This is a genomic window from Streptosporangium sp. NPDC050855 (assembly GCF_044456585.1).
GTDB classification, from domain to species: Bacteria; Actinomycetota; Actinomycetes; order Streptosporangiales; family Streptosporangiaceae; genus Streptosporangium; species Streptosporangium longisporum.
In genome coordinates this window covers 1-57,201 of the sequence record NZ_JBITFY010000017.1, presented here as the reverse complement: position 1 = coordinate 57,201, position 57,201 = coordinate 1, and the positions used below count along the sequence as shown (strand labels likewise).

The following is a 57,201-nucleotide window of genomic DNA, read 5'->3' as shown; positions in this document are numbered from 1 at the left end:
CCGGTCGCACTCGGCCCGCAGCTCGGCCACCCGGTCGGGCAGGCCGTACAGGTGCGTGGTGATCACACCGGCCAGGCCGGTCCAGTCCACCGCGGGGACGTCGATGTTGCCGTCGCGGTGGGAGACCGGCGCCGTCACCGGCTCCAGCCCGGCGGCCAGCACCGTGAACAGCACGGTCTCGCAGTTCGTCGGGGAGATCAGCACCCGCTCACCGCGGCCGAACCAGTGCCGCAGCGCCAGCAGCAGCCCGAACCTGGCCGACGGCACGTGCAGGCACTCCTGGCCGATCCGGTCGCGCATGGCCGCCTCCAGCGCCCGGCGGCCGTCCCCGGCACCGGCGGTGCCCGAAGTGCCTGCGGTGCCCCGGGTGCCCGGGGTGCCCGGGGTGCCCGGGGTGCCCGGGGCTCCCGGCCCGCTCATCCGGCCCTCCCGCCGCGCAGCCGCCCGTACCGTTTCATGACCCGGTCGGCGACGCCGTACAGCGCGGGGGTGTCCAGGACGAGGCGCCGGGCCCGGCGGACCGGTTCGGTGCGCAGCCAGTGCGCCGCCGCGGCCGCCGACCTGCGGCGCACGATGCCCTCGGAGACCGGGACGGTCCTGCTGCACAGCGCGTCCTTGTACTCCGACCCGTTGCTGATCCCCAGGTCCAGCGAGCGCACCCCGATCTCCGCGGCGGCCTCGACCATGCGCAGGTGCTGGATCAGGCCGGGGGAGTAGCGGGCGTACCCGGGATCGTAGGCGGGGAACCAGCCGATCATCGTGGTGTCGGTGCGCAGCCCGAAATGCCCCGCCACGGGCCTGCCGTCCACGTACAGCATGGAGAGCGGCCCGGCGAACTCCGGGGTGTCGACGGCGTGCAGGCGCTCGACCAGCTCCACGACCCACGGCCTGGCGAAGCGGTCGGGGCGGCCCATCCGCCGGTACTGGGCCGACTTCCACTCGCGCAGCAGCCGGAGCGACCCCGGGTCGCGCACGGCGAACTCCGAGGTGACCTCGCCCACGTCGCGGCCGAGCTTCCGCTCCTTGTACAGGGTGCTCTTGACGAACTTCGGGGAGCGTCCGCGCAGCTCGTCCAGGAAGGCCGGGTAACCGTCGGCGAAGTCCAGGACCACCGCCTGCTGCGTGAGCGTCTCGAACGGCCGGAACCACCGCTGGCCCTCGACCAGGCAGCCGAACTCCCACACGCTCAGCCCGCACGCCCGCAGCAGCGCGTCCGCGTCGAACTCGGCGCCGGACCGGTGGACGACCCCCTGGCAGAGCGAGACCCACCCGCCGAGGGCGGCGCCCACCCGGCCGCCGTGCCGCTCGAACGGGAAGAACCCGACCGGCCCGTCCGACTCGGTGATCACCGCCACCCGCGCCTCCGCGGAGACCTCTCCCATCGCGATCGTGAACTCCGGGCTCAGGAAGGGGTTGGCCAGGTGCGCGCTGGAACGTTGCATCTCGCGCCAGGTCTTGATCTCGGCCGGTCCCAGCTCCCCGGGCCGGACGACGCTGACCCTCACCGGCCGCCCCCGCCCCCACCGGGACGATCGCCGGCCGCACCGGCGCCGGGCGCCAACCTACCGTTCACGGGGGGAGGTCCTTTCTCGAGGCCTGGGCTCAGGCGCTGGGGGTCTCGGAACGATCCAGCGGAGCCGGCCGCGCACCGGACCGGGGCGGCCTCCGGGCGCGGGCCGTCCACGACCCCCGATCCCGATGACGTCCCCCCGAACCGCCGCCCGGCGCGGCCGGTCCGGGAAGGCGCCGGCCCCCCGGCGCTCCCCGGACCACCGCCCGACGCGGCAAATCTATAGCGATATCGGCCCCGGCCGCTGAGTGACGCCGAAAGCCCCTCAGGCGATGTCCGAGACCACCGGGGCGGGTGGCGCGGTAGGACTCCCGGAGCGCACCGGCGGGACCGCCGGGGTGAGCCGCTCGACGACGGCCATCGCGCGCCGCGCGTACAGCGGGTCGATCGGCAGCACGTGCCGTCCCCACCAGCGCGCCACCTCGGGCGACGGCGAGGGGTCGGTGAACTCGGGCAGGTAGCCGTCGTAGGGCGGGTCGTAGAGGTAACCGGTGGCGACCCCGTTCCGCTCCAGCTCGGCGATGGCCTCGTCCCGGCCGGAGACCAGCAGCGGCACCCGGAACAGCGGCTGGTCCAGGTGGCGGTGGACCGCGGGCGCCACGGTGGGCAGCGCGGCCAGCATCGAGACGCCGGCGATCCGCCGCGACCGCTGGCGCGGCAGCGTCCGCAGCCGCCGGGACTGGTACCAGCGGGCCAGGTGGCCGCGCCTGGTCCGGTAGTCGTGCAGGTCGGCCTGGACCCAGGAGTCGAACGCGGGCAGCTGCGGCGCGTACTCCAGGGCCCGCAGCAGCTCCACCGGGCGAGGGGCGATCCGGTAGCCCTCGCGCTCCTCCTCCATGCCGAGCGCGCGCATCGCGCGCAGCGCGGGGCGGACCATGTTCAGGCGCAGCGCGGCGTGGCGGCTCGCCGAGGTCAGCACGCTGTGGATCTCCTTGCGGAAGACGCCCGGCCGCAGCAGCCGGTCGCGCTCGCGCTCCAGGGCGCGCAGGTCCTCGGGGTGCTCCACCGCGAGCACCCCGCCGGAGCCCGCCCCGGCGTGCTTGGAAAGGCTGAACACCCCGGCCACCCCGAAGGTGCCCAGCGGCCTGCCGTGCACGGACGTCTCGATCGCGTGCGCGACGTCCTCGATCAGGATCTTGCCCGCGAAGGCGGCCACCCGGTCCGGCAGGCCGTACAGGTTGGTGGTCAGGACCGCGTCGACCGTGCCGAGGTCGACGGCGTCGGCGTCGATGTTGCCGTCCTCGACCGACAGGGGGGCGATGACCGGGCGGAGCCCGGCGGCGAGCACGAGGAAGAGGATCTCGTCGGCCGAAAGGGGGGACATCAGTAGCCGCTGGCCGGGACGGCACCAATGCCGCAGGGCCAGATACAGGCCCAAGCGGTTGGAGGGAAGCGAAAGGCAGAGGCGATCTGTCCGCTTCGCCACAATGTGCTCAGGAGTCACCGGAGACCGTCTATCACGTACGACACCTTGACCACAAGCGGCGGCGGAGTGAGGCTAGTCGGCGCTCACCTGCGACATCGTGCCGTAACTGATCACCTTGCGGATGTTCGGGAAGATCAGCACGGCGACCAGGAGCTGGCTGCCGAGCATCGCGTATCCCACCGCGGCGATGCCGAAGTGGGGGAAGAGCACCACGATCGACGTGAGCACCAGAACGGCCATCCCGATCTGGATGAGGGCCAGCCTGCGCGCCCGGCTCTGCGCGCGCAGCATGCTCAGGCAGATCTCGATCACCGTCTGGGGGAGCACGGCGATCGCCATCAGGCGCAGCAGCGGCGTGCCCGCCTCGGCGAACCCCGGGCCGAACACGCTCAGGATCAGCGGCGCGCCGATCACGACCACCGCGATGACCGGCCCGACGATCAGGAAGGTACGGCGGAGGGCGTTGCGCACGCTCTCGGCCAGCTGCGCGGCGTTGAAGGAGCCCTCGACGGTCAGCGAGACCGCCATGTTCGCGGCCAGCAGCCCGATCATGGAGCCCAGCGTGTGGGCGATCGAGAAGTAACCGAACGTCGGGGCGTCGTCGAGCCAGCCCGCGACGATCACCGGGACGAGGTAGAGGATCAGCAGGATGGAGAACGCGCCGGGGAAGTCGCCGGCCAGGAAGCGCCCCACCTCGCGCAGGCGCGGCGGGTTGGCCGCGCTCACCTCGGTGTCCTTGACGTGCCGGGGGATGATGACGCCGAAGATGAACCAGCTGATCGGCACCAGCGCGATGGCGGTCGGCACGATCCAGGAGACGAAGATCCCGCCGAAGAGCCCGCCCTGCGGCAGCGCGACCGCCAGCGCGGCGAGCATGCCCATCTTCACCAGCCCGAACGCCAGGCTGTTGACCGGCACCCAGACGGCCTTGCGCAACCCGGCCAGCGTCACGTCCTGCAGGGTGAACACGGTCCAGACGAGCACCGAGGCGAGGAAGAACAGCCCCGGCCCGAACCCGCCCAGGTGGGTGTAGACCTCACCCCACATCGGCAGCGTCAGCAGGAACCCCAGTGCCGCCACCAGCCCGGTGGCGCCGGCGATCGCGTACCCCCGGAGCACGAACTCGGCGGTGCGGCGGCCGGCCACCGGGATGAACCTGGCCAGGGCGCCCGCGAAGGCGAGGCCGGTCAGGGAGGCGAAGAGCCGCATCGCGCTGATCACGGCCTGGCCCTCGCCGAAGGCGGTGGCGGTGTACAGGTGCGTGGCGAGGAACCAGTAGCCCAGTCCCAGGACGGCGGTGATCCCCGTGTTGATCATCAGGGCGTAACCCTGGAGGAACAGCGGGTTGCGCAGGTCCTTGCGCAGGCGGTCCATCAGGCCGGGCCTGCGGCCGGCGTCCGTCCTCGGGCCCGCCGGGCCCGCCGGGCCCGCCGGGGTCGCCGGGGTCGCCGGGGTCGTGGTCGGTCCCGTCGTCCGGTCGCCTCCGTCGCGCGTCACGTGGCCATCATCGGCCGGGGCCCTTGCGCCGGCCTTGCCGTCCGCTGTACGGACATCGGCGGTACGGAGGTCGGTCGCCGCGTTGGTAGGCGCCTGCGGCGGGCCCGTCCGGGGGGCCCGGGGATCCGGCGCGGGGGCGTCGGCCCGGTGGAGGGGGTCTGCGGGGATCCCGGGGGCCGTGGGAGCCGCGGGGTTCCGGGAGTGCCGCCCGGTGCCGTCCTCACGCATCCCGGCGCTCCCGGCGCGCGCCGTCCTCTCCTGCGGACCCGCGGGCCGGTTCCGGGGACGCGCTCGCGCGGGGCGGGACGACGGCCTCACCCGGTCGCCCGGGGGGCGGCGTCACGGGTGTGGGCGTCCCGTCACGGGACCGGCCGGTCACGGAGGGGAGCATGAGAGTCGGCACGTGAGCCATGATGCCCCAGTTTCAGGCGGCCCGCGCCCGGCATGCGCGGGGAAGCCCACGGGTGGGCTGGATTGTGATATGGAGTGCCCTGTTTTCTGGGGAAATCAAGCGGCGATACGTGAGCGGACACACATCGGGACCGGTCGCGGCCGCCCGGTGACGGGAGAGGCGGGCGGTCCGGGGGCGGGCGGAAGCGGCGCGGGGGACGCGTGAGGACGCCCTCGGACGTCCGGCGGGTTCTCGCCCGCGGGCGTCCCGTGGACCCGGCGGAGCGCGTCCGGGCGATCACCGGCGGCCGGGGCCGGAGGCGCGTACCCCTGCGGGCCGGGAGCGGCGCCTTCCGTCGTCCCGTCACCACCTCGTCGCCGCGTCGTTCACTGCCTCGCGCACTCCCGGCCGGCTACGACGCCGTCACCCCTGAAGGGTCCGGGAGCCCGTCCTAGTCGCTGAGCGCGCCCTGCGGAGTCTTCTTCGCCGCGGGCTTGGCCATGCTGGGGTCACCGGCGGCGAAGGCCTCGGCGACCTTTCCTCCGATACGGCCACGCTCGCTGACCTCTATCCCGTGGGACTTGGCCCACGCCCGGATCTCGGCACTCCGCTCACGGTTGCCACCCGTCCCCTTGCTCCTGCCCTTGCGCCCCGAGGAGGTGCTCGCCTTGCGGGCGACGGACTGGAAGGGCTTGAGGGCCTCGCGCAGCTTGGTGGCGTTCTTCGAGCTCAGGTCGATCTCATAGGTGGTGCCGTCCAGACCGAACGAGACCGTCTCGTCCGCGCGCTTCCCCGTGATGTCATCGGTGAACGTGACGACTTGCTGACGTGCCATTGTGTCACTCCTTAATGTTGGCGTCAGAGTGCGGCTGCGAACCCGGCCGACCGATGGTTCCCGCGTCTCTTCCCCGCGCGCAAAACTCTAGTACCTCCTTTCACCGCCGCGCGCGGGAAACCCCTGTCCGCCGGAGATCCACCCTCTCAGGTCAATTACCCGAGGCTGAACTCCGGGTCTTCACGTCATTGTGAAATGCTTCCCTGCGGGAGGGGATTAAAAACGACCGTGGCGCCGGCGGCCCCGTTGACACGCGTATGACGGCGCCGCGGCCCGCCCGCGGTCCGGTTTTTCGGGCACGGCCGCGATGGTTTTTGAAGTTTCGTTACCTAAGGGTGGTTTTCACCCTTGTCGCCCTGAAAAATGGGCGCCCCACCCCGGGTCCCGGCTCCGCGGGGCCGCCGGACCGGCGCGGCGTGCCACGGTCCGGGCGTGCCGGTACGGGCCGCCGCTCCTCCCGCCGGTCCGGGGACTTTCCCTGGTCCGGGTGTGACGGGTGCCCACTGCGGTGACGGCGCGAGACCGCCCGGGACGGCGCGGGGACACGGCCGGGACGGACCCGGCCGGACGAGGGTCCGGGAAGGGGCGGAGGTGGCCCGGGCCGGTCGTCCGGTGGATAATTCACGCGGTCCGGATGTCCGTAACCGAACGCGCCGCGGGTTTCCCGGAGGACAAATGATGTGACTCGCTCCCGAATGGCGGCGGCCCTCCCGCGGGTTTGCGGCCGGTGCGATCGGTGCCTTCGAAGACGTCCCCCGGGAGGTGTCGATCACATTGGGGGGTGGTGCGGCCACGCTCGGGTAAGACAAGGGCCGCCGCAGGGGGCGGGACGATTCCGGGCGTCTCGCATTGCGGAAGGCGAGCGCGAAGGGCGTGGTTCGCTCTATGACGACTATTGGTCCGTTCCACCGTCCCGGCGGATCAATCCACCGTCGTTCCCGAATTGTTCGGCCGCCCTCCGAAAAGCGGGCCGGGCGTCACCGGGCGCGCCGGATGCGCCGGATGCGCGGTCGTCCCGGGCGGGCCGGTCCGGGATCAGCTCTTCTCGCCCGGCCGGGCCCGGTCCCCCTTGCCCTCCACCGCGCGCCCCTCGCGCTCGATCTCCCGGTTGAGGAAGAAGTTCAGCGCGGTACGGATGGCGGCGATCGCGGCGAGCTGCCCGATCTGCGCGAAGCTCGGCGCGATCGCGGTGCGCAGCACGTCGCTGGCCAGCTGGAACTCAAGGCCGAGCGCCAGGAAGCGTCCCAGGAACAGCCGTACGGCGATGAAGCCGTGATCGTGCCGGCGTACGGCCACCACGACGAAGCGCACGAACGCGATGGCCGCGCCCGCGAAGATGACGGCCGCTCCGGCGGCCTCGACGAGGCGGACCAGCAGGTTGACGAACTCCCGGAGGGACTCCTCCGGTAGAAGATCGAGCATGCGCTGCCGATACCCGGCGGCCCCGAACCCATGCATCCCGGACCCGCCGGGCATCACAGGCATCACAGGCATCACGGGTCCCGTCCCGAGCCCGTCCCGGACCTCGTTCCCCGGCCGCCCGGAGACCCGTCCCGGACCCGTCCCGAGCCCGTCCCCGAGCTCGTCCCGGGTCTCAGAGGTAGAGGCCGGTGCTCTCCGGGATGGTGGTGCGGTCGAGCACGCCGTCACGGAGCGCGAACACCTCGGCGAGGGTGGCGCCGGAGCGGGGAAGCCCCTCGGTGGTGCCGAGCCAGCGGGCCGCCTCCTCGTACGGCAGGGGGCCGACCTCGATCTGGGCGAGGCAGCGGCCCGGCCGGGTGACGGCGGGGTGCAGGTGGGCCAGGGGCTCGTTGGTGGTGATCGCCACCAGGACGTCGCGGCCCTGGCCGAGGAGCCCGTCGGTCAGGTTGAGCAGCCGCGACAGGCCCTGCCCGGCGGCGTCCTTGGCGCCGGACCTGATCAGCTCGTCGCAGTCCTCCAGCACCAGGAGCCTCCACCGGTCGCCGGAACCGTCCCCGTCGCCGTGGTCGCCGTCGTCCATGCCGACCGCCACCTCCATCAGGTAGCCGGGGGAGTGGAACAGCATCTCCGGGTCCAGCACGCAGTCGACCTGGCACCACGACCGCCACTCGTGCGCGAGCGTGCGCAGCAGCGTCGTCTTTCCCGTCCCCGGCGGCCCGTGCAGCAGCACCAGCCGTCCGTGCACCTCCGAGGGGGTCACCGACATCAGCCGGGAGAGCGGCTCGCCCACCGAGGCGGCGTAGTTGCCGCAGACCTCCGCCCAGGGGGAGGCGGTGATCGGCTTCTCCGAACGCCGGCTGCCGTGCGGGCCCTGCCACCAGAAGCCCATCTCGACGTGGTCGCTCTGCGGGGCGGGCTCCTCGGCGTTCCTGGTGACCTCCTCGATCACCGAGCGGGCCAGCTTCTCGTCGACCGCGGTCACGCTGACCGTGGCGGCGCGGTTGCGGTAGCGGATCACGCGCAGCGTCCAGCCCTCCCCGCGCAGCAGCCGCGACTCGCGGCCGTCCTTCTCCGAGGCCGCCCGCACCAGCGTCCCCGAGGCCGGGGTGAGGGAGGCGTCGGTACGGACCCGCTCCAGGCTCGCGGTGCACGACCACGGCTGGGCGCCGGTGGCGAACGGCGACAGCGCGAGCGCGTCGATCACGTCCACGGCCGAGTCGCCGTCGTCGAGCCAGACGTTCATCGGCAGCTCCCGCGGGCCGGGCTCCGGGGTGAAGTGGACCTCCTTGAGTACGGACATGGCGGTAATGATCCTCGCGGAACGCCCGCCGGTCGACGGGTTTTCACCATCCGTGCGGTGGTTTAGACCTACCGCCGGCGGTCAGGGGGACGGCTGTTTCGCTGCCCGACGCCCCGGAGTGCCCCCGCCTCACGACGCGACCACGATCGTTGCCCGATCCGCCCATACGGTCACGTGTCAACCATTACGCTCCGATGGGCCGACATATCTCAGACAGTGGAGACGTTCCTTGGCCATCGATCTCGTCACCCGCCGCGAGTGGGGCGCCCGCTCGCCGCGCGGCTCCTACAGCAGACTCGACTCCACCAGGGGAGTGAAGGTCCACTACACGGGGGGCCAGGTCAGCCCGGACATCGTGAAGGACCACGCCCGGTGCGTCGCGATGGTGAAGTCCATCCAGAACCACCACATGGACGGCAACGGCTGGATCGACGTGGGCTACTCCCTGCTGGTCTGCCCGCACCGGAAGGTGTTCGAGGGCCGCGGCCTGCACCGCGTGCCGGCCGCCAACGGCGCCGGGCTCAACAGCGCCCACTACGCCGTGCTCGGCCTGGTGGGCTCCTCGGGGTTCACCCGGCCCAACGACGGCATCCTGCACGGCATCCTGGACGCCGTCGAGTACCTCAGGGACAAGGGCGGCGCCGGCAGGGAGATCAAGGGCCACCGCGACGGCTACTCGACCAGCTGCCCCGGCGAACCCCTCTACTCCTGGGTCAGGCGGGGCGCCCCCCGTCCCGGCGCGGGCCCCGGCACCCCGCCCGAGCCGCACCCCTCCTTCCCCGGCCGTACCCTCACCCAGCCGCCGGTCATGCGCGGTGAGGACGTCCGCACCTGGCAGCGGCAGATGCTCGACCGCGGCTGGAACCTCGACGTCGACGGGCTGTACGGCCCGGCGTCGGAGGACGTGTGCCGCAGATTCCAGAAGGAGAAGGGGCTGCGGGTCACCGGCGCGGTCGACCGGGTGACCTGGAACGCCTCCTGGGAGGAGCCGGTCGGCTGACTCGCGGGCCGCACGAAGATCGGCTCCGGACCCGGGTCCGGCGAGCACCGCCGGCCGGGCTGCGCCTAGTATCCGGTGCATGACGGTGCCGCCTGAGGACCCTCGATCGGCCGGCGAGTTCCCATCGGTCACCCGTGAGCGGTGGCGGGAACTGGCGCTCGGGGTGCTGCGCAAGTCCGGAGTCGAGACCGGCTCCCCGGAGGAGGCCCTGGCCTTCACCACCCACGACGGCGTGACGATCGCGCCGCTCTACGACGCCTCCGACCTTCCGGCCGACCCCGGCCTGCCCGGACGGGCCCCCTACATCCGGGGCTCGCGCTCCCGGGGCGGCTGGGAGGTGCGCCAGCGCCACGAGACGCCCGACCCCGAGGCGATCCTCACCGACCTGGAGAACGGCGTCACCTCGCTCTGGCTCGCCCTGGAGCCCGAGGACCTGCCCGCCGCCCTGAAGGGGGTCCACCTGGACCTGATCTCGGTCGCGCTGGACGCGGGCGGGCGGACCCGCGAGGCGGCCGAGGCGCTGTTCGCGACGGCCGCCCGGGGCGGCGGGGACGGACCGGGCGGCGGGGGCGCCGCCCTCACCGGGACCCTGGGCGCCGACCCGCTGGCCGATCCCGCGACCGCGGCCGAGCTGGCCCGCCGCTGCGCGGCCGACCACCCGGGCCTGCGGGCGGTCGTCGTGGACGCCACGCCGTACCACGACGCGGGCGGCGGGGACGCCGAGGAGCTCGGCTGCTCCCTCGCGGCGGGCGTCGCCGCGCTGCGGACCCTGACCGGCGCGGGCCTGCGGGCCCGCGAGGCGTTCGGCCAGCTGGAGTTCCGCTACGCCGCCACCGCCGACCAGTTCCTCACCATCGCGAAACTCCGCGCCGCCCGCAGGCTCTGGGCGCGCGTCGCCGAGGCGTGCGGCGTCCCGGGCGAGCCGCAGCGGCAGCACGCGGTGACCGGGTCGGCCATGATGACCGCCCGCGACCCGTGGGTGAACATGCTCCGTACCACGCTCGCCTGCTTCGCGGCCGGGACCGGCGGCGCCGACGCGGTGACCGTGCAGCCCTTCGACGCCCGGCTCGGCCTGCCCGACGCCTTCTCCCGCCGGATCGCGCGCAACACCCAGTCGCTGCTGGTGGAGGAGGCGGGCGTGGCCCGGGTGGTCGACCCGGCCGGGGGCTCGTTCTACGTCGAGCGGCTGACCGAGGACCTGGCGGAGGCGGCCTGGGAGTGGTTCCGGGAGATCGAGCGCGCCGGAGGGATGGCCGGCGCCCTCGCTTCAGGCCTGGTCGCAGGCCGGCTGGCGGCCACCTGGGAGCGGCGCTCGGCCGCCATCGCCCGGCGCCGCGACCCGATCACCGGCGTCAGCGAGTTCCCCGACCTCGACGAGCGGCCCGTCCTCAGGCGGCCCCGGCCGGAGAGGGGGCCCGGCGGGGGCGCCGGCGCGCACCCGTGGGAGAGCGTGCACTACGCCCAGGAGTACGAGGCGCTGCGCGACCTGGCCGACGCGCAGCGGGAACGGCCCGCGGTCTTCCTCGCGACCGTCGGCCCGCCGGCCGCGCACACCGCGCGGGCCTCGTTCGCGGCCAACCTGTTCCGGGCGGGCGGCATCGCCACCGTCCCCGGCGGCGCGTCGACCGACCCCGAGGAGATCGCCGCCGCGTTCACCGCCGCGGGCACCCCGGTGGCGTGCCTGTGCTCCAGCGACCGCCTGTACGCCGAGCACGCCGAGGCGGTGGCCGCCGCGCTGCGCAAGGCCGGCGCGACGCGGATCTGGCTGGCGGGCAAGGGGGAGTTCGAGGGCGTGGACTCCCGGCTGTACGCCGGATGCGACGCGCTCGGCGTGCTCCGCACGACATTCGACGACCTGGGGGTGGCCCGGTGATTCCCGACTTCTCCGAGATCGAGCTCGGCCCGCGACCGGCCGCCGGTGCCGCCGGCGTCGCGGACGCCCCGGAACCGGCCCCCGCCCCGGACGGGGTGTGGGAGACGCCCGAGGGCATCGACGTCAAGCCGCTCTACACCGCCGCCGACATCGACGGCCTGGACTTCCCGCACACCTACCCCGGCGCCGCGCCGTACCTGCGCGGGCCGTACCCGACGATGTACGTCAACCAGCCCTGGACGGTACGGCAGTACGCCGGGTTCTCCACCGCGGCCGAGTCCAACGCCTTCTACCGGCGCAACCTGGCCGCCGGGCAGAAGGGCCTGTCGGTCGCCTTCGACCTGGCCACCCACCGGGGCTACGACTCCGACCACCCCCGCGTGACCGGCGACGTCGGCATGGCGGGCGTGGCCATCGACTCCATCTACGACATGCGGCAGCTCTTCGACGGCATCCCGCTGGACCGGATGAGCGTGTCGATGACCATGAACGGCGCGGTGCTGCCGGTCCTGGCGCTGTACGTCGTGGCCGCCGAGGAGCAGGGGGTGGCGCCCGAGCAGCTGGCCGGGACCATCCAGAACGACATCCTCAAGGAGTTCATGGTCCGCAACACCTACATCTACCCGCCGGCGCCGTCGATGCGGATCATCTCCGACATCTTCGCGTACACCAGCGAGCGGATGCCGAAGTTCAACTCCATCTCGATCTCCGGCTACCACATCCAGGAGGCCGGGGCCACCTGCGACCTGGAGCTGGCCTACACCCTCGCCGACGGCATGGAGTACCTGCGGGCCGGCGTGGAGACCGGCCTGGACGTCGACCGGTTCGCGCCGAGGCTGTCGTTCTTCTGGTGCATCGGCATGAACTTCTTCATGGAGGTCGCCAAGCTCCGGGCGGCCCGGCTGCTGTGGGCGCGGATCGTCTCCGGCTTCGGCGCGAAGAACCCCAAGTCGCTCTCGCTGCGGACGCACAGCCAGACCTCCGGCTGGTCGCTGACCGCCCAGGACGTCTACAACAACGTGGTGCGCACCTGCGTCGAGGCGATGGCCGCCACCCAGGGCCACACCCAGTCGCTGCACACCAACGCCCTGGACGAGGCGCTGGCCCTGCCCGGCGACTTCTCCGCCCGCATCGCCCGCAACACCCAGCTGCTGCTGCAGCAGGAGTCGGGCACCTGCCGGGTCATCGACCCCTGGGGCGGCTCCTACTACGTCGAGCGGCTCACCCACGAGCTCGCCGAGCGGGCCTGGGCGCACATCGAGGAGGTCGAGGCCGCCGGGGGCATGGCCAGGGCGATCGACGCCGGGCTGCCCAAGCTCCGCATCGAGGAGGCCGCCGCCCGCACCCAGGCGCGCATCGACTCCGGCCGCCAGCCGGTCATCGGCGTCAACAGGTACCGGCCCGACGCCGACGAGCCCATCGACGTGCTCAAGGTCGACAACACCGCGGTACGCGCCGAGCAGGTGGAGAAGCTGCGCCGGCTGCGCGCCGAGCGCGACCCCGCCAGGGTCGAGGAGGCGCTGGCGGCGCTGAGCAAGGGGGCCGAGGGCGACGGGAACCTGCTCGCGCTCTCCATCGAGGCGGCCCGCGCCATGGCCACGGTCGGGGAGATCTCCGACGCGCTGGAGCGGGTCTTCGGCCGGCACGCGGCACAGATCCGTACGATCACCGGGGTGTACCGCGAGGAGGTGGGATCGGGCGTGGACGAGGTACGGGCCGCGTGCGCCGAGTTCGAGCGCCTCCAGGGGCGCCGTCCCCGGATCCTGGTGGCCAAGATGGGACAGGACGGTCACGACCGGGGCCAGAAGGTGATCGCCACCGCCTTCGCCGACCTCGGCTTCGACGTGGACGTCGGCCCGCTGTTCCAGACGCCCGAGGAGGTCGCCCGCCAGGCCGTCGAGGCCGACGTGCACGTGGTCGGCGTGAACTCCCTGGCCGCCGGGCACCTCACGCTCGTGCCGGCGCTGCGCGAGGCCCTGGTCGACCTGGGCGCCGAGGACGTCATGATCGTGGTCGGCGGGGTCATCCCGCCGGGCGACTTCGACGCGCTGCGCGCGGCGGGCGCGAGCGCGATCTTCCCGCCCGGCACCGTGATCGCCGACGCCGCCCGGGGGCTGCTGGCGGACCTGCTCACCCGGCTGGGCCATGACGCGGACGCTTGACGACTACGTCCGCGGGGTGACCGAGGGGTCCAGGGCCTGGATCGGGCGCGCGATCACGCTGGTCGAGTCCTCCCGGGCCGACCACCGGGAGCTGGCCCAGCGGCTGCTGGCCGAGCTGACCCCGCGCGCCGGAGCGGCGCGCAGGGTCGGCATCACCGGCGTGCCGGGCGTCGGCAAGTCCACCTTCATCGACGCCCTGGGCACCCGGCTGACGGGCAGGGGGCACCGGGTGGCGGTGCTGGCCGTGGACCCGTCCTCGACGCGCACCGGCGGGAGCATCCTGGGGGACAAGACCCGGATGTCCCGCCTGGCGACGGACCCGGACGCGTTCATCCGTCCCTCGCCCACCTCGGGCACGCTGGGCGGCGTCGCCCGCGCGACCCGCGAGGCGATGGTCGTGGTGGAGGCGGCCGGGTACGACGTCGTGCTGGTGGAGACCGTGGGCGTCGGCCAGTCCGAGACGGCCGTCGCCGACATGGTGGACACCTTCCTGCTGCTCACCCTGGCCAGGACCGGCGACCAGCTCCAGGGCATCAAGAAGGGCGTGCTGGAGCTCGCCGACGTGATCGCCATCAACAAGGCCGACGGCGCCGAGGGCAGCCCGCACGAGCTGGACGCGCGCAGGGCCGCCAGGGAGCTGGCCGGGGCGCTCCGCCTGCTGGGCGCGGACCGGACGCCTCCCGTGCTCACCTGCAGCGGGCTGACCGGCACCGGGCTGGACGAGCTCTGGGAGCGGATCGTCGCCCACCGCGACGCCCTGGAGGTCTCCGGGGAGCTCGCCGAGCGCCGCCGGCTGCAGCAGGTCCGCTGGACCTGGGCGCTGATCACCGACCGGCTGCTCGCCCGGCTCCGCGAGAACCCCGAGGTCGCGGCGATCATCACCAGGGTGGAGGACGAGGTGCGCGAGGGCCTTCTGACGCCCTCGGCGGCGGCCGACCGCGTCCTCGCGGCCTTCGGCGCGGCCGGCTGACCACCCCGTCGCACGCCGGGCGGCCCGCCGGCGGCGGGACTCCGGTCGCGACCCCCCTCTCACCCAGCGTGACCGGCTGGCAGGGAGACCGGCCCGCCGGGCGGCCGTGAGGGCAGCGGGGGAGGCCGCTCCGGCCGGGGGCGGCGGCGTATATGAGCCTGCTCACTCCCGGCGGAGCCGTAGATACCGCACGCGCTGATTTATCGAAGTCGCGATACGACACGTTCCAATGTTTAAAGCGGGAATGGGGCGGTAAGAGGACCTTCCCCGAAGCGACGGTCACGATCCGGTGACGCGATGTTCCTCGGTGTTCCTTGGTGCTCTCGGTGTTCCTTGGTGTTCCCCCGGTGTTCCTCCGGCGGCCGGAATGGCGGCCGTGGCCGTCGCGATCCCGGTCCCGATCCCGACCTCGACCAGCCGTTGGACGGGCCCCCGGGTTCCCGGCCGGGACACCGTTCCCGTGTCCGGAGGGCCGTGCTCGCCGATGACGGCCACGCGGACGGGGCGAGCGCGCCTCGTCCGGCTCGGCGGACCGCACCCCTTCCGAAGGGGCCCGTACCGAGAAAACCATCCGGAATTAACAAGGAGCGGCGAACAGGATCTATTCTGTTCGCTCTTGAGGGTTTTTAGTGGCATTGCTAAGGTTCGGCAGGAGCAGTGGGGATGCACGTCTGATCCCGTGCGATATGGCGACCGTCCGAACCCTGCGTGTCGACCGTTCGAAAGTACCGTTCGTTTTCTTTCTCCTTCCGGGATGGATGTCATGCACCTGCGGGACGCGAGCCCGCGGACCGAGATCACCTCGCGTCCGGTGTCGCTCACCGCCCTCCGGACGTTCACGGCGTACATCACGCTGCGTGACGATCCGGACGTGTCGAAGACCGGGACCGCGGCCGATCGTGAAGATCACCGTCCGCGTCGGCCCCGCGGCGGGCACGGCCCGTGTCCCTCCCGGCGTCCAGCCCGACCAGGAGTTCGCCGCCGTGCACGAACCGCATCCGGAGACCGACATGCACGACGAGAGGCCGTACGGGGTGATCTCGGATGAACTCCGGGCGCTCTAGTCGCGGCACCGGGCAGACGAAACTGCCCAGGGCGATCAAGATCCTGGTCGCGGGAGGGTTCGGCGTGGGCAAGACCACGCTGGTCGGCGCGATCTCCGAGATCGAGCCGCTGCGCACCGAGGAGACCCTGAGCAACCGCAGCCTCGACATCGACGACCTGTCCGGGGTGGAGACCAAGCGGACCACCACGGTCGCGATGGACTTCGGCCGCATCACCATCGGTGACGACTACCGCCTCTACCTGTTCGGCACCCCCGGGCAGGAGCGCTTCTGGTTCCTCTGGGACGAGCTGACCCTGGGCGCCCTGGGCGCGGTGGTCCTCGCCGACACCCGCAGGCTGGCCGACTGCTTTCCCTCGCTCGACTACTTCGAGCGGTGCGGCACCCCCTTCGTCGTCGCGGTCAACTGCTTCGACGGCGCCCGGCGCTACGAGCTGGACGAGATCAGGAACGGTCTGACGCTGCACGAGGACGTACCGATCGTGCTGTGCGACGCCAGGCGGCGCGAGTGCGGCAAGGAGGTGCTCATCGCCCTGGTGGAGCACGCGATGCACAGGCGGCTGGGCACGTCGCCCCCGCCCCGGCCGGAGGCGGCGTCCCCGGCGCAGCCGGCCGCGATCCACCGGCCGTGACCCGCGGCCTCCGCCAGCCCGCTAGCCCGCTGACCGGCCGGCCGGGCCCGCCGGCCCCGCTGACGACACCGGCCGCGTCCACCGGCCGGGTCCACCGGTCGGGTCCCGCGGCCGGATCGTCGTCCGGCCATCGGCCGGTCGTGCGGCGGTCGTGCGCCGGTCGTGCGCCGTGCAGCCGCCGCCCGTCCGCTCCGGGAGGAGGACCACCACCCCGGAGGGGCTTTTGCCCCTCCGCTAGGGACGAATCCCTCCCCCCGGGACGTGGGCCGGCGGTGCCCCGGACGGGCCGTGCCACGATGGCGGCCACACCGGGAGCCCTACCGTGCGGAGAGACCTCTATGTGTGACGATGCGGACATGCCGCTGAGCGTGACGCGGGCGCTCGGCGAGTACCGGACGCTGCTGGCCGAGCACGGGGTCACCTGGGGCGAGGATCCCGTCTTCTACGTCCGGTCGATGGTCGCCGACGCCTACCTGATGGGGACGACGACCTTCTGGGAGGTCTGCTACGGCATGCTCGGCGCCCGCTACCCCGGGGCGTCGGCCGAGGAGCTCGGCACCCGGCTCGACGAGCTGGACATGGACGAGGTCGTCCGCGCGGTCCTGGCGGGCAGGGTGCTCGGCAACCTCGCCGCGCTCCGCCTGGCCGCCGAGGGCGTCACGCTGGAGGCGCGGGCCCAGGCCGTACTGGACGGCCGGCCGCTGCGCACCACGCTGCTGGTCGACTCCGCGCGGCAGGAACCGGCCACCGTGCTGGTCGACGGGCGGGCCCACGTGATCGCCTCGGGCGGCGCCCGGCTCATCACGATCACGAGCCGCAGCGAGGTGGTCGCCGACGGCGCGCCCGTGGACCTGTCACCGCTGACCCGCGCCGCCCCGGCCGCCCGCCTGCGGGTGCGCGCGGGCTTCCCGTGCAAGTGGACCGTGTACGGCGAGCACGGCCAGGGCTGGTACCCCGAGGGCGCGCCCGCCCGGCACGACTACCACGTGATGCCCTACTTCCACGGGGACGACCTGGTCCTGGACGTCCCGGCCGAGCCGCTGACCGTACGGGTCTCCCGGGGGATGGAGTACGCCTCCGCCGAGGCCGTGATCACCCCGGTGCCCGGTGAGGAGACGCTGGCCGAGCTGGCCCCCGAGCGGCTCTACGACGCCGCGGCACGCGGCTGGTACGGCGGCGACATGCACGTCCACCTCAACTGGGCCGGTGACATGGTGGGCACGCCGGGCCTGGCCGGGGTCATGCAGCACGGCGAGGACCTGCACGTGCTCAACCTGGTCGCCGGCAACGTGTCCTCCGAGCGGGTATACGACGCCGAGGCGCTGGAGCACTGGGCCGGACGCGACCTGCCCTGGTCGGACGCCTCCCACGTGGCCAGGATCGGCGTCGAGTACCGCAACGACCTGCTCGGCCACCTGTACGCGTTCGGCGTGTCGGCCCCGCCGTCGCGCTTCCACACGGGGTTCCTCGGCACCGCCGACTGGCCGCCCAACAGCGTCGCCTGCGAGGAGCTCCGCGCGCTGGGCGCCGTCACCGGCTACAGCCACCCCTTCCACGCGCCGTTCGCCGAGACCGACGCGCCCGACAAGGCCCTGCGGCAGGGACGCGACTGCTCCTCCCGGGAGATCGTCGCCGACGCCGCGCTCGGCCTCGTCGACACGCTCGACGTGCTCAGCCAGACCTCCATCACCGCCACCGCAGCCGTCTACCGGCGCCTGATCGGGGCGGGCAACCGCATCGCGGTCACCGCCGGGACCGACGCGATGGTCTCCTTCACCCGGCGCGGCAACCAGTCCAACCCGCCCGGCTGGGCCCGCGTCTACGCCCGGGTGGACGGGCCGCTGAGCGCGGCGTCGTTCGCCGAGGCGGTCAGGCGGGGGCGTACCTTCGGCACCACCGGGCCCTGGCTGGAGCTGTCGGCCGCCGGGCACGGCCCCGGCGCGACCCTGGACCTCTCACCCGGCGAGCGGATCACGGTCACCGCCCGCTCGATCGGCCCGGAGGTGGAACGGCTGGAGATCCGTACCGCCGACGGCGTCCTGGCCGAGGGGCCACCGGACGAGCTCACCGCCGAACTGGTCGCCGGCGAGCCCACCTACGTCGTCGCCGTCGCCACGGGCGGGCCGCACGAGCGCTCCTTCACCCGCGAGGTGTACGCCCACACCAGCCCGGTCTACCTCGACGTGGACGGCCGCCACGTGGCCAGGGCCGAGGACGTCGCCTGGTGCCTGGAATGGCTGGACACCCTGGAGAGACTGCTGCGCGAGGAGGGCACGTTCGAGGCGCCCGGACAGCTCGGCGACCACCTGGACGTGATCGAGCGGGCCAGAAGGGTCTACCGGGACCGCCTGACCTGACCTGACCTGATCTGACCTGACCTGATCTGACCTGACCTGACCTGACGTGACCTGACCCGGCCGCGGACCCCGTCCCCGCGCTGCCGCGTGCTCCGACCCCGCACCGGCCCCGCGCCGACTCCGCACCGGCCCCGCGCCGTCGCGGGCCCGTCCGGTGCGGTGGGCCCGTCACGGTGCGGTGCGGTGGGCTGTCACGATGCGGTGCGGGCCGGGAGAGCGTGACGCGTGCCGTTCCCGGCACCCCCCGCTCCGAGGGACATGCGAGGCTTGTCGGTATGAACCGCCTGTCCAAGATCGACCTTTCGCGGAAGCTCCCCAAGAAGGAGGCGTCCGCGCGCCTCGACGAGGCCCTCGAACGTCTGCTCCGCCTGCGGCTCACGCTCGGCGGCCAGGTCGGTGAGAAACGCATCGGCCCGCCGCTGTGCGTGGTCTTCGAGGGCTGGGACGCCTCCGGCAAGGGAGGCGCCATCAAGCGCCTGGTGCGCCCGCTGGACCCGCGCCACGTCCGCGTCGCGCAGTTCGCCGCGCCGACCTACGACGAGAAGCGCCACCACTTCCTGTGGCGGTTCTGGCCGGTCCTGCCCGGCTGGGGCGGGATGGCCGTGTTCGACCGCTCCTGGTACGGGCGGGTGCTGGTGGAGCGGGTCGAGGGCTTCGCCACCGAGCGGCAGTGGTCGCGCGCGTACGAGGAGATCGTGGAGTTCGAGCGGACCCTGGTCGCCGAGGGCATGATCATGGTCAAGTTCTGGATGCACGTCTCCGAGGAGGAGCAGCTGCGCCGCTTCCAGGACCGGGCCGACGATCCGCTGCGGGCCTGGAAGCTCACCGACGAGGACTGGCGCAACCGCGAGAAGCGCCCGCAGTACGAGGCCGCCGTGGAGGAGATGCTCGCCCGCACCGACCACCCGGGGGCGCCGTGGCACGTGGTCCCGGGCGACGACAAGCGCCTGGCCCGCGTCACCGTGGTGGAGACCGTCTGCGACGCCGTCGAGGCGGAGCTCGCCGCCCGGGGCCACGAGCCGGCCCCGGCCTCGGCGCGCGCGGACGCCGCGGCGGACGACTGACCGCGGCCCTCTTCGTGGCGCGGAGGGCCGGGCCCCGGCCCCTCCCTCCGTGCCCGGACCCGGTCCGGATCCCCGTCCCGTCCCCGATCCCGGGAGGAGACCGGGGACGGGGAGCGGGGACGGGGAGCGAGGACGGGACGCGGCGCGGGACCGGAGCCGGGACGGGCGCCGTGCAAACGTGGTAGGCACCGGGTATCGGGGTATCCGGCAGGACCGAACGGCTGCCGGTTCGTCAGTGCTTTTCGTCATCGCAGGGGGTGCGGCGCATGCGGTTGAGCTCGCGTCTGGGCAGGCTGGACCGGCGGGTGTTCGCCATGGTGGCGGGCACCAGGGGGGCCGGCCTCGACCGGATCGTGCCCGCGCTGTCCCGCGCGGCCGACAACTCGCTGCTGTGGGCCGGGCTGGCCGGTGCGCTGGCGATCAGCGGACGCCGGCCGTTGCGCCGCGCCGCGACCAGGGGGCTGCTCGCGGTCAGCCTGGCCAGCCCGCTGGTCAACCTGGTCGGCAAGCAGGCCTTCGGCCGCAACCGGCCGTCGGCCGAGGGGCTCCCGGCCAGCCTGATCAAGATGCCGGTCTCCGCGTCGTTCCCCTCGGGCCACTCCGCCTCGGCCGCCGCCTTCGCCGCCGCCGTGGCGATGGAGGCGCCCCGGGCGGTCGCCGTCCCGGTCGCGCTGCTGGCGGCCGGAGTCTGCTTCTCCCGCGTCTACACCGGCGTGCACTACCCCGGCGACGTGCTCGCGGGAGCCGCGATCGGGGTGGCGGCGGGGCTGATCACCCGTCGCATCTGGCCCGAGGCCGGTGAGGCCGGGCAGGCCCGCGCCGCGCTCACCGCGCCCTCGGCGCGGCTGGACCCCGACGGCGAGGGGGCGATCGCCGTGGTGGACGACGCCGCCGAGGCGGGCGTCGCCCAGGAACTGCGCGCGGCCCTGCCCCGGGCCGAGGTCGTCGAGGTGACGCGGGGCGCCGACCTCGGGTCCGCCCTGCGGGACGCGGCCGCCCGGGCCAAGGTGCTCGTCGTGGCCGGGGGCGACCCCGCGGTCGACCTCGCCGCCCAGGAGACGGCGGGCGGGGCCACCCCGCTGCTGGTCGTGCCCACCGGGGGCCGTGGCCGCTTCGCCCGCGCGCTCGGGGTGGAGAGCGTCCAGGAGGCCGTGGACGCGTACCACAACGGCGACCTCGTCGCCGTCGACGTCGGGGAGGTGGCGGGCCGGACGTTCGTCAACAGCGCCACCGTGGGCGTCCACCCGGCCCTGATGGAACGCAGGGAACGCAGGAAGCGCCGGATCGGCAAGTGGCCCGCCCTGCTCTGGGCCATGGCCGAGCTGCTCGGCCCGGAAGGCGCGCGCCCCGTCGAGCTGGTCGTGGACGGCGTGCCCCGCCGCGTCTGGACGGTGTTCGTGGGCAACTGCCTGCACGAGCCGCGCGGCGGAGCCCCCTCCCGCAGGCACCGCCTGGAGGACGGGCTGCTGGACATCCGCGTGCTCGCCGCCGCCGACCGGCTGCCCCGGGTACGGGTCTTCCTCAGCCTCCTTGCCGGGAGGGTGAAGCTGTCGCAGCACTACCAGCAGTGGCAGGCCGACACGTTGCGCCTGTCGGCACCCTCGGGACGGCTGCTGCTGGCCCGTGACGGCGAGACGTTCACCGTCACCGGAGAGGTGGAGTTCACCAAGCGCCCGCGGTCGCTGCTGGTGATCCGCCCGGCGGGCTGAGCGCCGTCCGCGCCCCCTTCCCGGAGGGGGACGGGACGGTGGCTGCGGGGCCCGCGGCGCCCGGAGGCCGGGAACGGCCCGGCGATCCGGTGCTGTTTGACGCACCGTGACGGATACGGCAATAGTTGTGCGGTGACTGCCCCCCGTATTCTCTCGTGTGCCCTGGTCACCCTGGTGGCCCTGACCGCCTGCAGCTCCGCCGGCGACCCCGTGGTCGGCCCGGCGACCGCGGGCGGAGTCGTGGGAACGGACCAGGGAGCCGGTGGCCGTACCTCCTCCGGGGCGCCCAGTTCCCCGCCCGGCGCCGTGGCGCTGACGCCCGACGAGTACCGCGCGGAGCTGGAGAAGGCGCGCGACCCGGTCCGCGACGCGGTGAAGAGGCTCGCCGGGACCGGCGGGCTGAAGACGCTCGGCAGGCAGCTGGAGCGGACCACGACCGCGGTGGACGGCGCGGTGACCCGGCTGGCCGCGCTGGCCCCGCCCGCCGAGGTGAAGGCCCAGCACGACGGGTACGTCGGGGCCCTGCGCGAGCTGTCGGCCGCCCTCGGCAGCGCCCGCCAGGACGCCGCGTCCCAGCAGCTGTGCACCGGCCCGGCCGTGCTGACCAACATGGACCGGGAGGGCGCGCTGGACACGGTGGAGAAGGCGGCCGAGGCGCTGAACGGGTACCCGGCGAGCGTCGTCCCGGTCAAGGCGGCCAAGGAGCGCGACCGGCGGCTGTCCAACGGCAGCTTCATCACCTCGGAGAGCCGGACGGGCCGCGGCTCCCTCGAGGTGCGCAACGGCAACCCGCAGGACGCCGTCGTCATCATGACGCGCGGCGGCAGGAAGGTCGTCGGCGTGTACGTCCGCAAGAAGTCGAACTTCAAGATCCAGGGCGTGCGGGACGGCAACTACAAGATCTTCTACACCTTCGGCGAGGACTGGGACTCCAAGGCCCGCACCTTCACCCGGTCGTGCGACTTCCAGCAGTTCGGCAAGAGCGTGCGGTTCACCACCGTCACCACCGCGACCCAGATCCGCTGGTCCACGTGGAGGATCACGCTGCACAACGTCATCGGCGGGAACGTGAAGCCCAAGAAGGTCAACCCGGGCGACTTCCCCGGCTGAGCCGCGCCCGCCCGCGAGGACCGTGCCCTCGTGCCCTCGTGCCCCCGAACCCCCGAACCCCCGACCCCCCGAACCCTCCGTGCTCCCGCGAACGCGAAGACCGCGCCCCCGTCCACGGGAGCGCGGTCTTCGCGCTCTGCTGTGAGGCCGCGGGCCGGTCAGGTGGAGAAGAGCATTCCCACCCAGCTGCGCTGGCGGTGGTGACCGTAGTGGCCGCCGTGGTGCGGGGCGCCCCACGCGGGGGCGCCGTAGGCGGGGGCGCCGTAGGCGGGGGCTCCGTGCGCGGGCGGCGGGGGCGGGGGCGGGGGCGCGCCGTGGGACTGCTGTGCCCACTGGCTCTCCATGCGGGTCAGTGTCTCGAGCTCGCCGTAGTCCAGGAAGATTCCGCGACAGCTCTCACACTGGTCGATGTGAACGCCGTTGCGCTCGTAGGTGCGCATGGCACCCCGACACTTGGGGCACTGCATCTGGTTGTTCTCCTTGCTCGGACGTGGTTACCGACGTAACCACAACCTACTGCGTGGGCACACTATGGCAGGCGCTTCGATGCCGGACAATCCTGAGGCAGGACTCGACCAGGACCTCCTCCACCTCGTCCAGCGGTCGCGCCTGCCGCTCCGCCGTGGCCACCGCGGCCGCCGCGAGCTGCACGGTCATCGCCTGCGCCGGGACCTCCAGCCGCTCCCACGGGTCGCCGTCCGCGGGGACGGCGACCCCGCCCGCGGCGCGGTAGGCCGCCAGGAAGCGGTGCCACACCTCGGGGTCCAGCAGCCCGGCCGCGAACCAGGCGGCCGGCCGGGACAGGTCCCAGGCCTGGTCGCCGACGCCCAGGTCGTCGACGTCGATGAGGATCCACTCGTCCGGGGCGCGGACCAGCTGGCCCATGTGCCAGTCGCCGTGGGTCAGCCCGGCGCCCGGAGCGCCGGCACCCGTACCCGGATCGGCGTCGAGGGGCAGGCAGGTGAAGGCCCGGCGCACGACCAGCTCCGCGGCGGAGCCCTCCCCGAGCCGGGCGACGGTCGTGCCCACCCGCGCGGGACCGCCCGCGGCCCGCAGCGGGAGGAGCGTCCCCGCCGGTACGGCGTGCAGCCGCGCCAGCAGCCGGGCGGCCGCCTCCCAGGGCGCCGCGTCCGGGTCGTCGTGGTCCACCGGCGTCCCGGCCGGCCAGACGGTGACCAGCCGGTCCCCGGCGGTCATGACCTCCTCGGTCACCGGACGCAGCACGATCCCGCGCAGCGCCGGGTGGGCGACGGCCCGCATCCGCTCCACCAGCGGTTCCCGCTCCGCGCCGGGCGCGTGCGCCTTGACCACGACGGGACCGGCCCGCACGATGATCACGTCCGGTCTGGTCGGCATCACCGTGCCGGGCACGCCGCCGTACCGGAGGCCGATCCGGCGCAGCCGGTCGATCAGGTCCTCGCTCTCCATCCGGCAAGTGAACCACCGATCGGCGCCCGCGCATCCGGGCGAATAGGGTGCGGGCATGAGGATCGGTTTCGCGGTGCCGGTGTCGGGGTCCTGGGCGACACCGGCCAACATGGCGCGGGTCGCCCGCAGGGCCGAGGAGCTCGGCTACCACGAACTGTGGACCTTCCAGCGCCTGCTCTACCCGCGGGGCCACGGGATGGGCCCGGTCTACCGCAGCGTGCACGACCCGGTGGTCACGCTCGCCTACCTGGCCGGGCTGACCGAGCGGATCCGGCTGGGGGTGGCGGTGCTGAACATCCCGTTCGCCTCGCCCGCGCTGCTGGCCAAGCAGCTGGCGAGCCTGCAGGCGGTCTCGGGCGGGCGGCTGGACGCCGGTCTCGGGCTGGGCTGGCTGCCCGAGGAGTTCGCGGCCTCGGGGGCGTCGTTCGAGCGGCGCGGGCGGCGCGCGGAGGAGTTCGTCCCGCTGCTGCGCCGGTTGTGGACCGAGGAGACCGTGGAGCACCGCGGCGAGTTCTACGACCTGCCGGCGGCGCACCAGGATCCCAGGCCGCCGTCGGTGCCGCCCATCCTGCTGGGCGGGTCGGCGGACGTGGCGCTGCGGCGCGCGGGCCGGCTGGCGGACGGCTGGATCAGTTCGAGCCGCGAGGACCTCGACGGCATCAATGAAAAAATCTACATTGTAAAGGAAGCGGCCCGTCACGCCGGACGCGATCCCGGGACGCTGCGGTTCGTCACCCGGGGCGTCACACGCGTCCGCCCGGCGGGAGCGGCCGGCCGCGAGGCGCTGACCGGCTCGTTCGAGGAGATCCGGGGCGACGTCGCCGCGCTGGGGGCCAGGGGCGTCACCGAGGTCTTCCACGATCTCAACTTCGACCCGGAGATCGGGTCACCGGACGCCGACCCCGCGGGGTCGATGCGCCGGGCGGAGGAGGCCCTGGAGGCGCTCGCGCCCTGAGCAGGCGCTCGGGTATCACCACAGACCGGTCCGCACGATGTACGGCCGGGGGAGCGGGGGCGGGCCTGCCGACGAAGGGCCGCTCCGGTACCTGTCATCCTTGGTCCTGTACTCATCGACAGGGAGCAGGGGAGAACGGTGGACGAGCGCAAGCCGATCGAGTGCTGGTTGTCGGACATGGACGGTGTCCTCGTCCACGAAGGACACCCGGTGCCCGGTGCCGACGAGTTCATCCGCCGCCTGCGCGAGTCCGGCAAGCGGTTCCTGGTCCTGACCAACAACTCGATCTACACCCCGCGCGACCTGGCCGTCCGGCTGCGCGCCGCAGGCCTGGACGTCCCGCCGGAGGCGATCTGGACCTCCGCGCTGGCCACGGCCAGGTTCCTGGACGGCCAGCGGCCCGGCGGCTCGGCGTACGTGGTGGGGGAGGCGGGGCTGACCACGGCCCTGCACGAGATCGGCTACGTGCTGACCGACCTCGCCCCCGACTACGTGGTCCTCGGCGAGACCCGCACCTACAGCTTCACCCAGATCACCCGGGCGATCCGGCTGATCGAGGGCGGTGCCCGGTTCATCGCGACCAACCCCGACCCGGTCGGGCCGTCCAACGAGGGGTCGCTGCCGGCGTGCGGCGCCGTCGCCGCGATGATCACCAAGGCGACCGGGGTGGAGCCGTACTTCGTGGGCAAGCCCAACCCGATGATGATGCGCAGCGCGCTGCGGGCCATCGACGGCCACAGCGAGACCACCGCGATGATCGGTGACCGGATGGACACCGACATCGTCTCCGGCATGGAGGCGGGGCTGCACACGATCCTGGTGCTCAGCGGGGTCGTCAGCAAGGACCAGGTCGACCGCTACCCGTTCCGCCCGTCCCGGGTGGTCGACTCGGTCGCCGACCTGATCGAACTGATCGACTAGGGGGCGTCCGGTCCCTTTCCGCTCCGTCGCCGGACGCTGCGCGGAGCGGGGCGGTGCGAAGGGGCGGGACCGCGCGGGGCGCGGGACCGTCCGGGCGGGGTCAGCCGATCAGGGCGGGCAGGCGGGTGACGGTGCCGGCGAGATAGGCGCCGAGCTCCGGGGGGACGAGGTTGAGGGCGGAGAGCGCGGCGGGGTCGAGGGGGAGGCGCATCACCTCGTAGTGGCCGCGCGCGGGGTCGTCGAACTCCGGGCCGCAGCGCAGCGCCGGGTCCATGGAGACCAGCCGGCAGCCGTACACGTGCTGGGTCTTGACGCCCTCGTCGCGGACGCACTCCAGGGTGGTCAGCGGGGTGACCGCGGAGACCACGGCGCCGAGCTCCTCCATGACCTCGCGGTGCAGGGTGTGCTCCAGCGAGGCGTCCTCGGGCTCGACGTGGCCGCCCGGGATCGACCAGTAGAGCTCCTTGCCCGGGACCGTGCGCCGGAACAGCACCAGCCGGTCGTCGTCATCGAGGAGAACGGCGCGGACGCTCGGCACGACGGGCATGCGGCCATTGTGTCACGCCGTCCCCGGCGGCTTGCCCCGCCCGCGAGACCCCTTCCCGGGTGCACGCGGCCGTGCGGAGGCGCGGCCGTGCGCGGGGGCGGGACGGTCAGCGCTGGTCCCCGCGCAGGCGCTTGAGGTCGGAGCGCCGCTTCTTGGCGGCGATCCGCCGTTCGACCGCGCCCCGGCTCGGCTTGGTCGGGCGGCGCTTCTTGGGCGGCGGGGCGATCGCCTCGCGCAACGTCTGGGCCAGCCGCATCTCGGCGGCCTCGCGGTTGCGCAGCTGGGAGCGGAACTCCGAGGCCGCGATGGTGATCACGCCGTTCACCAGGCGGGGGCCGAGCCGTTCGAGGGCGCGGGCCTTGAAGACGGGGCCGAGCGCCTCGGTGGCGGCCAGGTCGAAGCTGAGCTCGACCCGGCTGTCGGTGGTGTTGACCCCCTGCCCGCCGGGCCCGGAGGAGCGGGAGAACCGCCAGCCGAGCTCGGCCTCGGGGATGGAGACCGAACCGTTGACCTGGAGCGGGCCGGGCATGGGGACCTCCTTCTCGCTGCTCGCGGGACGCGTTCCCGGCCGGGTGCGGCCGGGCGCGGGGTGCGTTCCCAGGGTATCCAGGGGGGACGGGCGCGGACCACAGGGTTTCATGCCCGTCCGGGATGTGATCACCGGTTTCCGGGGGTCCCGTCCGCGCGGGCCCCGGCACGGCCTTGTGGCGGGAGGTTTCCTTCCGTCACAGTTGCCCGGAGAAGACCTTCGCCCGGGGCCGCGCGCCCGGCGGAGGCGCACACCGCCGGCATCGGTCGCGGCGGGACATCCGGTACGGGAGGCGGGGACGCATGGGCACGATCGTCGGTGTGCACGGCATCGGCAAATACCGGTACTACCGCGAGGCGGGCAACTCGGTCACCGGTGCCGCCACGGCGATGCGCGACAAGTGGGACCGCTACCTGCACATGGGACTGACCGGGGGCAGGCCGTACGCGAAGGAGCGCTACGTCACGGAGATCGCCTACTACGCCCACCTGCTCGGGGAGAAGAAGGACGAGACGGCGCGCGCGGTGCAGAGCATGGACGCCGGGGCCCAGAAGGTCCTCGTCGCCTGGGCCGGGCAGCTCGACGCGGTGGGGGAGGGGGTGACCGGGGCCCTGAACCGGGTGGCCGGCTGGCTGCTGGGCCGCCTTCAGGGCAACGCCGCCGACTTCGCCAGGCTCTTCTGCCCCGAGGTGGCCGCCTACATGGCCGCCGGGAGCCAGGCGCGGGCCAGGTCGCGGGCGGCCGTGGCCGAGGTGATCAGGCGCAACCGTCCCCGGGTGGTGATCGCGCACTCGCTGGGCAGCGTGGTGACCTACGAGACGCTCTGGGCCAACCCCGACCTGGAGGTCGAGCTGCTGATCACCCTCGGCAGCCCGCTGGGCATGCGCAACGTCATCTTCGAGCACCTGGTGCCCGCCCCGGTCGACGGCCGGGGCGAGCGGCCCCGCTCGGTCGGCCGCTGGGTCAACATCGCCGACAAGGACGACATCGCGGCGATCCCGCCGGGCCTGCGGACCTGCTTCACCGGGGTGGACCAGGAGGCCCTGGTCGACCTCGACTGGATCGACTTCCACACCGTGGAGAAGTACCTGGGCTGCGGCGCCCTGAACGCGCACCTCAAGCCGTACCTGGGCTGAACGGCCCGGCGGGGCCGGGCGCCCGCCTGTGCGGTCCCTGTTCATCCTGCCGTGAGCCGCAGGCCACGACGGGGAAAGGTCGGCCGGTTGCACTGGGGGCGTGGAGCAGAAGCCGTCACGCAGAGCGTTCCTTTCCATCGCCGCCGCCGGTACGGGCGGCCTGTTGCTGACCGGGGCCTCTCTCGCCTCGCCGAGCGTCTCCCTCGCCTCGCGGGCCCTGGCCGCCGACCCGTTCACCCTGGGCGTCGCCTCGGGCGACCCGTCGGCGGACGGCGTGGTGCTGTGGACCAGGCTCGCCCTCGACCCGCTGGGCCTGAACGGCCGAGGGGGGATGCCGAGCCGGGACGTGGACGTGGAGTGGCAGCTCGCCACCGACGAGCGGTTCTCCCGGGTGGTCCGCAGGGGCACCGAGAGCGCCCGCTGGAGGCGGGCGCACAGCGTCCACATCGAGGTCGAGGGCCTGGAGCCCGGCAGGGAGTACTTCTACCGCTTCCGGGCCGAGGGGCGGCTGTCCCCGGTCGGGCGCACCCGCACCACCCCGTCGGCCCCCCCGGCCCCCTCGTCCGGGTCGTCCGGGTCGTCCGGGTCGTCGTCGGGAGCCCCGGCACTGTCGGCGTCGGCCTCGCTCACCTTCGCGGTCGCGGCCTGCGCCCACTACGAGCACGGTTTCTACACCGCGTACCGGAGGCTGGCCGAGCAGGAGCCGGATCTGGTCGTGCACCTGGGCGACTACATGTACGAGTACGGCCCCCGGGGGTACGCGGCGCTCGGCGGGAGCGTCCGGCAGCACACCCCGGGCCCGTGCGTGACCCTGGCCGACTACCGGATGCGGCACGCGCAGTACAAGAGCGACACCGACCTGCAGGAGGCGCACGCGGTCGCGCCCTGGCTGGTCTCGTTCGACGACCACGAGATCGAGAACAACTGGGCGGCGGACGTGTCCAGCTCCGGCGCCCCGGCCTTCGCCAGGCGCAGGGCCGACGCCTTCCAGGCGTACTACGAGAACATGCCGCTGCGCCGGACCAGCGTGCCCGGCGGGGCGGCGATGCGCGTGCACCGCAGGGTGGACTGGGGGCCGCTGGCCCGCTTCCACCTGCTCGACACCCGGCAGTTCCGCGACGACCAGGCCTGCGAGGACGGGCTGCGGTCCGGTTGCGACGACCGGCTCGCGAGCGGGCGCACCCTGCTCGGCAGGGACCAGCGGGAGTGGCTGCTGGACGGCCTGGCCACCTCGGAAGCCCGCTGGAACCTGGTGGGCCAGCAGATCCTGATGGCCCAGCGCGACGTCAAGGTGGGGCCGGGCACCGAGGTCAACATGGACTCCTGGGACGGCTACGCCGCGGAGCGCACCCGCCTGCTGACCGGTTTCCAGAAGTCGGGCGCGGCCAACCCGGTGGTGCTGACCGGTGACGCGCACATGCACCACGCGGCCGACCTGAAGCTCGACTTCGACGACCCCGACTCGCCCCGGGTGGCGGTGGAGCTGGTCGCCTCCTCGATCGCCAGCGACGGCGACGGCTACCGAGACGAGGGCCGGATCGCCGAGACGATGGCGGAGAACCCGCACATCTCCTACCTGGACCAGAGGCGCGGGTACATCGTCTGCCGCGTCACCGCCGAGAAGCTCGACGCCGACTTCCGCGTCCTGGAGCGCATCAGCAGGAAGGGCGCCCCGGCGAAGACCGGTGCCCGGCTCACCATCCCGGCAGGACAGGCCTCACTGACCTGAGCACCAGAGGAATCCGTCCGGATTTGGTGGATGATGCCGCGTATGAGGCCAACCACCACGAGGCTCGGCGCCGCGGTTCTCACCGCGGCGCTGGGCGGCACCCTCCTCGCCCACACGCCCGCCGCGACCGCCGCGACGGCCGGACCCGCCTTTCCGCAGTCCGCCTCCCAGGCGTCCGGTTCCCCGGCGTCAGGCTTCTCGGCGTCCGGCTTCTCGGCGTCCGGCAGGGCGGCTGCCGACTTCGGGTACACCATCTCCTTCCCCCGGCACGTCCGCCGGGGCGGCTCCCTCGTCTACACCGTCAAGATCAAGAACAGGAAGGCCAAGGGACAGCACTACGTGATGCTCGCCGGGACCTTCTCCACCCGCTTCCGCAGGATCAAGGTGATCTCCAAGCCGCGGAGCGTCAGCTGTTCCGTCAAGCGCCGCAGCCTGTCCTGCTGGATCACCTCCCTCGACCGGGGCGACGCGACGGCCGTGCGGATCCGCGCCTGGGCCGGTTCGCGCCGCGGCACCGCCGCGGTGAGGTTCGGCGCGATCACCACCTCCGACGCCAAGGCCGACAGGGGCAGGCTCGTCAAGAAGGTCCGGCGCACCATCAAGGCCGACACGCGCATCCGCTGACCCGGTGACCACCCGGATGCCCGGCGTCAGGGGCGTGCCCCGGCCGGGTTCCGGGGGCGCGCGGGAACGGCGGCGCCCGCCGGGCTCCCCGCGGCGCGCAGGAAGTCCTCCACCACGAGCGTGGCGGCGCCCAGCGTGACGGAGTCGACGCCGAGACGGCCCAGCCCGATGGAGACCGTCCTGTACGGCTGCGCCAGGCAGTTGTCCGCGGCGACCTTCCTGATCCTCGGCAGCAGGTGCTCGCCGAGCAGCACCCCGGCCCAGCCGCCGATGATGATCCGTTCGGGGTTGAACATGTTGATCAGGTTGGCCAGGCCGACGCCCAGGTAGGTGACGGTCTCGTCGATCACCGGGGAGCCGCCGGTCACCAGCTCGGCCAGCGCGGCCTGCTCGTCGACGGTCTCGGTCCACACCCCGGCCCGTTCCAGGATGCCCCTGGCCCCGACGTACGCCTCCAGGCAGCCCCGCGCGCCGCAGTGGCAGCGGTGCCCGCCGATCGCGATCTTCGTGTGGCCCCACTCACCGGCGCTGCTGTCGGCGCCCAGGTACGTGGTCCCGTCGGTGATGATGCTCGCCCCGACCCCCGAGCCGATCAGCACCACGACGGCGTGCCGGGCGCGGCGCCCCACGCCGAACCACAGCTCGGCCTGGCCCATCGACCGGGCGCCGTTGTCCACGAAGAGCGGCAGGTCCGTGCCCGCCCGCAGGAGCCTGCCCAGCGGCACCCCGTCCCAGCCCAGCGTCGGGGCGTGGATCAGCGCGTCGGGCCCGGGCTCGACGATCCCGGGGACGCCCACCCCCACGCCCAGCACGCGCTCCGCGGGCACGCCGCTCTCGCCGAGGAGCGCGTCGATCCCGGACAGGACGTGGCCGACGACCAGGTCCGCGTCGTGCCGGACCGGGCTGAGCGCGTACTCGGCGCGGCCCTGGCGGTTCATGTCCAGGTCGAAGAGCTCGGCGCGCACGTGCGTCTCGCCGACGTCGACGCCGATGGTGTAGCCGTGGGTGGTGTTGACGCGCAGCAGCACCCGGGGCCTGCCGCCGTCGGAGTCGACCAGGCCGGCCTCGACGACGACCCCGCTCTCCAGCAGGTCACCGGTCACGTTGCTCACGGTGGCGGGGCTGAGCCCGATGGTCTCGCTGAGTTCCTGGCGGCTGGCGGGCCCGTCGAAGTAGAGGGCGCGCAGCACGGTCGCCCGGTTGCCTCGACGTAGATCACGGACGGTTCTCTGCGCTGCGCCGATCATGACCGACATCCTAGATAACGCCCAGGAACGGGAGGGTCTCGTTCCCGGCTCGAAAGTGGTTCCGGGCCGGAACGGTACGGGCTCCTAGCGTCCGGCGGACGCGGACGCGGACGCGAACGCGTAGCCGAACAGGGCGTCCTTGGGAGCGGTCGCCAGCGTCCGCGCCGTCGAGGGCCTGATCCCCGGGTAGGGGCCCTTGCGCACGGTGCCGCGCAGCAGCGTGAGCCTGCCGGCGCGCGGGGCGGCGACGACCAGGCCGCGCCCCCCGACCGCGGTCAGGGCCGCGCCGAAGTCCCCGCCCTTGCCGGTGACCAGCAGGTCGCCGTGCCGGGTGAGGCCGCCGGAGCGGGTCCCCGCCAGGATCTGGACGGCGTTCTCGCCCGGTACGCCGATCGCCAGCTCGTCGTCGCCGTCGCCGTTGAGGTCCCCGGCGGCGAGGGAGGCGCCGAAGCGGTCGAAGTAGCGCGGCCGGCCGTTCAGGGAACGCTGCGACCACCCCTCGGAGGTGGCGGCGCGCAGCCCTGCGGAGGAGCCGTAGACGACGTGCACGGTGCCGTCGCCGTAGTCCATGGCCCGCTGGTTTCGCGACAGGCCCTCGCCCGGTACGCCGATCGCCAGGTCGTCGCGGCCGTCGGCGTCGAAGTCGCCGGTGGTCAGGGCCGAGCCGAAGAAGTCCCACACCTCGGCGCGCCCGCCGATCCCCGGGGTGTCCTGGGTGAGCAGGACGGCCCTGCGGCGCCGGACGTCGAGCACGGTGACCGCACCCTGGCCGTTCTTCAGCATCGTGTCCGCGGGCGCGCCCACGGCGATCTCGGCGCGGCCGTCCCCGTCGAAGTCCCCGGTGGCGAGCACCGCGCCGAACTGGTCGGTCTCGCGCTCGTGCTGCCCGACCCAGCCGGTCCTCTGGGTCACCATGGAGGGCCTGCGGCCGGTGAGCCCGTACACCCCGACGGCGCCGCCGCCCAGCCCGGGGGCGCCGATCGCCAGCTCGTCGTCGCCGTCGCCGTCCAGGTCCCCCGCCGCGAGCGCGGCCCCGAACCGGCCGGGCACCCGCTTGTGGCCCAGGTCCCCGGCGTCGATGGTCTCGCCGGGACGCAGCCCGCCGGCGGAGCCGTGGAAGAGCCGTACCGCGCCGTCGCCGTCGGCCCCGGGCCGGGAGCGGTCCTCCTCGGAGACGCCCACGGCCAGGTCGGCGCAGCGGTCGCCGTCGAAGTCGCCGGTCGCCAGCGCCGAGCCGAACGCGTCCCCGGTCTCGCTCCCGTCCGTTCCGCGGTCCGGTCGCCCGTCGTCGTCCGTCGCTCCGCGGTCCGGCCGCTCGTCGTCCGGCTCGGCGCGTTCGGTGTGCCCGGCCTGCTCGACGCCGGCGTCCTGGGTGAGCCTGCGGGCGGTGCGCAGGCCGTACAGGACGGTGACCGATCCGGCGCGGGCGTGCCCGCCCGTCCTGGTGTACGGCGCGGCGACCGCGAGGTCGGCGCGCCCGTCGCCGTCGAAGTCCGACGGCACGCCGGAGCAGGCGCCCGAGGCGTGGGCGGCCGGGGGAGAGGCGGCCGGAGCGGAAGCGGCCGGAGCGGCGGCGGAGGCGGCGGCGGGGACGAGGGCGGGGCAGGCGAGCGCCACGGACACCAGGGCGGCGGGGGCGAGAAGCACGGCTCTCATGCTCGTGATGGTTCCTGGTGATTCGGTCCCCCGGCCCACCGGGACGTGACGTTCACATGGCCGGTACGCGTAGAGAACATGCCAGGATTGGCGCATGGAAATCGACCTGGCCGACCTGGGGTTCTGGCGGCGGCCGCTCAAGGAGCGGCACGAGGCGTTCGCGCGGCTCCGGCAGCTGGACCGGCCGGTGTTCTTCGAGGAGAAGCGGGTCCCGCTGCTCCGTTCGGGCAAGGGGTTCTACGCGCTGGTCCGGCACGCCGACGTGGTCGAGGCCAGCCGCAACGCCAAGGTGTTCTCCAGCGAGCCGGGCGTGACCAGTCCCGAGCCGCCCGGCTGGGTCAAGCACGTGTTCGGCGAGTCCATGGTCAACATGGACGACCCCCGGCACGCCCGGCTCCGGCGCATCGTCTCGCGCGCGTTCAGCCCGAAGATGCTGGCCGGCCTGCAGGACGACATCGACGCCGCGTGCGCGCGGATCGTCGACGACGTCACGGCCTCCGGGCCCGGTGACTTCGTCGGCCAGGTGGCCGCGAAACTCCCCATCCACGTCATCTGCGACATGATGGGCGTCCCCGACGACGTGCGGGCCAGGGTCCACAGGCACGTCGACATCTCCACCGCCTACTCCGGCGTGCGGCCCAGCCTGGCGCAGACCGTCAGGATGGCCGCGCAGAACACGCTCGCGCTGCTCGCCCTGCAGCGCCTGGTGATCGACCTGGGCAGGGAACGCGCCGGGCAGCCGCGCGGCGACCTGGTGTCGGCGCTGGTCACCGCGAACGTCGACGGCGAGCGGCTGACCGACCGCGAGCTCGGGTCGTTCTTCACACTGCTGCTGGTGGCGGGGAACGAGACGGCCCGCAACACCATGGCGCACGGCATCAAGCTGCTGACCGACAACCCCGAGCAGCGGCGGCTGCTGACCGAGGACTTCGACGCGCGCATCGGCGGCGCCATCGAGGAGATGGTCCGCTACATCTCCCCGATCATGCAGTTCCGCCGCACCGTCACCGAGGACCACGACCTGCGGGGCCTGCACCTCAAGGCGGGGGACAAGGTCGTGCTCTTCTACGGCTCGGCCAACCGCGACGAGAGCGTCTTCCCCGACCCCGACCGGTTCGACATCACCCGCGACACCAAACCCCACGTGGGCTTCGGCGGTCCCGGCCCGCACTTCTGCCTGGGCGCCAACCTCGCCCGGCAGGAGATCCGGACCATGTTCCGCGAGCTGTTCACCAGGCTGCCGGAGATCCGGTCGGTCGGCGAGCCCGAGCTGCTGGTGTCCAACTTCGACAACAGCGTCCGCAGCCAGGCGTTCACCTTCTGAGGACGCCCTTCCGGGAGGGCCCCGCCGCCTTCCGGAGCCCCTCGTCCCGTCCGCTCCCGGCACCTCCTCGGGCCCGTGCCCGCCTCGGCCCGTGCCCGTCCCGGCGCGGGCCCGCGGCCGCCCGTCCCGGGCGGCTCACCTGCCCGGATCGGGAGCCGTCACCGGGCAGTTCATCCTGTGCTCCGGCCGGACCAGCACGTTCTCCCGGATGGTGAGGAGGGTGATCAGCGCGGACAGGCCCAGCATGGCCGCGCTGACCAGCATCGTCGTGCGGAACCCGGCGGTGAAGATCTCCGGGGAGGTGAAGGCGGTGCCGGTCAGCCCGACCAGCGGCGGGATCGCGGCCACCGCGAGCAGCCCGCCGGTCCTGGCGACGGCGTTGTTGACGCCGCTGGCCACCCCGGCGTGCCGCTCGGCGGCGGTGGCCAGCACGGTCGCGGTGAGCGGCGCCACCGCCGCGGAGAGCCCCAGGCCGAACAGCGCCGCAGGGAGCAGCACGTCCACCACGTACGACGAGCCGGGGCCGATCCGCGACATCAGCAGCAGGGCCCCCGCGCAGATCACCAGGCCGGCCGTCATCGGCAGCCGCGGCCCGACCCTCCTGGCCAGCTCGCCCGCCCGCGACGACAGCAGCAGCATCAGGATCGTCACCGGGATCATCGAGGACCCGGCGGCCAGCGGCGAGAAGCCCGACGACACCTGCAACTGGACGACCAGCAGGAAGAAGACCACGCCCATGGCGGCGTACATGACGAACGTGACGACGTTGACCGCGGTGAACACCCGGGAGGCGAAGACGTCGACCGGCACCAGCGCCCGGGGCGAGCGCCTGATCTCCACCCAGACGAAGGCCGCCCCCAGCAGCACGCCCACCACGATCGGGACGACCTCCAGGTCGATCAGGCCGTAGGTGATCCCGGCCAGCGCCAGCGCCGCCAGCGCCGCGCCCAGCACGTCGAACCGGCCCTCCGCGCCGGGGTTCCTGCTCTCGGGCACGTGCCGCAGCGCGACCACCACCACGAGCGCGGCCAGCGGCAGGTTGATCAGGAACACCCAGCGCCAGCCGGCCGTCTCCACCAGCCACCCGCCGAGCAGCGGGCCGACGGCCGCGGCCACCCCGCCCAGGCCCGACCACGCCCCGATCGCCCTGGGCCGGTCCTCGGGCGCGAAGGACGCCTGGATGATCGCCAGGGAGCCGGGGGTGAGCAGTGCCCCGCCGACGCCCTGGAGCGCGCGGGCCCCGATCAGCGTCTCCACGTTCGGCGCCAGGCCGCACAGGGCCGACGCCACGGCGAACCAGGCCACCCCGATCAGGAAGATCCGGCGCCTGCCGTAGCGGTCGCCGAGCGAGCCGCCGAGCAGGATCAGGCCCGCCAGGGTGAGGGTGTAGGCGTTGACCGTCCACTGCAGACCGGCCATGTCGGCGTCGAGGTCGGCACCGAGGGCGGGCAGGGCCACGTTGACGACCGTGCCGTCCAGCAGGGCGATGCCCGAGCCGAGCACGGTGGTGAGCAGGACCCAGCGTCCCGCCGTGGAGCCGAACCGCAGATGACCGTTGTCCATACCGCTCATCATCGCGGACGCCCGTGAGCACTCCGCCGGCGCACGCGATTCCTGAAGTGTCGTGCATCTCTGGTAGGACGGGTCCTGTCACTTACGCCCGAGGGGAGCCTGCCATGGACCACAGCGAGTTCGACGACAAGGTCGACGGTCTCTACAAGGGGCGGTACGCCGGCCTGCCCATCGAGGGCCTGCGCCCGCCGGGCGCCCCCATGCCCGTGGCGGGCGAGACCGCCTGGCGTCTGTCGGCCGACGTCTACGACTCCGAGGAGAGCCTCCCCGACCAGGTCGCGCGGTTCTTCGAGACCGTCGAGACCACCGAGGTCAAGGCGATCATCATCGGCGGGTGGGGCGAGGCCTACGAGGAGAGCTCCGCGGAGATCGTCGGGCTGCTGACCGGGAACGCGTCGCGCCTGCCCGCGCTGCGCTCGCTCTTCCTGGGCGCGATGCCGTCGGAGGAGTGCGAGATCTCCTGGATCCAGCAGAGCGACGTCACGCCGCTGCTGGAGGCGTTCCCGCTGCTGGAGCGGCTGGAGATCCGCGGCGGCACCGAGCTGGTGTTCCGGCCGGTCCGGCACGAGCACCTGAAAGTGCTGCGCTTCGAGGCGGGCGGGCTGCCCGCCGCCGTGGTCAGGGCGGTCGGCCAGAGCGACCTCCCCGCCCTGGAGTACCTGGAGCTCTGGCTCGGCACCAGCGAGTACGGTGGCGACTCCACCGTGGCGGACCTGGAGGCGATCCTGTCCGGCGAGCGGCTGCCCGCGCTCAGGCACCTGGGGCTGCAGAACAGCGAGATCCAGGACGAGGTCGCCGCCGCGGTCGCCTCGGCCCCCGTGGTGGCGCGGCTGGAGTCGCTGGCCCAGTCGATGGGCGTGCTCACCGACGAGGGCGCCGAGGCGCTGCTCTCCGGCCAGCCGCTCACCCACCTGCGGCGCCTGGACCTGCACCACCACTTCATGACCACCGCCATGGTCGAGCGCCTGACCGCGACGTTCTCCGGCTCCGGCGTCGAGCTCGACGTGTCCGAGCAGGAGGAGCCCGACGGCGAGTGGCGCTACATCGCGGTCGCCGAGTGACCGCGCTCGCCGTCGTCGGCACCCCCGGGGAGCGGCGGGTCACCCTGTTCGCCGAGGCCTGCGCCCGGCACGGCCTGGCCGAGCCCGCGTCGCTGCCGTGGACGTCCGTGCTGCGCGGCGAGGAGATCCGGCTCGCGCCGGGCACGCTCGTGCGGATCGACTCGCCGGGCGAGGACGCCGAGGCGGACGAGCTGCTGCGCGGCCCGGGTGCTCCGTCCCGGGTCGGCGGCGGGGCCCGCTGGTACGCCGCCTTCACCGCGGGAACGGCACGGATCCGCCAGGCCGTCGCCCGGACGCCCGGCGCCGTGCTGCTCGCCGACACCGGCGAGATCGCGGTGATGTTCGACAAGCGGCTCTGCCACGCCAGGCTGTCGGCCGCCGGTGTCCCCGTGCCCCCGGCCCTTCCCGGCCCGATCGAGGGGTACGGGGAGCTGCGCCGGCGGATGGGCGAGGCCGGATGGGGCCGGGTGTTCGTCAAACCGGCCCACGGCTCGTCGGCGTCCGGGATCATCGCCCTGCAGGCCCGGGGCGCGAAGGTCAAGGCGGTGACCTCGGCGGCCCTGGAGGCCGGTGAGCTGCACAACTCGCTGCGCCTGCGCTCCTACGAGCACGAGGGCGACCTGGCGCTGATCGTCGGCCTGCTGTCCGCGGACGGGCTGCACGTCGAGCGCTGGTTCCCCAAGGCGAGCCTGGCCGGGCGCGCGATCGACCTGCGGGTGGTGGTCGTGGCCGGCGTGCCCACCCACGCGGTGGTCCGGGCCGGGCGCGGCCCCATGACCAACCTGCACCTCGGGGGCTCGCGGGGCGACCTCGGCGAGGTCCGGGCCCGGCTCGGTCCCGAGGGCTGGGCGCGGGCGCTGGACGTCTGCGCGCGGGCCGCGGCCTGTTTCCCGGGAAGCCTGGCCGTGGGGGTCGACCTGATGATCGGCGTGGACTGGCGGACCTTGGCGGTGGCCGAGGTCAACGCGTTCGGCGACCTGCTTCCCCGGCTTCAGGGGCTGCCCGGCGGCGCCGCCGAGGGCCTGGACACCTACGACGCCCAGGTCCGGGCGATCCTGGCCCGGTCCGGGACGGCCGGACAGGAGACGTCCGAGCGGGAGACATCAGTGTCTGGGAGGGACGGGTCCGGGACGGCCGGGTCTGGGACGGCCGGGTCTGGGACGGCCGGACCGGAAAGGGCCGGGCAGGAGACGTGCGGGCGCGAGGCGCCCCGACCGGGGTGGGCCCGCGCGGTCCCCGCCCGCAGGGAGGCCACCCCGTGCGGGACATGAACGAGATCGTGGGCAGCCACGACCTGCTGCTGGTCACGCTCGACACGCTCCGCTACGACGTGGCCGAGGAACTGCTCGCGGCCGGACGGCTGCCCACCCTGGCCCGGGCGCTGCCGGGCGGGCGCTGGGAGCGCCGGCACAGCCCGGGCAGCTTCACCTACGCCGCGCACGCGGCGATCCTCGCCGGGTTCCTGCCCACCCCGGCCGCGCCGGGGCCGCATCCGCGGCCGTTCGCCGCGGCGTTCCCCGGCAGCGAGACCACGGCCCCGGGCACCTGGGTCTTCGACGCACCGGACCTGCCCGGCGGGCTGGCCGCGGCCGGCTACCGCACGATCTGCGTCGGCGGGGTCGGGTTCTTCAACAAGCTCACCCCGCTCGGGTCCGCGCTCCCGGCGCTGTTCGCCGAGAGCCACTGGGAACCGGGGTTCGGGGTCACCGCCCCCACCTCGTTCGAGGCGCAGATCGCCTGCGCCGAGCGGGCGGTGGCCGGGGCCGACGGGCCGGTCTTCCTGTTCGTCAACGTCTCGGCGCTGCACCAGCCCAACTGGTTCCACCTGCCGGGCGGCACCCCCGAGCAGGGCGACGGCCCACGCAGCCACGCCGCCGCGCTGGAGTACGTCGACCGGCACATCGGCAGGCTGTTCGCGCTGATGAGCGAGAGGCGGCCGGGGTACGCGATCGTCTGCTCCGACCACGGCACCGCCTACGGTGAGGATGGATATGTCGGGCACCGGATCGGCCACGAGGTCGTCTGGACGGTGCCCTACGGTGAGTTCACGATGGAGCGGGGGCGATGGCGGTGACGGTGACGTCGGATCCGGGCGCGAGCCCCTACCAGGGGTACGTCTACGCCTACCCCCACAAGACGGCCTACCGGCCGCTCGACCCGCGCCCCTCGCTGGAGCGGGTCTGGGCCGACGAGCCCCTGGGGCACCTCTTCCTCTACCTGCACATCCCGTTCTGCGAGATGCGCTGCGGGTTCTGCAACCTCTTCACCCGCACCGGTGCCCCCGAGGAGCTCGTCGACGCCTACCTCGACGCGCTGGAACGCCAGGCCCGTGCCGTACGGGACGCCCTGGCCGGGCCCCGGTTCGCGGCGGCGGCCATCGGCGGCGGCACGCCGACCTACCTGAGCGCCGCCGAGCTGACCCGGATGTTCGACCTCACCGAGAAGATCACCGGGGCCGACCTGCGGGCCGTCCCGCTGGCGGTGGAGACCTCCCCGGCGACCGCCACGGCCGACCGGCTGGCGGTCCTCGTCGAGCGGGGCACCACCCGGATCTCGATCGGCGTGCAGAGCTTCATCGACGCCGAGGCCCGCGCGGCGGTCAGGCCGCAGAAGCGGCAGGAGGTCGAGACGGCGCTCGGCCGGATCAGGGAGGCCGGGTTCGAGACGCTGAACCTCGACCTGATCTACGGCATCGACGGGCAGACCGAGACCTCCTGGCGGTACTCGCTGGACGCCGCGCTGGCCTGGAGGCCCGAGGAGATCTACCTCTACCCGCTGTACGTCCGCCCGCTGACCGGCCTCGGCCGCCGTGCCCGCGACTGGGACGACCAGCGGCTCGCCCTCTACCGGCAGGGCCGTGACCACCTGCTCGCCGCCGGGTACGAACAGGTCTCGATGCGGATGTTCCGGCTGCCGGGCCGCTCGTCCCCGGCCGAGTACACCTGCCAGAGCGACGGCATGGTCGGGCTCGGCTGCGGCGCCCGGTCCTACACCTCGGACCTGCACTACTCCTACGAGTACGCGGTCGGCGCCGGTGCGGTGCGCGGCATCATCGACGACTACGTGCGCCTGCCCGCGGAGGAGTTCGCGGTCGCCAACGTGGGCTTCACGCTCGACGAGGAGGACCGGCGCCGTCGCCACCTGATCCAGTCGCTGCTGCAGGCCGAGGGCCTGGAACGGGCGGCTTACCGCGACCGCTTCGGCGCGGAGGTGGAGACCCACTTCGGTGAGGAGCTGGAACGCCTGGCCGCCCGGGGCTGGCTGGAGCACCCGGCCGCGGACGGTCCGGCCGGGTCCGGTACGAGGTCCGGGCGGGTCCGTCTGACCGCCGAAGGGCTGGCTCACTCCGACGCGATCGGCCCGGCGCTGTTCTCCGACCGGGTCCGGACGCTGATGGCCGGCTACCGGGAGCGGTGACCACGATGCCCGATCCGGTGGACGCCCCGGCTCCCGAAGGGCCCGTGTCCGGGCCACCGTCCCCGAGGCCCGCGCTCCCGAGGGTGTCGTCCCCGCTGCTCGTGACGCCGTCCAGAAAACCCACGGTCCTCGCCCCGTCCACGACCCCGGCCGTGCCGTCCGTCGGCGGGCGGGACTCCGGGCACCTGACGATCCTGTACCGGGGCCCGCTGGCGAGTTGCGACTACGACTGCCCCTACTGCCCGTTCGCCAAACGGCGCGACGACCCCGGCCGTCTGAGGCTGGACCGGGCCGCGCTGGAACGCTTCACCGCCTGGGTGGCCGGTCGTGACCACCCGGTCTCGGTGCTCTTCACCCCGTGGGGGGAGGGGCTGGTCCGCTCCTGGTACCGCACGGCGATGGTCGGGCTGAGCCACCTCGCGCACGTACGCCGGGTCGCCATCCAGACCAACTTCAGCTGCCGGCCGGACTGGCTGGCCGAGGCCGACCTGGACACGCTCGCCCTGTGGGTGACCTACCACCCCGGCCAGGTCGGCTACGAGCGTTTCCTCGCCCGCTGCCGGGACCTGGTCGCCCGGGGAGTCCGCTTCAGCGTCGGTATCGTCGGGCTGCCCGAGCACCTCGATCATGCCCGTCGCCTGCGGGCGGACCTTCCCGACGAGGTCTATCTCTGGGTGAACGCCGCCGAGGGCGCCCTCTACACCGACGAGGAGGCGGACGCCTGGACGGTCGTCGACCCGCTGTTCCGCTACAGCCGGACGCCGCACCGCAGCGCCGGGCTGCCCTGCCGTACCGGGGAGAGCGTGATCTCCGTCGACGGTGACGGCACGGTGCGGCGCTGCCACTTCGTCCCGGACACGCTGGGCAACCTCTACGACGGCACGTTCCGGCCGAGCGCCAGGGCGTGCCCGGCGGCGTTGTGCGACTGCCACATCGGGTACGTGCACCTGGAACCGACCGGTCTCTACGACGTCTTCGCCGGTGGGATCCTGGAACGGATCCCGGCCCGTCTCGAGCGGACGGGCCGGTCGATGCCCGGCTGATCGACGCCCCGACGGTTCGACGCCTCGGCGGTCCGGGGTCTCGACGCCCCGACGCCCGGACGGTTCGACGCCTCGGCGGTCTGGGGTCTCGACGGCTCGATGACCGGACGGCTCGACGCACCGGTGAGTGGGTGGATGGCCCGGCTGACCGACGGAGCGGTGGACCCGCCTTGGCGGGAGGCCGATGGGCCACCCGGGCAGGAGACCTGGGCGATCGCGGAGCCGACCGGCCTTCTGGCCGGGGATCGGGCGGTCCTGTCAGGTCTCACGCTCGGGGTGGTAGTCGGACTCGGAGAGCTGGAAGGTCCATGCCACGCCCTCGCGGGCGGTGCGGGTGGCGGGCGGGACGCGCAGCCAGTAGCGGTTGAACGTGCCGTCGGGCTCGGCGGTGGAGTTGACCACCTCCACCATCACCACCGGCTCGTCCTCGCCCAGCTCGATGCGCCACAGGACGCCGGTCTCGTCGCGGTGCACGGGGGTGGCGCCGGACTCGGCGAGGTACCGGTCGTAGCCGAAGTGCTCCAGCATGACCCTGCGCAGCTCGGCGTTCTGCTCGGCCCGGATGCGCGCGGGGGTCAGGTTCGCGATGGAGGCGCCGAAATCTGCCGGGACCGGCATGCCGTGCCAGGCGTGCAGGGCGAAACCGTCCGGATAGACCAGGGCCGGGCCCTCGCCGCGGTGAAGCCTGTCGGAGTCGTCACGGTGCAGCTCCACCGGCCGCTCGCAGATCAGCGCGACACGCTCGAACGGCCACCACCAGCCCGCCGCCTCGGCCACCTGGACCAGGCCCGCCACCTCGGGACGGCCCAGCGCGTCGAACAGGGAGAGCCACGGCGCGTCGTGCTGGCCGAGCACGGCGTCGAGCGTCGAGGCGCGCAGCGCGGCCCCGGCGGCCTCCGACTCCTCCGACGCGGCCACGGCCCTGCGGATCTGGGTGACCAGCCGGTTCACCGGCCGCCAGAGACGGTCACCGGTCAGCGACCAGGCCAGCGGCCAGGCCGTGGTGCCGAGCGCGGAGTGCACCTCGGCCCTGGTCTGCTCCCAGGGCCTGGTCCGCACCGCGTCACGGACCGTCCTGCCGGCACCGAGCGTGACGATCGCCCTGGCGCCCGCCACGGGGGAGTCGACCCAGATGATCTTCTCGGGCTCGGGCAGCCCGCCGATCCGGTAGGCCAGCCGCACGCCCTCCTCGGCCGCGGGCCGTTCGGCCGGCCCTTGGCGGAAGGCCACCTCCTCCCAGCTGAGCGCGGAGGAGGTCAGCGACTCGGCGGTCTCGGCCGTGAGGAGCCCGGCCGGCCCGGCGGGGGCGGAGGTCTGGGTGATGGCGGTCAACGTGTGCTCCTGGGGTGGGCGGGGCGGTCGAGCGGGATCGGTCAGGATGGGACGGGCGGATCGGCCGGGCGGATCGACCGGACGAGCCGGACGGGCCGGTCGGGTGGGATCAGTCGGCGACGACGCGGAAGGCGCCCGGCACGTACTCGCGCTGGCGCTGCACGCGATACCACCCCTTGGGCAGCGGGATGGCGCCGTGCTCCTCGTGCACGACGCGCCCGCCCGAGGGGACGTGCAGGAAGTCGGGATCCATCGGACGCAGGCCGCGCACCAGGGTGCCGGGGCCGACCACCGCGTGCGCGTGACCGGTGGCCTCGCCCAGGGCCAGCACCAGACGCCCCCGGGCGTCACGCGGCACGGACGGCGAGGACAGCGCCGAGGCGGGCACCGCCTCCTCGGGAACGGGGATGATCAGGACGTCTCCCTGGCGATACATCTGGGACTCCTTGCGTCGGGGTTGAGGAGAAACTAGCCGCCCCCACCGACATTTCCCGCCGGCATCGATTCCTCATCGGTGCTCTCCCCGCGCCGCTTCCCCAGCGTCGATCGCCCGGCGTCGACGGAGACCTCGAACGTCACCGCTCCGGAACGCGTCCGGTCCACCCGGCCCCGGCGCGGGGCGTCAGGCGGGTTCCGGAGCGTGGCGGCTCAGGCCGCGCAGGACGAAACCCGAGACGATCTCCTCGGCCTCCCGCGGTGTCACCGCGCCGCTGAGCAGCGGCACCCGTTCGGCGCCGATGACGGCGAGGATCATCCGGGCGGTGGCGGTCACGTCGGGGGCGTGGAAGTCACCGGAGGCCACGCCGCTGTCGATGATGCCGGTCAGGATGCGCTGCATGGGCGCGACGTGGTCGGCCAGGCGCTGGTAGGCGTCCGGGCCCAGCGCGGCGGACAGGTCGGCGGGACCGGGGTGGGGGTGGGCGAGCAGCCCGTCGAGCTGGAGCCTGACGAACACCCGCAGGCGTTCGGCGGGCGTGGCCCGCTCGGGCAGCTCCCGCTCGTAGGCCTCGATGAAGTAGTGCGTCACCCGCTCGGTGAAGGCGAGCAGCAGCGCCGCCTTGTCGGGGAAGTAGTTGTACAGCACGGTCCGGGTGATCTGGGCCTCACCGGCCACCTCGGTCATGGAGATGGCGTCGATGCCCTGGTCGCGGGAGAGCCGCGAGACCGCCCGCAGGATGCGCTCCCGGGTCTGGGCGCGGTGCTCGCCGACGGTCGCGGCCGAAATCCGGGGCATGGCCCCATGGTCGCACAGCACCGGCTCCGTGGTCAGGCGCCGTGGTCAGGCCGCGTACTCCGGCCGGGTCACCCGGGCGAGCTCGCCCAGGACCTCGGTGTTCAGCAGGTAGGCCAGCCTGGTCTCACGGATCAGGCGCCGCTTCTCGGCCTCGTCCAGCGGCAGCGCGTCCAGCCTGGCGCGGTAGTCGTTCTTGAAGCGGGGCAGGCTGCCGATCCCGTCGAAGCGGTAGAAGTCGACGCCGCCGCCCGGCCGGTATCCGTAGATCTTCTCCAGCTCGATCCGGATGAACTGCCCGCCCGACAGGTCGCCCATGTAGCGGGTGTAGTGGTGGGCGATGTAGCCGCCCGGCCAGGTGGCGACCTGGTTGATGCGGGCCACCAGGGTCAGGGTGGGCTTGGAGGGCTCGATCCTCGACCGCCAGCCCGATCCGTAGATCGTCTCCAGGTCGCGGACCAGCGCCTCCTCCCGGTACAGCTCGGGGACGACGAACGGTGCCGCGACGGGGTCGCCGGCCAGCGAGCGCGAGGCGCTCTCCAGGGCCACGTACGCGAAGTAGTGCTGGGCGACCATCTCGCCGTAGGCCTCGGGGCTGAGGCTGCCGGCCATCAGCGCCTTGAGGTAGCTCTCGTCCTCGGCGGACTCGTGATCACCCCAGGTGGCGTTCCTGAGCACATCGGAGAACGGCGGCTCGCTCATGATCACTCCGCGACGAGGGAAATTTATGACACAGTGTCACAAAAAGCCCGTCTCCACGTCAAGCCGACCACGACGACCCCGTAGCGGCCGGTCTATCCTTCGACGCGGTGACCCGGTGCGGGCGGGCCGGGAACGGCCCCGCGAGGAGGCATGGACATGGGAATCTCGATCTACTACACCGCGCGCCGTGACCGCGAGCTCGACGGGCAGGAGCTGGACCGGGTCTCCGGGATCCTGCTCCAGGAGAACGCGGAACTGTTCGAGCGGCTGAACCGGAGTCTGCCGGGCTGGAAGGAGGAGGGGATCGTCCCCGAGTACGTCACGGACGCGGGGGAGATCTGCGAGGAGTTCGGCTTCTACGGCATGGACGGGTCCAGGGACCCCGGCGTGGTCCTGGAGGGGTCCACCAAGGTCTCCCACGGAGACTGCGGGATCGAGCCCATGCTCGCGCAGCTGGAGCACTACATGGGCTCCACGCTCGGACGGCTCAGATCCGCCCTGCCGGGCACCGAGTGGGACGTCCACGTCGACGACCAGACACTGATCTGGGACGAAGAGAGCGGCGAGTACGCCTTCACCTCCTGAGGCCCGTCCCCATGGCCGCTCACGGCCTGTCCGCGGCTCGCCCCGGCCCCGCCGACACCGGTCCGCGGGACCCGGCCCCCGGCCGTCCCGGCGACGGCCCTTCCAGAACCGGTCGTTCCTGCACCGGTCGTTCCGGCACCGGCCCTTCCGGCACCGGCCCTTCCGGCACCGGTCGTTTCGGCACCGGCCGTCCGAGTACCGGCCGTCGCGGTGCCGGACGTGGGAGCCAGGCGAGCGCGAGGACCGCCGCGAACACCGGAAGCCAGGCCAGCCGGTACGCGATCCAGGCCGGTTCGGCGGGAAGGCCCAGCAGGCCGGGGACGTCGCCGAAGCGCAGCGCCGCCACGGCGATCAGCGACGGTGCCGTCTGGTGCCACAGGAAGATCGTCATCGCCGAGAGGTTCACCAGCGCCACCGCGGCCCACACCCGGGGACGGCGCATCAGCCGGGTCAGCGGCTCGCGTACCAGCAGCGCCAGCCCCACCTGGGCCAGCCCGAAGCAGACCGCGGCGAGCGTGGGCGGGCCCAGGTTGGAGACGGCCGCCCCGGTCACCCCCACCATGCTCGCCGGGTAGCCGAAGCCCGCGACCAGCGTCACCGCCCCGGCCGCCCCACAGGCCAGCAGCCCCGCCGCCACCCGGCGCGAGGCGAGCATCCCGCCCGCCAGGGCGATCCCGAGCGCGTACGGCACCAGCCAGCCGGCCACCAGGTTCGCCCACCCCACCCAGGCCGGGCCGCCGAGCCCGAACCGGACCAGGTCCGTCCCGAGCACGACCGCGAACGCCACCACGGCCGTGACGCCCGGACGGACACGGAGCAGCAGCGGGGTGGCCGCGGTCAGCGCGGCGAAGACGGCCAGGAACCACAGCGGCCCGACCGCGGGCAGCGCCATGGACCGGATCGTCTCCACCGGTGTCCCGCGCAGCGCCATCCCGGCAGCCGTCCCCGCCCAGACCAGGACGAGCGGCACCGCTGGCCCCAGCAGCCTCCGCATCCTGGCACGGAGACGGCGGGACCCGTCTTCCCGGACGTGCCGGTCTTTCGGGCCCTCCCGGCCGTGCTGGCCCTCCCCGTCTTTCGGGTCCTGTCGGCCGTGCCGGTCGGCGGCCGGCCTCAGGCTCCGGGCCGCGGCGTACCCGCCCACGAAGAAGAAGACCGCCAGCGTCTGCAGCACCCACGAGGCCGGGGTGAGCGCGGGCAGGTGGGCGAGCGGGCTGGACAGGCGCACCCTCCCGCCGGGGCCGTGCACCCAGCTCGTGACCAGCCAGTGCCCGGCGACCACCCCGAGGATCGCCAGCGCGCGCAGCGCGTCCATGCCCCGGTCCCGGTCGGCCGGGGTGGCCGCCTCGATCCGGGAGACGAGGTCAGCCACGGGTCACCTCGCCCGTCCGGCCGAGGGCGATCAGCGTCAGGTTGCGCAGGGACACCCCGCCCGGTGCGAAGTAGTCGCTGTGCCCTGCGGCGCCCGCCGCGAACGTCCGGGCTCCGAAGGCCGGTCCCACCGGGTCGGGACCGAACCCGAGGGGCCCGATCCGCGTCTTGGGGACCTTCCGCATCCAGTCGCCGCCTCCGCTGCCGGCCCACAGCCGGGCGCCGCCCATCCCGGCGGCAGGGGAGACGCCCAGGCCGGGACTGCCGACGACGGCCACGTCCGCGACGCCCGACCCGGGCGCGGCCTTGGCGCACACGACCGAGCCGTAGCTGTGGCACAGCAGGCTGACCCGCTTGCCCCGGAGCGTCTCGGTGACGTACCGCCGCAGGTCGGAGGCTCCCCGCTCGGCCGCGCCTCCGGTCAGCACGGCCAGGCTCACGGTGGCCGGGCTGTCGTACCCGAGCCAGGCCACCACCGCCAGCCGGGCGCCGGGGGCCAGCGCCCGCGCCTCGGCCAGCACCGCCCGGGCACCGCCCCCGGGGGTGCTGTACGGCTTGGCCCGGCCGCCGTCGAAGGTGGCGGCCGTGGTGTCGGAGCCCGGGACGACGACCGCGACGTGCTCGGCGGTACGCAGGTCGCCGTAGACCTTGATGATCCGGTCACCCGGTGGGGCGGGGACGAGCACGTAGGTGAGGGTGGCGGCGGTGACCACGGCGAGCGCGCGGCTGGGCATCGGGAACTCCTGTCCGGTCGAGGAACCGGACAGAACGCTAGAAATCCAGGCGGGTCACTCACATCGCCCCGGGGGACGCACCCCGGGGGTCCCCCCGGAGGGGGAGACGGGCCGGGCGCGCGGCCGAGCGGGATGCAGCGCACGGAGGCACACGGGCCCGGGTGGTGGGCGGGCCGGAGCGGTCACCCCCCCGGGCGGACCAGCCCGGTCTCGTAGGCGTACACGATCGCCTGGGCGCGGTCGCGCAGGTTCAGCTTGGCCAGGATCCGGCCGACGTGGGTCTTGACGGTCTGCTCCGAGAGCACGAGCTCCTCGGCGATCTCCTGGTTGGACCTGCCCCGCGCGATGAGCGCGAGCACCTCGGTCTCGCGGCCGGTGATGTCGTCCAGCCGCCCGCGCGGCCGGTGCGGGCCGACGCGGGCGAACTCCGCGATCAGCCGCCGGGTCACCGAGGGCGCCAGCAGGGCCTCCCCGGAGGCCACCACCCGGACCGCCTCGGCGAGCTGCTGCGCCGAGGCGTCCTTGAGCAGGAACCCGCTCGCTCCGGCCCGCAGCGCCTCGTACACGTAGTCGTCGAGGTCGAACGTGGTCAGGATCAGGACCTTCGGCGCGGGGTCGGTGACCTCCATGATCCTCCGCGTCGCCTCGAGGCCGTCCATGACGGGCATCCGCACGTCCATCAGGACGACGTCGGGCCGCAGCTCGGCCGCCCGCGCCACGGCCTCGCGCCCGTCGGCGGCCTCTCCCACGACCTCGATGTCCGGCTGGGCGCTCAGGAAGACGGTGAAACCCGTCCGCACCATCCCCTGGTCGTCGGCGATGATCACCCGGATCGTCATGCTTTCTCCATGATCGGCAGTATGGCGGTGACCGCGAACCCGTTGCCGACCGGCCCGATCCACAGGCTCCCGCCGAGCATGGACACGCGTTCCCGCATTCCGATCAGGCCGTGTCCCGCCGGCCCCGGCCGGTCGGGGGAGCGGTGCCCGGCGGTGTTCGTCACCTGGACGCGCAGCTCGGCGCCGGAGCGGACGATCGTGATCGAGACGGTGGAGCCGGGCGCGTGCCGCATGGCGTTGCTGAGCGACTCCTGGGCGATCCGGTAGGCGGACAGGCTCACCGCCGTGGGCAGGCCGGTCAGGTCGCCGCCGAGGTGGAGCGTCACGGTCAGCCCGGCGGAGCGCGCGGTGCCGACGAGCTCCTCCAGGCGGCCGAGGCCCGGCTGCGGCGCGGTGTCGCCGTTCTCGTCGCCGTCCCTGAGCACGCCCAGCACGCGGCGCATCTCGTTCATGGCCGTGAGCGAGAGCGTGCGGATCTGCCCGAGCCCCTCCTCCAGGCGCGCCGCGTCCCCGGCCGCCTGCAGCGGGACGGCCTCCGCCTGGATGGCGATCACGGACATGTGGTGGGCGACGACGTCGTGCAGCTCCCTGGCGATCCTGGCCCGCTCCTCCAGTACGGCCTGCCCGTCCAGCGCCTGCCTGCTGCGCCGCTCCTCCTGGGCGAGCCTGCCGAGGGCCAGCCGCCGGGCGCGGACGTTGTGCCCGAACAGGACGGTCACGGTGAGGACGACGGTGACGACGGCCAGCGAGTCGGAGTGGATCGTCAAGGCGCCCAGGACCGAGATGCCCCACACGCCGAGGGTGATGCGCCGATCGCAGCGCACCGCGACCGAGTAGACCACCAGCGTGAACATGACCGCGGCGGCCGAGGTGTACGGAATGCCGAGGAACTGCCGGGAGATGTCCGTGCCCAACGGCATCAGCAGCGCCGCCGACCGCCAGGCGGCCAGGGGCCAGCGATGGCGCAGCGCGAGCGGCAGGGAGAAGGCCGCGGCCACGAACGCGAGCCCCTGCACGTCCATGGGAGAGTGCGTCTCGGCCGCGAGCTCCTTGAAGCGGATGAACCCCGTCTGGAACAGCAGGAAGGTCAGGGCCAGGTCGGCCAGCAGGACCAGGTCGACGGTCCGGAACGGCAGCACCCCCAGGAAGTGGGGCACCCGCGCGTTGAGCCGGCCGGTCCGGGGCCGGGCCGGATCGGGCACCCCGGTCACCGCCGCCTCGACGAGCGGGGTGATCAGCCCCAGGACGCCCTGGCGGGCCGCACGCGCACGCTGCCGGGGAGGACGGGAAGTCACCCGGTCAGCTTAGGCAGCCCGGCCGCGCCCCGCCTCACCCCGCAGGGTGACGCCGCAGGTCACCCCCTGGGGTGAGAGGGCCGGTCACCCCGGTGCCTCCCTGGGTGAGAGCGGTGGCTCACTCGTGGTTCCCGGGCCGGGGAGGCGGCTCCAAGGCTTGCGATTACATCATTACGATCGCTCACAGTGAACACGCTCATCCTCGGGAACATTCTGGGGCTCCCATTAATTGAGCCTGTATAACTCAACCCTTGGAGTTCACATGAGTGAGAGCTTGATCCTCCCGGTCCTGCCGCTCGACGACGAGGTCGTGCTGCCGGGCATGGTGGTCCCGCTTGACCTGTCCGAGCCCGAGGTCCGGGCCGCGATCGACGCGGCGCAGGCTCTCGCCGAGAACAAGCCCGAGGTCCTGCTCGTTCCCCGGATCGACGGCCGGTACGGTTCGGTGGGCGTGCGGGCGATCGTCGAGCAGGTGGGAAGGCTTCCCGGAGGGGAGCCCGCGGCCGTGGTGCGGGGTGCCGACCGGGTGCGGGTGGGCACCGGCACGACCGGCCCGGGTGCGGCCCTGTGGGTGGAGGCCACGGTCATTCCCGTGATCGCGGCCGGTGAGCGGGCCCACGAGCTCGCCAAGGAGTACAAGGCGCTGGCCACCACGATCCTGCAGAAGCGGGGCGCCTGGCAGGTCGTCGACGCGGTCAACCAGATGAGCGACCCCTCGGTGCTGGCCGACAACTCCGGCTACGCCCCCTGGCTGAGCACCCCGCGCAAGGCCGAGATCCTGCAGACCGCCGACCCGGCCGACCGCCTCGCGATGCTGGTCGAGTGGTCGCGCGAGCACCTGGCGGAGCTCGACGTGGCCGAGACGATCCGCAAGGACGTCCAGGAGGGCATGGAGAAGCAGCAGCGCGAGTTCCTGCTCCGCCAGCAGCTGGCCGCGGTCCGCAAGGAGCTCGCCGAGCTCAACGGCGACACCTCCGCCTCCGAGGAGGAGGACTACCGCGCCCGCGTCGAGGCCGCCGACCTGCCCGCCAAGGTGCGCGAGGCCGCGCTCAAGGAGGTCGACAAGCTGGAGCGGACCTCCGACCAGTCTCCCGAGACCGGCTGGATCCGCACCTGGCTCGACACCGTCCTGGACATCCCCTGGAACGAGCGGACCGAGGACTCCTATGACATCGCCGCGGCCCGCGCCGTCCTGGACGCCGACCACACCGGCCTCGACGACGTCAAGGACCGCATCATCGAGTACCTGGCCGTCCGCGGGCGCAGGGCCGAGAAGGGCCTGGGCGTGGTCGGCGGGCGCCGCAGCGGAGCCGTGCTCGCGCTGGCCGGTCCCCCCGGGGTCGGCAAGACCTCGCTCGGCGAGTCCGTGGCCCGCGCCATGGGCCGTACGTTCGTCCGCGTCGCCCTCGGCGGCGTCCGCGACGAGGCCGAGATCCGCGGCCACCGGCGCACCTACGTCGGCGCGCAGTCCGGCCGGATCGTCCGGGCCATCCGCGAGGCCGGCTCGATGAACCCGGTCGTGCTGCTCGACGAGATCGACAAGGTCGGCTCCGACTACCGGGGCGACCCGACGGCCGCGCTGCTGGAGGTGCTCGACCCGGCGCAGAACCACACCTTCCGCGACCACTACCTGGAGGTCGAGCTCGACCTGAGCGACGTGCTGTTCCTGGCGACCGCCAACGTGCTGGAGTCCGTGCCCGGCCCGCTGCTGGACCGCATGGAGATCGTCACGCTGGACGGCTACACCGAGGACGAGAAGGTCGCCATCGCACGCGACCACCTGCTCCCGCGCCAGCTCGACAAGGCCGGCCTCACCGCCGAGGACGTCGTCATCGGCGAGGACGCGCTGCGCTCGCTCGCCGGGGAGTACACCCGCGAGGCCGGGGTCCGGTCGCTGGAGCGCTCGATCGCCAGGATCCTGCGCAAGGTGACGGCCAACGTCGCCCTCGGCGAGGGCGAGCTGCCCGTGCAGGTGGGCGACCTCGTGCCCTACCTGGGACGCCCGCGTCACGTGCCGGAGTCCTCGCTTCCCGAGTCCAGCCAGCGTACGGCGGTGCCCGGCGTGGCCACCGGGCTGGCGGTCACCGGGGCGGGCGGCGACGTCCTCTACGTGGAGGCGTCCCTGGCCGACCCCGAGACCGGCGACACCGGCCTGACCCTGACCGGCCAGCTCGGCGACGTCATGAAGGAGTCGGCCAGGATCGCCCTGTCCTACCTGCGCTCGCGCGGCGCGGAGCTGGAGCTGCCGGTCGGGTCCCTCAAGGACCGCTCGGTGCACGTCCACTTCCCGGCCGGAGCCGTTCCCAAGGACGGCCCGTCCGCGGGCGTCACCCTGATCACGGCCCTGGCCTCGCTGCTGTCCGGGCGGCAGGTCCGCGCCGACGTGGCGATGACCGGCGAGGTCTCCCTCACCGGCCGGGTGCTGCCGATCGGCGGGGTCAAGCAGAAGCTGCTGGCCGCCCACCGGGCGGGCATCACCACCGTGCTGATCCCGGCGCGCAACGAGCCCGACCTGGACGACGTGCCGCAGGCCGTGCGCGACGAGCTCACCGTGCACACGGTGAGCGACGTGCGCGAGGTCCTGGCCATCGCGCTCACCCCGGCTCGGACGGCCGGGACGACCGGGACGAGCGAGCGCACCGCCGCCTGATCCCGTGGTCACCGTGACGGCCCGTCCCCCTGGGAGATCGCCCGGGGGACGGGCCGTCCGTCGTCCCGCAGGGGGAATCCCGCCGCTCCGGCCGACCGCGACCGGGCCGCCTTTTAGCGATATTCCGGGATTTGTCCAGCAAAAAGGAAAGTGATCAATGGAGTGACCTCGGGTTTCAAGCGAAGTGAAAGTAACGGGCAATCGGGACGTCGTACAACAGGGGAGACAAAATCCTCACACCCGAGAGGAACCCCTCACATGCGATTCGCCACCCGAATCATTCTGGGCGCCGGAGCGGCGGCCCTGCTCGCGACGGGCGCCCCGGCGATGGCCAACGCCGAGACCGCCGCCCCCGTCCAGAACGCCGCCGTGACGGCTCCCTACTTCTCCGACACCTGGGGGCCCTACACCTCCGGTGACGAGAGGGCGGAGGCCGAAGGCAAGGTCACCGTGGAGAAGAAGGCCGTCAAGCACTGGTACTGGAAGAAGTACTCCAAGCTCGTCAAGAAGTGCGGCTGGTACCACGGCAAGAAGAAGTGCGTCTGGGTGAAGAAGTGGTACAAGAAGCACCAGTGGAAGTGGGTGCACGAATACCACTACACCGTCGACAGCACGCTCACCAACCACAAGTGGTGGGGCAGGTCGAAGCACTCCTGCGCGTGGGAGACCTTCAAGGTCGTGAACTTCGACGGCTCGACCGACGTCACCCGCTTCAAGAACTGCTCGAAGAAGCCGGCCTCCTACTCCTTCGAGGGCAAGAACGCCGAGCACATCTACGTCAAGGTGAGCCGCGGGCACCACGGCCACCCCAACGGCTACCAGAGCGGCTGGAAGCCCGTCTACCACCACGCCTGATCCTCGGGCACGCGGAGCCCGGCCCCTGCGCGGGACCGGCCCGTGACGTGACGCCGCCGCACCGGTGACGAACGGAGCCCGGTCCCCTCGCGGGGGCCGGGCTCCGTGACGTGCGGGTCTTCTCAGTGCACCCCGAACCGAGTAATGTTCGGTTTCATGCACCCGGGAGCCATCGCAGCAGTATCGCCGGACAAACCCGCTGTGATCATGGCGGAGTCCGGGCGGGTCGTCACCTACCGCGAGCTGGACGAGCAGTCCAACCGCCTGGCCCACCTCTTCCGCTCCGCCGGGCTGCGGCCGGGCGACCACATCGCCTTCATGCTGGAGAACCACCCGCTGTTCCTGGCCGTCGCCTGGGCCGCGCACCGCTCCGGCCTCTACTACACCGCCATCAGCTCCCGGCTGAAGACCGAAGAGCTCGCCTACATCGTCGACAACTGCGAGGCCCAGGTCTTCATCTCCTCGGCCGCGCTCGCGGACGTGGCCGCCTCCGTCACCGACCTGACCCCCAGGGTCAAACTCAGGCTCATGCTGGACGGCACCGTCCCGGGCTTCGAGCCGTACGAGAAGGCGGTCGCCGCCCGTCCCGCCACGCCCGTCGAGGACGAGTGCCAGGGCGCGGACATGCTCTACTCCTCCGGGACCACCGGCCGTCCCAAGGGCGTCAAGCCCGCCCTGTCCGCGGCCCCGCTGGACACCCCGGGGCCGCTGCTGCAGCTCATCCAGTTCCTGTTCGCGCCCTCGGCCGACAGCGTCTACCTCTCCACGGCGCCGCTCTACCACGCGGCCCCGCTGCGCTACTCCATGAGCTTCCAGCGGCTGGGCGCCACGATCGTGGTGATGGAGAGGTTCGACCCCGAGCAGGCGCTCGCGCTCATCGAGCGCCACCGCGTCACCCACTCGCAGTGGGTGCCGACCATGTTCATCAAGATGCTCAAGCTGCCCGACGAGACCCGCGCCCGCTACGACCTGTCGTCGCTGGCCTGCGCGATCCACGCCGCCGCCCCCTGCCCGATCCCGGTCAAGGAGCGGATGATCGACTGGTGGGGGCCGATCGTCCACGAGTACTACGCCGGGACCGAGGGCAACGGCTTCCTGTACGTCGGCTCGAAGGACTGGCTGGAGCACAAGGGCACCGTCGGCCGCCCGCTGCTCGGCGTCGTCCACATCTGCGACGAGGAGGGCAACGAACTGCCCCCGCGCGAGCACGGCACGGTCTACTTCTCCGACGGCCCCCAGTTCGTCTACCACGGCGACGAGGCCAAGACGATGTCCTCCCGCGACCCGCTCGGCCGGGGCTGGACGACCCTGGGGGACATCGGCTACGTCGACGAGGAGGGCTTCCTCTACCTCACCGACCGCCGCTCGTACATGATCATCTGTGGCGGGGTCAACGTCTACCCGCAGGAGGCCGAGAACGTCCTGTCCGTCCACCCCAAGGTGGCGGACGTGGCCGTCTTCGGCGTACCCGACGAGGAGCTGGGCGAGCAGGTCAAGGCCGTCGTCCAGCCGGCCTCCATGGACATGGCCGGCCCCGGGCTGGAGGCCGAGCTGATCGAGTACTGCCAGGCCCACCTGGCGGTCTACAAGTGCCCCCGGTCGGTGGACTTCCGCGACGCGCTGCCCCGGCACCCGACGGGGAAGCTCTACAAGCGCCTGCTGCGCGACGAGTACTGGCCCGCCACGCCGTCGTCCTGACCGTGTTCCCGGTACGGGCGGGGACGGATCCCGGTGCTCCCCGCGGTTCTCACCGGCTCGCGCGTAGCCCGTACGGGAGAAAGCGTCCCCGAACATCCGGTTCCGGACCCGCCCGAAAGGGAAGATCCGTTCAACCGGGTCCGGCGGAAAGGCGTTCGGGAAGGCGTCGTACCGCCGTGGGCCGGTGCCGTCGGTCGTCTATCCCGGAGGGATCTCACATGACGCAACCCCAGCCACTCATGTGCAGGACGTGCGGAGCAATGGTGGAACACCCCGGACGTCATCGGGAATGGCACGAGGCCCTCGAACGCCTGGTGCCCGGCCTGGGCGCCGAACTGGAGAGAACGCAGGGGAACGGCACGGATCAGGGCTTCACCTTCTAGCGGGCACCGACCGGCTCTCCGGCGGGCACCCGGCCGTCACGTCGCGCCCCTGTCCGGCCTCCGGGCCTTCGGCCGTCGCGCCCCCGCCCGGCCCCGATCGTGACCGGGGCCGGGCCGGGCCGGACCGCGCCGGACGGGGGCGGAGGCGGGCGTCCGCGGACGGCGGGACGGAGGAACGAGGCGGGCCCGGGCGCGTCCCGTGCCCGCGCCGACGGGCCCGGTCACCGGCTCCGCGGCCGTCCCGGAGAATTTCCCGGGCCCGATCTCCGGCCTCGGACAGGGCTCCGAGCACGGCTGATAAAGCCGTTGTCAGGAGAAGGCGATCATCCCGATCACACGCTTAACCAGGTCTTACGCGTCGTCGGGCATGCTTTTCCTCAACCGGTGGACACCGGTTTCCACCCCGTCGAACCGGGGGGATGTGGGACGTGGGGGAAGACATGGACCCGACAAGGAACGAGCAGCAGGCCACACCGACCGAGGCGACCCCCCGGAACGACGGATGGACCCAGTTCGGCAAGGAACCGCCGCGGGCCGGGGCCTACCGCTCCCGTACCGACGACACCGCGCCGCAGCCGACGCTGATCCACCCGGTGCCCGAGCACCTCGGCGCCGACGCTCCCGGGCACACCGGCGGGCACGGCGGGTACGGGGGGCACGGGACGCCCGGGGCCTGGGGCGCCCACGGCGCGTCCGGTGGGGCGCCCGCGCCGCGGGGGCGGCTGAGCGCGGGACAGAAGGTGGGGGCCGGGCTCGCGCTGGCGGCCATGGCCCTCGGCGGCGGGGTTGCAGGGGCCTTCGCCGCGACGGCCCTGAACGAGCCCGTCGCGGCGGTCTCGTCGTCGGGCCCGGTCGTCAGCCGGGTGGGCAACGTGACGACGGTCGCCGACATCGCCGAGGCCGTCCAGCCGTCCGTGGTGTCCATCGAGGTCAGGACCGCCGCCGGTGGGGGTGAGGGCTCCGGGGTGGTGCTCTCCTCCGACGGCCTGATCCTGACCAACAACCACGTGGTCGCGGCCGGGGGACAGGGCGGCGAGGGGAACCGGGTGACCGTCAGGTTCAGCGACGGCAAGAGCGCCACCGCCGAGATCGTCGGCACCGACCCGGCCACCGACCTCGCGGTCATCAAGGCGCAGGGCGTCTCCGGCCTCACCAAGGCCTCGATCGGCGACAGCGACCGGCTCAAGGTGGGCGACCCCGTCCTGGCCATCGGCAGCCCGCTGGGCCTGTCCGGGTCGGTGACCGCGGGGATCGTCAGCGCGCTGAACCGCACGCTGACCGTCGGCGGGGGCCAGGGGCAGCAGCAGCTCCCGCCCGGCTGGGGCGGGCAGGAACAGCAGGGCGGCGCCGCCCCCACGACCATCGGCGGGGCCATCCAGACCGACGCAGCGATCAACCCGGGCAACTCGGGAGGCGCGCTGGTCAACGCCGCCGGGCAGGTGGTGGGCATCAACACGGCCATCGCCACCAACGGCGGCGAGGGCAGCATCGGCGTCGGCTTCGCCATCCCCATCACCACCGCCAACCAGGTCGCCCAGGAACTGATCAAGGACGGCTCGGTCTCGCACGCCTTCCTCGGCGTGAGCGTGACCGACGCCACCGGCGACGCGGGCGGTGCCCTGGTCGGCCAGGTCACCGAGGGCAGCCCCGCGGCCGAGGCGGGCATCAGGCAGGGCGACCTGATCACGAAGATCGACGACACGGTCGTGGACGAGGCCGCCACCGTGGTCGGCGCGGTCCGCGGCTTCAAGCCGGGCCAGCGGGTGACCCTGTCCTACGTCCGGGACGGGCAGCCCCAGACGGTCACGGTGACCCTCGCCGAGAAGACCGGCGAGTAGGGTCCGCACGGGTTTCACGCGGCGGGGGGGGGGGGGGGGGGGGGGGGGGGGGGCGGGGCCGCGCGCGCCCGCGCGGGGGGGGGGGCGGCGGGGGGCGGGGCGGGGGGCGCGCCGCCCG

Annotated in this window: 49 protein-coding genes (1 of these 49 only partly in view); 27 read left to right on the top strand and 22 right to left on the bottom strand. The window is 73.3% G+C overall.

The annotated features are described in order from the left end of the window. The 7 genes from ACIBCT_RS29730 to ACIBCT_RS29700 form a co-directional block, all read right to left on the bottom strand. Positions 1-420 carry the start of a DegT/DnrJ/EryC1/StrS family aminotransferase gene (locus ACIBCT_RS29730; RefSeq protein WP_399194132.1) on the bottom strand. It extends 837 nt beyond the left edge of the window, so only the first 420 of its 1,257 coding nucleotides appear in the window; it begins with the start codon at positions 418-420; the stop codon falls past the left edge of the window. Next, the gene (locus ACIBCT_RS29725) at positions 417-1,505 is read right to left on the bottom strand and encodes a GNAT family N-acetyltransferase (RefSeq protein ID WP_399194130.1); all 1,089 of its coding nucleotides are present in this window, start codon (positions 1,503-1,505) and stop codon (positions 417-419) included. The genes ACIBCT_RS29730 and ACIBCT_RS29725 overlap by 4 nt, the downstream gene beginning before the upstream one ends. Positions 1,506-1,835: 330 nt before the next feature. After that, positions 1,836-2,996 (bottom strand): DegT/DnrJ/EryC1/StrS family aminotransferase, encoded by a 1,161-nt coding sequence (locus ACIBCT_RS29720; RefSeq protein WP_399194128.1) that lies wholly within the window; start codon positions 2,994-2,996, stop codon positions 1,836-1,838. 72 nt (positions 2,997-3,068) lie between these two features. Continuing rightward, positions 3,069-4,493, bottom strand: a complete 1,425-nt coding sequence (locus ACIBCT_RS29715; protein ID WP_399194126.1) for a lipopolysaccharide biosynthesis protein — start codon at positions 4,491-4,493, stop codon at positions 3,069-3,071. An 842-nt stretch (positions 4,494-5,335) separates the two neighbouring features. After that, on the bottom strand, positions 5,336-5,719 hold the full coding sequence (locus ACIBCT_RS29710; protein ID WP_399194124.1) for an Lsr2 family protein: 384 nt from the start codon (positions 5,717-5,719) through the stop codon (positions 5,336-5,338). 1,035 nt (positions 5,720-6,754) lie between these two features. Then, positions 6,755-7,141 (bottom strand): DUF1622 domain-containing protein, encoded by a 387-nt coding sequence (locus ACIBCT_RS29705; protein WP_399194122.1) that lies wholly within the window; start codon positions 7,139-7,141, stop codon positions 6,755-6,757. 172 nt (positions 7,142-7,313) lie between these two features. Beyond that, complete coding sequence (locus ACIBCT_RS29700; RefSeq protein WP_399194120.1) at positions 7,314-8,441, bottom strand: DUF5925 domain-containing protein; 1,128 nt, start codon at positions 8,439-8,441, stop codon at positions 7,314-7,316. Between the two features lie 229 nt (positions 8,442-8,670). Between ACIBCT_RS29700 and ACIBCT_RS29695 the strand changes: the two genes are divergently transcribed. From ACIBCT_RS29695 to ACIBCT_RS29650, 10 genes are all read left to right on the top strand, one after another. After that, complete coding sequence (locus ACIBCT_RS29695) at positions 8,671-9,441, top strand: N-acetylmuramoyl-L-alanine amidase (protein ID WP_399194118.1); 771 nt, start codon at positions 8,671-8,673, stop codon at positions 9,439-9,441. Positions 9,442-9,520: 79 nt separating this feature from the next. After that, complete coding sequence (locus ACIBCT_RS29690; RefSeq protein ID WP_399194116.1) at positions 9,521-11,314, top strand: methylmalonyl-CoA mutase family protein; 1,794 nt, start codon at positions 9,521-9,523, stop codon at positions 11,312-11,314. Further along, a complete protein-coding gene (gene scpA, locus ACIBCT_RS29685) occupies positions 11,257-13,476 on the top strand; it encodes a methylmalonyl-CoA mutase (protein WP_399194114.1) in 2,220 nt (739 codons plus the stop codon). Before ACIBCT_RS29690 ends, scpA begins: the two co-directional genes overlap by 58 nt. Beyond that, positions 13,460-14,446, top strand: a complete 987-nt coding sequence (meaB, locus tag ACIBCT_RS29680) for a methylmalonyl Co-A mutase-associated GTPase MeaB (RefSeq protein WP_399194112.1) — start codon at positions 13,460-13,462, stop codon at positions 14,444-14,446. Before scpA ends, meaB begins: the two co-directional genes overlap by 17 nt. 899 nt (positions 14,447-15,345) lie before the next feature. Continuing rightward, positions 15,346-15,510, top strand: a complete 165-nt coding sequence (locus tag ACIBCT_RS29675; RefSeq protein WP_399194110.1) for a hypothetical protein — start codon at positions 15,346-15,348, stop codon at positions 15,508-15,510. Beyond that, positions 15,491-16,141: a GTP-binding protein gene (locus ACIBCT_RS29670; RefSeq protein ID WP_399194108.1), complete on the top strand. Its 651-nt coding sequence runs from the start codon at positions 15,491-15,493 to the stop codon at positions 16,139-16,141. Before ACIBCT_RS29675 ends, ACIBCT_RS29670 begins: the two co-directional genes overlap by 20 nt. Before the next feature lie 356 nt (positions 16,142-16,497). Continuing rightward, positions 16,498-18,498 carry a CehA/McbA family metallohydrolase gene (locus ACIBCT_RS29665; RefSeq protein WP_399194106.1) on the top strand — a complete coding sequence of 667 codons (2,001 nt, stop codon included), beginning with the start codon at positions 16,498-16,500 and terminating at the stop codon, positions 18,496-18,498. 275 nt (positions 18,499-18,773) lie between these two features. Then, positions 18,774-19,562 carry a polyphosphate kinase 2 family protein gene (locus ACIBCT_RS29660; protein WP_399194104.1) on the top strand — a complete coding sequence of 263 codons (789 nt, stop codon included), beginning with the start codon at positions 18,774-18,776 and terminating at the stop codon, positions 19,560-19,562. 266 nt (positions 19,563-19,828) lie between these two features. Next, positions 19,829-21,271, top strand: coding sequence for a bifunctional phosphatase PAP2/diacylglycerol kinase family protein (locus ACIBCT_RS29655; RefSeq protein WP_399194102.1), 1,443 nt, complete (start codon positions 19,829-19,831; stop codon positions 21,269-21,271). Between the two features lie 132 nt (positions 21,272-21,403). Further along, positions 21,404-22,381, top strand: a complete 978-nt coding sequence (locus ACIBCT_RS29650; RefSeq protein WP_399194101.1) for a hypothetical protein — start codon at positions 21,404-21,406, stop codon at positions 22,379-22,381. Positions 22,382-22,539: 158 nt separating this feature from the next. Here the strand turns inward: ACIBCT_RS29650 and ACIBCT_RS29645 are convergent, their stop codons facing one another. Together ACIBCT_RS29645 and ACIBCT_RS29640 are read right to left on the bottom strand one after the other, a co-directional pair. Beyond that, positions 22,540-22,848: a zf-TFIIB domain-containing protein gene (locus ACIBCT_RS29645; protein WP_399194099.1), complete on the bottom strand. Its 309-nt coding sequence runs from the start codon at positions 22,846-22,848 to the stop codon at positions 22,540-22,542. Positions 22,849-22,894: 46 nt separating this feature from the next. Further along, positions 22,895-23,809, bottom strand: a complete 915-nt coding sequence (locus ACIBCT_RS29640) for a phosphotransferase family protein (protein ID WP_399194097.1) — start codon at positions 23,807-23,809, stop codon at positions 22,895-22,897. Positions 23,810-23,864: 55 nt separating this feature from the next. Here ACIBCT_RS29640 and ACIBCT_RS29635 point away from each other — a divergent pair, with 55 nt between their 5' ends. Further along, entirely contained in the window at positions 23,865-24,764 is a 900-nt protein-coding gene (locus ACIBCT_RS29635; protein ID WP_399194095.1) for a TIGR03619 family F420-dependent LLM class oxidoreductase, read from the top strand. A gap of 138 nt (positions 24,765-24,902) precedes the next feature. Then, positions 24,903-25,685, top strand: a complete 783-nt coding sequence (locus ACIBCT_RS29630; RefSeq protein WP_344900137.1) for an HAD-IIA family hydrolase — start codon at positions 24,903-24,905, stop codon at positions 25,683-25,685. A gap of 100 nt (positions 25,686-25,785) precedes the next feature. On the opposite strand, the gene ACIBCT_RS29625 is transcribed toward ACIBCT_RS29630, so the two are convergent. Together ACIBCT_RS29625 and arfB are read right to left on the bottom strand one after the other, a co-directional pair. Continuing rightward, positions 25,786-26,232 (bottom strand): NUDIX domain-containing protein, encoded by a 447-nt coding sequence (locus tag ACIBCT_RS29625; RefSeq protein WP_399194094.1) that lies wholly within the window; start codon positions 26,230-26,232, stop codon positions 25,786-25,788. A gap of 106 nt (positions 26,233-26,338) precedes the next feature. Then, entirely contained in the window at positions 26,339-26,761 is a 423-nt protein-coding gene (gene arfB / locus ACIBCT_RS29620; RefSeq protein ID WP_399194092.1) for an alternative ribosome rescue aminoacyl-tRNA hydrolase ArfB, read from the bottom strand. Positions 26,762-27,063: 302 nt separating this feature from the next. On the opposite strand from arfB, the gene ACIBCT_RS29615 reads away from it, so the two are divergent. The 3 genes from ACIBCT_RS29615 (at position 27,064) to ACIBCT_RS29605 (ending at position 30,250) form a co-directional block, all read left to right on the top strand. Further along, positions 27,064-27,897, top strand: coding sequence for a hypothetical protein (locus ACIBCT_RS29615; protein ID WP_399194090.1), 834 nt, complete (start codon positions 27,064-27,066; stop codon positions 27,895-27,897). A gap of 100 nt (positions 27,898-27,997) precedes the next feature. After that, positions 27,998-29,626: an alkaline phosphatase D family protein gene (locus tag ACIBCT_RS29610; protein WP_399194088.1), complete on the top strand. Its 1,629-nt coding sequence runs from the start codon at positions 27,998-28,000 to the stop codon at positions 29,624-29,626. Positions 29,627-29,668: 42 nt separating this feature from the next. Further along, a complete protein-coding gene (locus ACIBCT_RS29605) occupies positions 29,669-30,250 on the top strand; it encodes a hypothetical protein (protein ID WP_399194086.1) in 582 nt (193 codons plus the stop codon). Between the two features lie 26 nt (positions 30,251-30,276). Here the strand turns inward: ACIBCT_RS29605 and ACIBCT_RS29600 are convergent, their stop codons facing one another. After that, complete coding sequence (locus ACIBCT_RS29600) at positions 30,277-31,497, bottom strand: ROK family protein (protein ID WP_399194084.1); 1,221 nt, start codon at positions 31,495-31,497, stop codon at positions 30,277-30,279. An 84-nt stretch (positions 31,498-31,581) separates the two neighbouring features. Continuing rightward, the gene (locus ACIBCT_RS29595; RefSeq protein ID WP_399194082.1) at positions 31,582-33,153 is read right to left on the bottom strand and encodes an FG-GAP repeat protein; all 1,572 of its coding nucleotides are present in this window, start codon (positions 33,151-33,153) and stop codon (positions 31,582-31,584) included. 94 nt (positions 33,154-33,247) lie between these two features. On the opposite strand from ACIBCT_RS29595, the gene ACIBCT_RS29590 reads away from it, so the two are divergent. Then, positions 33,248-34,477: a cytochrome P450 gene (locus ACIBCT_RS29590; protein WP_399194080.1), complete on the top strand. Its 1,230-nt coding sequence runs from the start codon at positions 33,248-33,250 to the stop codon at positions 34,475-34,477. 135 nt (positions 34,478-34,612) lie between these two features. On the opposite strand, the gene ACIBCT_RS29585 is transcribed toward ACIBCT_RS29590, so the two are convergent. Next, positions 34,613-36,040, bottom strand: a complete 1,428-nt coding sequence (locus ACIBCT_RS29585; RefSeq protein WP_399194078.1) for an MFS transporter — start codon at positions 36,038-36,040, stop codon at positions 34,613-34,615. Positions 36,041-36,153: 113 nt separating this feature from the next. Between ACIBCT_RS29585 and ACIBCT_RS29580 the strand changes: the two genes are divergently transcribed. From ACIBCT_RS29580 to ACIBCT_RS29560, 5 genes are all read left to right on the top strand, one after another. Next, the gene (locus ACIBCT_RS29580) at positions 36,154-37,110 is read left to right on the top strand and encodes an STM4015 family protein (RefSeq protein WP_399194076.1); all 957 of its coding nucleotides are present in this window, start codon (positions 36,154-36,156) and stop codon (positions 37,108-37,110) included. Beyond that, positions 37,107-38,381, top strand: coding sequence for an STM4014 family protein (locus ACIBCT_RS29575; RefSeq protein ID WP_399194074.1), 1,275 nt, complete (start codon positions 37,107-37,109; stop codon positions 38,379-38,381). Before ACIBCT_RS29580 ends, ACIBCT_RS29575 begins: the two co-directional genes overlap by 4 nt. After that, complete coding sequence (locus ACIBCT_RS29570) at positions 38,378-39,184, top strand: STM4013/SEN3800 family hydrolase (RefSeq protein ID WP_399194072.1); 807 nt, start codon at positions 38,378-38,380, stop codon at positions 39,182-39,184. Before ACIBCT_RS29575 ends, ACIBCT_RS29570 begins: the two co-directional genes overlap by 4 nt. Then, complete coding sequence (locus ACIBCT_RS29565) at positions 39,175-40,527, top strand: STM4012 family radical SAM protein (protein WP_399194070.1); 1,353 nt, start codon at positions 39,175-39,177, stop codon at positions 40,525-40,527. The genes ACIBCT_RS29570 and ACIBCT_RS29565 overlap by 10 nt, the downstream gene beginning before the upstream one ends. A gap of 152 nt (positions 40,528-40,679) precedes the next feature. Then, complete coding sequence (locus ACIBCT_RS29560; RefSeq protein ID WP_399194333.1) at positions 40,680-41,570, top strand: STM4011 family radical SAM protein; 891 nt, start codon at positions 40,680-40,682, stop codon at positions 41,568-41,570. A gap of 258 nt (positions 41,571-41,828) precedes the next feature. On the opposite strand, the gene ACIBCT_RS29555 is transcribed toward ACIBCT_RS29560, so the two are convergent. From ACIBCT_RS29555 to ACIBCT_RS29540, 4 genes are all read right to left on the bottom strand, one after another. After that, on the bottom strand, positions 41,829-42,902 hold the full coding sequence (locus tag ACIBCT_RS29555) for a DUF6745 domain-containing protein (RefSeq protein WP_399194068.1): 1,074 nt from the start codon (positions 42,900-42,902) through the stop codon (positions 41,829-41,831). A gap of 109 nt (positions 42,903-43,011) precedes the next feature. Beyond that, positions 43,012-43,338: a hypothetical protein gene (locus ACIBCT_RS29550; RefSeq protein ID WP_399194066.1), complete on the bottom strand. Its 327-nt coding sequence runs from the start codon at positions 43,336-43,338 to the stop codon at positions 43,012-43,014. 186 nt (positions 43,339-43,524) lie between these two features. Beyond that, a complete protein-coding gene (locus ACIBCT_RS29545) occupies positions 43,525-44,136 on the bottom strand; it encodes a TetR/AcrR family transcriptional regulator (protein WP_399194064.1) in 612 nt (203 codons plus the stop codon). A 45-nt stretch (positions 44,137-44,181) separates the two neighbouring features. Beyond that, positions 44,182-44,835: a heme oxygenase (biliverdin-producing) gene (locus ACIBCT_RS29540; RefSeq protein WP_399194062.1), complete on the bottom strand. Its 654-nt coding sequence runs from the start codon at positions 44,833-44,835 to the stop codon at positions 44,182-44,184. 156 nt (positions 44,836-44,991) lie between these two features. Here ACIBCT_RS29540 and ACIBCT_RS29535 point away from each other — a divergent pair, with 156 nt between their 5' ends. Then, positions 44,992-45,420 carry a hypothetical protein gene (locus ACIBCT_RS29535; RefSeq protein WP_399194061.1) on the top strand — a complete coding sequence of 143 codons (429 nt, stop codon included), beginning with the start codon at positions 44,992-44,994 and terminating at the stop codon, positions 45,418-45,420. A gap of 19 nt (positions 45,421-45,439) precedes the next feature. On the opposite strand, the gene ACIBCT_RS29530 is transcribed toward ACIBCT_RS29535, so the two are convergent. From ACIBCT_RS29530 to ACIBCT_RS29515, 4 genes are all read right to left on the bottom strand, one after another. Further along, on the bottom strand, positions 45,440-46,792 hold the full coding sequence (locus ACIBCT_RS29530; protein ID WP_399194059.1) for an acyltransferase family protein: 1,353 nt from the start codon (positions 46,790-46,792) through the stop codon (positions 45,440-45,442). Further along, positions 46,785-47,525: an alpha/beta hydrolase gene (locus ACIBCT_RS29525; protein ID WP_399194057.1), complete on the bottom strand. Its 741-nt coding sequence runs from the start codon at positions 47,523-47,525 to the stop codon at positions 46,785-46,787. The genes ACIBCT_RS29530 and ACIBCT_RS29525 overlap by 8 nt, the downstream gene beginning before the upstream one ends. Before the next feature lie 182 nt (positions 47,526-47,707). Continuing rightward, positions 47,708-48,364, bottom strand: coding sequence for a response regulator (locus ACIBCT_RS29520; protein ID WP_399194055.1), 657 nt, complete (start codon positions 48,362-48,364; stop codon positions 47,708-47,710). Continuing rightward, the gene (locus tag ACIBCT_RS29515) at positions 48,361-49,659 is read right to left on the bottom strand and encodes a sensor histidine kinase (protein WP_399194053.1); all 1,299 of its coding nucleotides are present in this window, start codon (positions 49,657-49,659) and stop codon (positions 48,361-48,363) included. The genes ACIBCT_RS29520 and ACIBCT_RS29515 overlap by 4 nt, the downstream gene beginning before the upstream one ends. 262 nt (positions 49,660-49,921) lie before the next feature. Here ACIBCT_RS29515 and lon point away from each other — a divergent pair, with 262 nt between their 5' ends. The 5 genes from lon to ACIBCT_RS29490 all read left to right on the top strand — a co-directional run bounded on the left by lon (position 49,922) and on the right by ACIBCT_RS29490 (position 57,083). Continuing rightward, a complete protein-coding gene (gene lon, locus ACIBCT_RS29510; RefSeq protein WP_399194051.1) occupies positions 49,922-52,309 on the top strand; it encodes an endopeptidase La in 2,388 nt (795 codons plus the stop codon). A 258-nt stretch (positions 52,310-52,567) separates the two neighbouring features. Further along, positions 52,568-53,164 (top strand): hypothetical protein, encoded by a 597-nt coding sequence (locus tag ACIBCT_RS29505; RefSeq protein ID WP_399194049.1) that lies wholly within the window; start codon positions 52,568-52,570, stop codon positions 53,162-53,164. A 144-nt stretch (positions 53,165-53,308) separates the two neighbouring features. Continuing rightward, entirely contained in the window at positions 53,309-54,862 is a 1,554-nt protein-coding gene (locus ACIBCT_RS29500) for an acyl-CoA synthetase (protein WP_399194047.1), read from the top strand. Positions 54,863-55,122: 260 nt separating this feature from the next. After that, a complete protein-coding gene (locus tag ACIBCT_RS29495) occupies positions 55,123-55,245 on the top strand; it encodes a hypothetical protein (protein ID WP_399194045.1) in 123 nt (40 codons plus the stop codon). 440 nt (positions 55,246-55,685) lie between these two features. Next, positions 55,686-57,083 carry a S1C family serine protease gene (locus tag ACIBCT_RS29490; protein WP_399194043.1) on the top strand — a complete coding sequence of 466 codons (1,398 nt, stop codon included), beginning with the start codon at positions 55,686-55,688 and terminating at the stop codon, positions 57,081-57,083. Positions 57,084-57,201 lie beyond the last annotated feature (118 nt).

What these genes read in the sequence shown, in the direction of transcription:
- ACIBCT_RS29710 (WP_399194124.1), bottom strand. Translation starts at nt 5,719, where the DNA reads ATGGCACGTCAGCAAGTCGTCACGTTCACCGATGACATCACGGGGAAG.
- ACIBCT_RS29705 (WP_399194122.1), bottom strand. Translation starts at nt 7,141, where the DNA reads ATGCTCGATCTTCTACCGGAGGAGTCCCTCCGGGAGTTCGTCAACCTG.
- ACIBCT_RS29700 (WP_399194120.1), bottom strand. Translation starts at nt 8,441, where the DNA reads ATGTCCGTACTCAAGGAGGTCCACTTCACCCCGGAGCCCGGCCCGCGG.
- ACIBCT_RS29690 (WP_399194116.1), top strand. Translation starts at nt 9,521, where the DNA reads ATGACGGTGCCGCCTGAGGACCCTCGATCGGCCGGCGAGTTCCCATCG.
- scpA (WP_399194114.1), top strand. Translation starts at nt 11,257, where the DNA reads ATGCGACGCGCTCGGCGTGCTCCGCACGACATTCGACGACCTGGGGGT.
- meaB (WP_399194112.1), top strand. Translation starts at nt 13,460, where the DNA reads ATGACGCGGACGCTTGACGACTACGTCCGCGGGGTGACCGAGGGGTCC.
- ACIBCT_RS29670 (WP_399194108.1), top strand. Translation starts at nt 15,491, where the DNA reads ATGAACTCCGGGCGCTCTAGTCGCGGCACCGGGCAGACGAAACTGCCC.
- ACIBCT_RS29665 (WP_399194106.1), top strand. Translation starts at nt 16,498, where the DNA reads ATGCCGCTGAGCGTGACGCGGGCGCTCGGCGAGTACCGGACGCTGCTG.
- ACIBCT_RS29660 (WP_399194104.1), top strand. Translation starts at nt 18,774, where the DNA reads ATGAACCGCCTGTCCAAGATCGACCTTTCGCGGAAGCTCCCCAAGAAG.
- ACIBCT_RS29655 (WP_399194102.1), top strand. Translation starts at nt 19,829, where the DNA reads ATGCGGTTGAGCTCGCGTCTGGGCAGGCTGGACCGGCGGGTGTTCGCC.
- ACIBCT_RS29645 (WP_399194099.1), bottom strand. Translation starts at nt 22,848, where the DNA reads ATGCAGTGCCCCAAGTGTCGGGGTGCCATGCGCACCTACGAGCGCAAC.
- ACIBCT_RS29640 (WP_399194097.1), bottom strand. Translation starts at nt 23,809, where the DNA reads ATGGAGAGCGAGGACCTGATCGACCGGCTGCGCCGGATCGGCCTCCGG.
- ACIBCT_RS29635 (WP_399194095.1), top strand. Translation starts at nt 23,865, where the DNA reads ATGAGGATCGGTTTCGCGGTGCCGGTGTCGGGGTCCTGGGCGACACCG.
- ACIBCT_RS29625 (WP_399194094.1), bottom strand. Translation starts at nt 26,232, where the DNA reads ATGCCCGTCGTGCCGAGCGTCCGCGCCGTTCTCCTCGATGACGACGAC.
- arfB (WP_399194092.1), bottom strand. Translation starts at nt 26,761, where the DNA reads ATGCCCGGCCCGCTCCAGGTCAACGGTTCGGTCTCCATCCCCGAGGCC.
- ACIBCT_RS29615 (WP_399194090.1), top strand. Translation starts at nt 27,064, where the DNA reads ATGGGCACGATCGTCGGTGTGCACGGCATCGGCAAATACCGGTACTAC.
- ACIBCT_RS29605 (WP_399194086.1), top strand. Translation starts at nt 29,669, where the DNA reads ATGAGGCCAACCACCACGAGGCTCGGCGCCGCGGTTCTCACCGCGGCG.
- ACIBCT_RS29600 (WP_399194084.1), bottom strand. Translation starts at nt 31,497, where the DNA reads ATGATCGGCGCAGCGCAGAGAACCGTCCGTGATCTACGTCGAGGCAAC.
- ACIBCT_RS29595 (WP_399194082.1), bottom strand. Translation starts at nt 33,153, where the DNA reads ATGAGAGCCGTGCTTCTCGCCCCCGCCGCCCTGGTGTCCGTGGCGCTC.
- ACIBCT_RS29590 (WP_399194080.1), top strand. Translation starts at nt 33,248, where the DNA reads ATGGAAATCGACCTGGCCGACCTGGGGTTCTGGCGGCGGCCGCTCAAG.
- ACIBCT_RS29585 (WP_399194078.1), bottom strand. Translation starts at nt 36,040, where the DNA reads ATGGACAACGGTCATCTGCGGTTCGGCTCCACGGCGGGACGCTGGGTC.
- ACIBCT_RS29580 (WP_399194076.1), top strand. Translation starts at nt 36,154, where the DNA reads ATGGACCACAGCGAGTTCGACGACAAGGTCGACGGTCTCTACAAGGGG.
- ACIBCT_RS29570 (WP_399194072.1), top strand. Translation starts at nt 38,378, where the DNA reads ATGAACGAGATCGTGGGCAGCCACGACCTGCTGCTGGTCACGCTCGAC.
- ACIBCT_RS29565 (WP_399194070.1), top strand. Translation starts at nt 39,175, where the DNA reads ATGGCGGTGACGGTGACGTCGGATCCGGGCGCGAGCCCCTACCAGGGG.
- ACIBCT_RS29550 (WP_399194066.1), bottom strand. Translation starts at nt 43,338, where the DNA reads ATGTATCGCCAGGGAGACGTCCTGATCATCCCCGTTCCCGAGGAGGCG.
- ACIBCT_RS29545 (WP_399194064.1), bottom strand. Translation starts at nt 44,136, where the DNA reads ATGCCCCGGATTTCGGCCGCGACCGTCGGCGAGCACCGCGCCCAGACC.
- ACIBCT_RS29540 (WP_399194062.1), bottom strand. Translation starts at nt 44,835, where the DNA reads ATGAGCGAGCCGCCGTTCTCCGATGTGCTCAGGAACGCCACCTGGGGT.
- ACIBCT_RS29535 (WP_399194061.1), top strand. Translation starts at nt 44,992, where the DNA reads ATGGGAATCTCGATCTACTACACCGCGCGCCGTGACCGCGAGCTCGAC.
- ACIBCT_RS29525 (WP_399194057.1), bottom strand. Translation starts at nt 47,525, where the DNA reads ATGCCCAGCCGCGCGCTCGCCGTGGTCACCGCCGCCACCCTCACCTAC.
- ACIBCT_RS29520 (WP_399194055.1), bottom strand. Translation starts at nt 48,364, where the DNA reads ATGACGATCCGGGTGATCATCGCCGACGACCAGGGGATGGTGCGGACG.
- lon (WP_399194051.1), top strand. Translation starts at nt 49,922, where the DNA reads ATGAGTGAGAGCTTGATCCTCCCGGTCCTGCCGCTCGACGACGAGGTC.
- ACIBCT_RS29505 (WP_399194049.1), top strand. Translation starts at nt 52,568, where the DNA reads ATGCGATTCGCCACCCGAATCATTCTGGGCGCCGGAGCGGCGGCCCTG.
- ACIBCT_RS29500 (WP_399194047.1), top strand. Translation starts at nt 53,309, where the DNA reads ATGTTCGGTTTCATGCACCCGGGAGCCATCGCAGCAGTATCGCCGGAC.
- ACIBCT_RS29495 (WP_399194045.1), top strand. Translation starts at nt 55,123, where the DNA reads ATGGTGGAACACCCCGGACGTCATCGGGAATGGCACGAGGCCCTCGAA.
- ACIBCT_RS29490 (WP_399194043.1), top strand. Translation starts at nt 55,686, where the DNA reads ATGGACCCGACAAGGAACGAGCAGCAGGCCACACCGACCGAGGCGACC.